The organism is uncultured Phascolarctobacterium sp. (genome assembly GCF_902463975.1).
In the GTDB taxonomy this organism is placed as follows: domain Bacteria; phylum Bacillota; class Negativicutes; order Acidaminococcales; family Acidaminococcaceae; genus Phascolarctobacterium_A.
In genome coordinates this window covers 1-57,624 of sequence record NZ_CABQHJ010000016.1, presented here as the reverse complement: position 1 = coordinate 57,624, position 57,624 = coordinate 1, and the positions used below count along the sequence as shown (strand labels likewise).

The window sequence follows — 57,624 nt, the reverse complement described above, 5'->3', positions numbered from 1 at the left end:
TGCGTGCGCTGGATATCAGCATCGCCAATATCAAAAAATATTTGGAGAACCGCAGCAAAGAAAATTTTCTGCAGCTGCTGCAGGAAAAAACAGCGGAATGTCAGGCCATTATCCGCAGTAATCAGGAAATCTGCGACACCATCGAGCGCATCAAGGACGATATGCATGTAAAGGAGCTTAACCCCTGCCGTCATCTTACTCTCAGCTGGCAAAATGACCGTCTCCTGCGCCTGACGCCGCTTGCGGAAAGTGATGACGGGAAAAGCCGCATTACTAAATTTGCCCGCCACGGACAGCGACGCGCACATCACAAGGGAGCACTGCCTAATCATGCAGGCTGGGTTTTAGACCAGGAAAGCTTTTTTAAAAAGCATGAATTTCAACGTTCACAGGCATATTTTTCCTGCGTTACCAGTGCAACCAAGCACAAGCAATCCATCAAAATGACGTTGCCTGCCGGTCTGTATCTGGAAATTATTTTTTCTGGTACCTTCTGCGAGAACGCTGAAAAACTTTCTAAGCGTATCGAACACTTTTTGCAGGCCAATGATTTGGAGCCTGTCGGCAATATCTATATTCTGCCCTTGGAAAACCATTGGTTCTCCTGTGACTGTGAGCAATACGTCAATAAAATCTTTTTGAAGGTTATAGACAAGAATATGCCCTCACTGACGTAAAAAGCTGCCGCATCGACTGATGCGACAGCTCTTTTTTGTGCTTATTTGTGGTGGCAGTGACCGCTGGTCTCGCCATTCATGATTTTGCGGAAAACCTCATGCGCTTCGTCTGCGCTCTTACCGCTTTCCAGTGCTTTTTTCATATGCACCATGGCAGTGCGATACTTAGCATGTGCTTCATCCTGCGGAATGGACTCAATGTCCATCGGGTTGAACTCCATTACCTTTTTGAAGATAGCATGGATTTCGTCGCTGGATTTACCTGCCTTTTTAGCAGCCTCTACGTGCTTCATAGCGCTTTCATAACGATGCTTGCCGTGCGGATCAGTCGGAATTTCAAATTTCGGATGCATATTATTCACCTCGCTTCCTTTGATTACAACCATAATATACACTATATTGCTGCTATAAGGTCAAGTGCATATTTATATTTTTCTCACCTGAAACTAGCTCTCTTTTGCAGTCTGATGCAAGCGTTGGGCGATAATTTTGTTAAACTGCTGCTGCCAGGAGGCCAGCATAGAAGCCAAAGTGCCTTCATTTATAATCTCAGCTTCAACATTATATTGTTCTGCAATAGCCTGCAGCAGCTTCTGCCCTGCCAGCTGCATTTCATTAGCGCTGATAAGCTCCCACAAATGCTGATCCAGAAGGTGTGCATACAACGAAGTATATACCAGCATTATATCTTCTTTAGCCAGCTTTTCGGCTGCCAGCAGATATTCCGGCTTCACTACTACTGCGTCCTGCGCGCTGTAGGACTGCCACATATCCCCCGCCTTGATGTCAAAACGCTTGAGGCGGCGGAAAACATCGTGCTGCTTCGCCGGAGTCAGTCCGGACTGCTTGGCGAGCGCTTTTTTAACTGCGTTCTTCACTGTCTTGCCGATAAGCTCGCCCAACTTGGAATGCTTACCCGCGCCCTCCATATACAGCTCGCTTTCGCTGTTGGCAATAATAATCGTCTGGTCTGTGCCGGAGCCGGTAGCGATACCATTAGAGTATTTACTGCCCTCCAGCAGCTCCTGAATGGCAGCAGTCTTGGCCTCGGTGCAGGTCACTAGGGCACGCGCCATTGTTCCAGCAGGCATATCGCAGTCCAAAAGCAGCATAATGTTGATTGTTCCGTACTTCGGCTTAGGCATAGGCTTATAGTAGTCAGCAGGGTCACCTGCGCGCCCGCCATTTGTTTCGATGCCACCGGTTACAATAGCAGTCACCGTCAGCTCCTTAAAACTCAATGTCTCTACCACAGCGTTTTCCATGCTTGCCGCCGTACCCATGCCGCTCACCTTGTCCGGGTCCAGCGACAGGCGCTTGGATACAAGGCGCATGTGCTCCACATAGGTATCCGCCAGCATTTCGCAGGGCATACCTGCTCCCTGCTTGGCATCATAATTATATACGGCAGTGTAATCATCATGGTAGCCGCCATTATAAAGCGAGGTGCTTAATACCTTGCGTTCTCCCTGAAAATAGATGACGATGCTTTTATCATAAAAGTAAACCTTATCGCCTGTTGATAGGTTGCATAAATGCTCCGACATAATCAGCCTCCTTGAATGTGTATAATATAGAAGATAGTTTACAGTATATAGTAGTAGTAGTGTCAAGTAATTCACTTAAATTTTCTAATTGTGAAATTGCTTTAGAGCTGTTAAAAGTTCGGAAAGTGCTGCATATAGTGCTTCTACTATCAAGATTTTTGTAGCAAATTACTTTAGCACGCTAAAAAATCTCGTTTTGTGTTAAAATAGACGTAGAAAAAATCTCGTTTTGTGTAGATTTTCGCTGTTAAAAAATCTCGTTTTGTGTTAATGCGTGCTCAGGAAAATTTTCTATCTACTACTAACAGCCTTGAAAAAATGCTATAATATAAGAAAATACGAATTACGATGTATATGCATAACGAACGAGAGGAGGCTATACTCCATGCAAAATAAATTACCTTTGCCTATCGGCGCATCGAATTACAAGCTCGTAAGCACGGAATACTATTATGTCGATAAAACGCTTCTGATTAAAGAGCTTCTCGACGAACGCGCTGTCATTACCCTCTTCACGCGCCCCAGACGTTTCGGCAAAACGCTGAATATGGACATGCTGCGCACATTCTTTGAAAAGACACCTGAAGATACCAGCAAATATTTCAAAGATAAAAAAATTTGGCAGGCAGGCGAAAAATACACAAGTCAGCAGGGAAAATATCCTATTATTTTTCTTTCTCTAAAGGACGTTAAATTTTCTAATTGGGAAATTGCTTTAGAGCTGTTAAAGGAAGTCATCAGAAATGAATATGCCAGACATCCAGAGCTAGAAAAAAGCACTGAACTCACTAAGGCTGACACAAACCTTTATCAAAAAATCGTCAATGACACTGCCTCTGATGCCAATTATCTTTTCAGTCTCGGCGCTCTCAGCAGAATGCTCCATGCACATCACAAGCTTGCGCCTATTATTATTATTGATGAATATGATACACCTATTCAGGAAGGCTATGTCAATAGCTATTATCAGCAGGTGGTTGAGTTTATCAGAATTCTTTTTTCCTCTGCACTCAAAGACAATCCCCATGTTACGTTGGCAGTTCTCACAGGCATTTTGCGCATCGCCAAAGAAAGTATTTTCAGCGGACTGAATAATATTCGTATATATTCAGTTCTTGATACTCAGTTCAGTAATTATTTCGGCTTTACTGCCGAAGAAGTACAGACTATGGCAGATTATTATCATGCTGTTGATAAGCTCCCAGAAATTCAACAATGGTACGATGGGTATAAGTTTGGCAATACGGAAATTTATAATCCTTGGTCTGTATTGTACTATTTCGGCAACAACTGTACAGCTCTACCCTATTGGGTGCAGACCTCTGGTAATGCAGTTATTCATGAGATATTGCAAAACCTCAACACCGATACCTGTGAAAGTTTAAGAGAATTATTAAATGGTATTACTTTAGACTCCATAATCAACACAAATATCATTTATCCTAATCTAAAGGACATGGAAAGTAACATTTTTAGCTTCCTGCTCATGACAGGCTATCTAAAATCCGTTAACACTACTATAGATGACCAAGGTACGTATATCTGCCAGCTTGCTATTCCCAATAAAGAGGTTCAAAGCGTTTATTGCAATGAAATACTCTCCCTATTAAGTAACCATATCGGAGAAAATATCGTCCACACGCTTAACCAAGCATTAGTCACTAAAAATACTGCTTCCCTCAAAATAGCTTTAAAAACATTTCTCATGGAATCCATAAGCTATTACGACGGTTTGAAGGAAAACTATTATCACGGTTTGCTTCTAGGCATGAGTATTATTTTTTCTTCTGATTATTACCTTCTCTCCAATCGTGAAAGCGGTGAAGGACGCTATGATATCCAGTTACAGCCTAAAACTGCTGCTATGCCAGGCATCATTATTGAAATCAAGGCTGCTAAGGATGCGACGGAAGAAAAGCTGAAAGCTTTGGCAGCTAACGCCTTAGCGCAGATTGAAAGCAAAAAATATGATACAGAGCTACGCAAGCAAAGCATCAAAACTATTTACAAATACGGCATTGCCTTCAGTGGCAAGAAAGTAGAAATCGCAACAAATTAAGCTTTAACAACAACAAAACAGCTCCGAAATGCACCCACGCATTCCGGAGCTGTTTTGCTTTATGAAAGTTTATGAGTTTATTTGGAGTGATGCTGCAGCGTTGCCATAGCAGCGCCGCAGCGGAGTATGAAAAAATGAGAGAGCTGAAATTAAGATTAGAACTCGAAGCGAAGACCTGCGTTCAGTTTCCACTTGCGTTCGAAGTTGCCGCCAAAGTCCTTAGCAATATCTGCATACAGATGTGCAGTCTTGCTGAAGTCATAGCTGCCACCAAGCTTCATTTCCATCCAGGTTTCTTCACCATTGAAGCTGGTGTGTTTTCTGTCGCCATCGTTTGCAAAGTAGCTTGCGCTGATGTCACCATTAAACTCATGCGCTGCGAACAGGCCTGCATACAAACGACCTTTTTCGCTCTTCATGCCTGCTTCAAAGCCCAGTCTGCCTACGAAGCTGCTATAGCTGTCCTGAGAAATCTGCATTTCAGCGCTGCCAGTAGATGCAGTGTAGTCCTTGGCGCCTACCTGAGACCAGGTCAGCTGTGCTTTCGGAGTGAAGTAGGTATCCTCATCACCGAAGGTCTTGCCATATTCCATAGTCAGGCCGTAAGCATTGGCTTTGTAATCGCCATGGAGCTTCATGCTGCGGATTTCGTTGTATACGTCATATTCGTTTTGAACACGGCCAACCTTCGCTGCTACACGGAAGTAAGCATTATTTTCATAGTTCTTCACGCCGTATACGCCCAGGCTGTACATCTGGTTGTCGCCATTGCCACCCAGCAGGTAGTTGGAATCGCCATTGCGGTAGTCAAACGCTACGCCAGTGTGCCAGCCGTTTGCTGCAGCCTTGTCATAGCCAACCTGTACACCATAGTAGGTGTTGCTGTCCTTCAAGCCGCTTACATCGGAGCTGGTCTTGCCGCCCAATGCTTTGGCGAACATACCGTCTTCATCAGCCAAGTCTGCACCGGTGTAGGTGTCCTGCATGTTGTCACGCCAGGTGTGCAGGGAAGTGGTTGCTGCGCTTCTTACGCCCTTCATGACAAAGGTTTCGTAATCGCCTTCGATAATCTGATTCCAGTTTACACTGTCCAGATCATATTGGCCCTTGCCGTTTTCATCCCAATGCAGAGTACCGATGTTTTGGGATTTGCTGGAAGCTGTCAGGCCACCAGCAATCTGTACCTTACCGGTCAGGTTCTCGCCGTTAGCCTCGTGATCGTTGTAGGTAACCTTCTGTGCCAATGCCTTCAAGGTTGCTTCTACAGAATTCTTGTCCTTCATGTTAATGCCGCTGTTGTCGGTGGACAGGATTACGCCGGAGCCTTTTGCTGCCTTGTCGATAATGGTATCGCCGGACTTGTAGTCGCTAACCTTATCGCCTGCACCCTCATGACTGTAGATGAAGGTTTCCCAACCGCTGTAATTAGCAATCTTGACGTCCTTAGTTCTCTTTTGCAGATTAATGAAACCGGTTTCAGCCTCTGTTTTGCCACCATTGAGTGTCAGGCCTTTTGCGGTAGCTGCCGGAGCCTTAGCCATTCTCATCAGGGACATACCTGAAGCTTCGTCCTCGTCATCAGTCAGGTTCCAGGTTGAACCGTTAGCAATGTTCATTACGATGCTGCTGTCAGCATCAACATTATAAGCGCCGGTCAGAGTGGAGTTCTTGTCGTTCAGGCTGATTTCAACATTGCCACCGTTGCTTGCAGTTACGTTACTTTCAATAGTGCCGGTTGCTTTACCGCTATCTACGGTAATGTTACCACCGTTGGCGTTGATATCACCCTTGATGTTCAGAGCGCTGTTGTTGGTGTTGATATCTACATTAGCGCCTTCGCCTGCATTGATTGCAGCATCAGTACCGCTGATAACAGTGCTGCCGTTCAGGGTTACATTGCCGTTTACTGCGTCGATACCTACTTTACCGCTGATATCAGTGCTGCCCTTAACATTAACATCTGCACCGTCAGCCTTGATGCCAGTTTCGCCCTTCAGCACCAGCTTAGCCTTGGTGGTGTCGATTACGATATCTTTATCGGTTGCACCAACTGCTGCGCCCTTTTCAACTTCGATAGAAGTCGGGTTCTTGGTGAAGACATAAGAGCCGTCTTCCTTCAGTACGCCTTCCTCTTTATATTTTTCGTCATTGCCGGTGATGCCCTGGTTGAACTTGTCAGCCTTCTGATCCTCAGGATAGGTCGGTGTCGGAGGTGTCGGAGGTTCAGGTTTAATATCTTCCTTCTTCAGGCTGCCTTTACCGTCTTCAGTGCTGAAAGCAATGTTGCCGGTCTGCATTGCTTTACTGCTTGCAGTCAGGCCATCAGCAATCTTCACAAAACCTGTCAGGTTCTTCTCACCGTTTACAAAGTTGCTGTAAGTCAGCTTGCCTGCCAGTGCGTTCAGTACGTTGTTAACGCTGTCCTTGTTGTCCATTGCAATACCGGTGTTGTCGGTAATCATGGATACTACAGAGCCTTCTGCCGCATGCTTAATAATGGTATCACCTGCTACGTAGTTTTCTGCTGCTTCGCCGTTGCCGGTGTGTGCATAGTAGATGTTGGTGTTGCCGCTATAGCTATCGATAGTCAGCGCGTTGCTGTCCTTTTGGAAGATATTGCCTGCTTTAGCATCGCTTACACCACCAACGAAGCTTGCAATTTCACTGCCAGTGAATCTGTATTTTTCCCACTCTTCATTACCATAGGTGTGACCATATTTTTCATTAGTCCAGGATGCACCGTTGGACAGAGTCAGATTAATGGAACCACCATAGCCATTTGCTTTTTCTTCATCAGTAAAGTGCTTATAAGCAACGCCGTTCCAAGCAGAATCTTCGGTAGTCAGCTTGAGGTTAACAACGGATTCTTTGCTGTCGCTGGCAAAAGTTTTATCCTGTCCCTGCTTGCCGAAGATGCCTGCATTACCTTTAAGAGTAACAGTTTTGCCCTCGTCACCTACATTAACGGTACCCAAAGCTGCACCAACAGCATGGTAAGCATAGCCCTTTTCATCGCTGTTATTCATAATTTCGATATCAGCTGCACCCAGAGTTACAGTAGCACCATCTGCTGCTACAGCACCAGAGCCGTGAGCTGCAATGGTAGTCTTGCCATCAACAACTACGCTGGCACCTGCACCGTGAGCGTTGATACCGGCAATGTTTCTCCAGGAGGATTCACCCAGAGTAGTAGTGTTTTTGCCATCGATAACGTTTTCAATAGCCCACTTGTCGCCGTCCTTAGCCATGGTCAGGTCTCCATGCAGCTTGATTTCGGCATTGCCGTTAGCGTTAACGCCATATACGTTATTATAGCCATGAGCTTTGATAACAGTATTGCCGTTAACAGTTACTGCAGCCTTCTCGCCGGTGCTGTTAACGTAAATAGCTGCTACGCTGCCTGCGCCGATCATCGGGTTGCCACTGCTCAATACACGGGAATAGGTATTGTTAATATCAATATCCAAAGTGCCTGCAGTAATTGTTGTTGTGCTGCCTGCAATGCTGTTATCGATGCCGCGCAGCGGAATTCTGTTATTCAGAATACCTGCATTCGGGTCAGGCGGAATAGTCTGGCTGTCCAGAGCTACTTTCAGCTTCAGAGTCTTATCCTCAGCCTTAATCACCAGATCCTTAACGTCCTTGCCATTTTGCACAGCAGCACCGCTGATGATAAAGCCAGTATCCCAGTTCGGATCCTTTTCCTTAAAGGTCATCTGGTTAATCTTAATGGTTGTATCTTCAGTAAATACATAGGAGCGGTCGTCTTGCTGTACGCTGCTATATGCACCCTGTTTCTCACCGCTGATAAAATCGGTGAAAATGTTCTTGGTATCACCCTCGTCAGGACCGGAACCATCCTCTTTAGTTCCACCCTTACCGGTATCCTTATTAAATTTAATGGTATCAGATTTTAAGGTTTGGCTGCTTGCAGTCAGGCCATCAGCAATTTTTGCATAACCGGTCAGATTTCTTTCGCCTTCAGTATAATTGCTATATGTAAGCTTGCCTGCCAAAGCATTCAACACATTAGCAACACTTTCCTCGTTGTCCATAGCAATACCGGTGTTATCGGTAATCAGGTTAACAACAGAACCATCTACAGCACCTGTAATAATGGTGTCGCCTGCTGCGTAGTTGCCAGATGCTTCGCCATTGCCTTCATGTGCATAGAAGATATTGGTGTTACCACGATAAAGATCAATGGTCAGGTTGTTGCTGTCCTTCTGGAAGATGTTACCTGCTGCTGCTTCGCTGTTACCGCCAATGAATTTAGCTACATGGCTTCCAGCAAAAGAATCGTTGGTTTTGCCCCATGCTTCATTGTTCCAGGTTGCATCGTTGGAAACATAAAGATTAATGATACCCTTATAAGGATTACCAGTTGTACCAAGGTCTTTAGAAAACGCAACACCGGTCCAGGAAGAATCCTTATCAGACAAGCCTATATTGATAACACTGTCTCGATCAGGATAGTCATAATTAGAGTTAGCCTTTTCGCTATAAGCAATTGCATTGCCTTTGATTACTGTAGTAGTTTTGCCGGCAGAAAGCTTGTTAGCCTTCATATTTACGTTGACATTACCGCCATCAGCCTTCAGTGCATAGTTTTCCTTGTTGTCGTCCTTAGCAATCTGAATATTACCGCCACCGACAGTAACGGTAGAACCGGTTCTGATAGCAGTCAGTGCATTACCATTTTTCAGGTTGATATCAACCTTACCATCTACGTTGATGACAGATGCTTTGCCACCCCAATCCTTTGCATCCTCGGCCCAAAGGCCATGGGTAGGACCAAAGCTGTCATTTGCCAGCTTAAGGTCACCGTGAATATCCACACGGCTGCCATTATTTTGCGCTAAAATGCCATAGGCAGGATTAGTTGCATCAGAATGAGCATGAACGGTGGTAGTAGCTGCTGTGATATCAACGTTGCCGTTCTTCACAACAAGGCCGGAACGGTCGTATGCTTCCACGGGTACACCGATTACAAGCTCACCGGCAGTAATTTTAGTTGTACCTGCAACATCATGATTAAATGCTGCAACAACTTCACTAAAGCTGCCCTTCTTAGCAGTCAAAACAAGCTTGTTATTGCCTGCTTCGATGGTAAGCGGTGCTTTTGCATCAACTGCGGAATTAGCGTCTGCTTTCACAGTAGTATCTGCAGCAAAAACGTACTTACCATCCTGGATATTGCCTGCATATTCAGTATCTGCTTCAATATCACCGGTCAGAGTAGTGGTGAATTCTGTTTTAGGCGGAATTACAGGTGCTTCAGGCTTAACATAGGTGCCCTTGCCATCTTCCTTATTGAAGGTGATGTCGCCAGTCTTCAAAGCAGCGCTGCTTGCAGTCAGACCGTCAGCAATCTTCACATAACCATGCAGATTGTTTTCATCGGTGGTGAAATTGCTGTAGGTCAGCTTGCCAGCCAAGGCATTCAGCACGTTTGTAACGCTGTCTTCGCTGTCCATGCTGACACCAGTGTTATCGGTAATCAATGTTACGGCAGCATCTTTTTCTGCATGCTTGATAATGGTGTCGCCTGCTGCGTAGTCGTCAGCTGCTTCACCGTTGCCGTTGTGTGCGTAGAAGATATTGGTATTGCCGCTGTAATTGTCGATGGTCAGCGTTCTTCTATCATTTTGGAAGATATTGCCTGCTTTAGCATCACTTGCACCACCAGTAAAGTTGGTTACATGGCTGCCCATGAAAGGAGTCTTATATTTATCATCCTTAAAGAACTTCAATTTTCCATAAAGCTCATTAGTCCAAGTTGCACCATTCTGCAGCCACAAGTTGTTTTCACCGGTAAAGTGCTTGCTTACGCTTCCGCCCTCATCTGCTTCAGTATCAATACCAGTTGTGCCATCTTCTCTGTCGAAACCGTTAACTATGGCACCCTGCAAAGAGGATTTTTCTGTATCAAGTGCCAGATTAACTCTGGTCATTGTACCATTTTTATCAATGCTATTGACTGCACCAACGCTGGCAGCTACGTTGCCTTTGATTACAACATCGTTACCCAGGCCGCCAGTAGCATTGCCTGCAGCATCCAGCTTAACGTTCATGTTAGCAGTAGAGTCCTCAGCACGGATAGCTGCATAACCATTGCTCTTAGCAGCCTTTGCATCAAGAATAATCTTACCGCCACCGTTAACTGTAACAACAGCACCGCCAATGTTAGCAAACAGTCCCTGTGCAGTACCGCTCAGGTCAACATTACCATTGACAGTAAGCGTGCCTGCCTTATAGCCTTCGTTTTGCTCGCCGGTTGCACCGGAAGCATACAGATGTGATGCGCCGTAATAGGCATTAACACCATCACCTGCATCAATTGCAGAGGTAACGTTACCGTTAATCACTATATCAGCCTGGTATGTGTAAGCACCCAAAGTATAGGCGCCGCCAACGTCTGCACTTATATCATGGGTTGCTTTCATGTTCAGGTTGCCATTAAGAGTAACGGAACCGCGCTCACCATTGGAGCTGCCGTTAACATGAATCGCATCAGCTCTGCCCTTATTGTTAGTAATATCAACATGCAGATTTTCTGCGTTGATAACAACATTTTTACCTGCATCCTGTACAAGGCCATAGCTATTTTCATTTGAGCCATTAACCTTCAGCTTCAGGTCTTTGACAGCTTCAATAGTCAAATCACGCTCAGCAGTAATCGCACCTGCATTGTTCTCAGGACTTGCCAGAGTAATCGTTGAATCATTGCTGAAGGTATAAGCGCCATCGCCGTTAATATTACCTGCGTACTCAGTATCTTTATCCTTATCGCCAGTCAAGGTAGTGGTAAACTCTGTCTTAGAGGGAACGATAGGATTTTCGTCGGATTTTGCATAGGTGCCCTTGCCATCTGCCTTATTGAAGGCGATGTCGCCAGTCTGAATAGCAGCACTACCTGCAGTCAGACCGCTGGCAATCTTTACATAACCCTTCAGGTTTTCTTCATCCTTGGTAAAGTTGCTGTAGGTCAGCTTGCCTGCTAAAGCATTCAGCACGTTAGCTACGCTGTCAGCATTACCCATGGCAACACCGGTATTATCAGTAATCAGGGATACTACAGAGCCTGCTGCCGCACTGTTGATAACAGTGTCGCCTGCTGCGTAGTTATTAGTTGCTTCGCCATTGCCGGTATGTGCATAGAAGATGTTGGTATTACCGCTGTAATTACCAATAGTCAGCGTTTTCTTATCATTTTGGAAGATGTTGCCAGCCTTTGCATCACTTGCACCACCAACAAAGTTAGTTACATAACTTCCTTGGAAATTTCTATCAGTCTTGCCCCACTTCTCATTGTTCCAGGTTGCACCGTTTTGCAGCCACAGGTTCGCACTGCCTGTAAAGGTCAGCTCATTGGAAGTACCGGCAGTTACACCATTTTTGCCATATTGGTTATACACAACACCAGTAAGGCTGGATTTATCAGTAGTCAAAGCAAGGTTCAGCTCACTCTTGGTGCCATGAATATCAGCAGCATTTACTGCGCCAGTATGCAGTCCCACGTTACCCTTGATATTTACATCATTGCTATCCGCACCAATAACATTGCCATCCTCATCTTTAAGAACGTTCATATTGACAACGCCGTCCATTGCATAGATAGCAGCGTAATCAAGAGTCTGATTCTTGTTAATAGTAATATTGCCGCCCTTAACATTAACTACAGCGCCACCGCTGTTAGCTACAATACCATTGGCATTGCCCTGGAAGTCAACATTACCGTTAACGGTAATAGTGCCGCCCTTGGTTGATTTCATGCTGCTTGTAGCATAAAGGCCGCTGGCACCATAAATGTCAGTACCACCTTCATGGCCTTCGATATTCAGCTTTACATCGCCATTAACAACAACGTTGCCTCTGTTATAAATACCAATAGTATTAGTTGTACCATCAGCGGTAATATCCATATTACCATCAACAGTCAGCTTAGCATTTAAATTAGTAATTCTTACACCCTGCAAGCCGTCAGAATTAAGCGTAACACCGCTCTTATTGGTCAGGTTCATTTTTACGGTATTAGCCTTAACAGACAAGGTATTAGCATCATCAATTTTAATACCCGCGCCGTTAATCGTTGCATCCTTAATATTAAAGGTCAGTGTTTTACCAGATGCATCTATTTTTGCGTCATTCATCAGCTCAACGCCATATTGTTTATGAGTGATTTGAGTATCCTTGGTAAATTTATATACTCCGTTATCATCAATTATATCTAGATAGGCAAAATCGAAATCCGAATCACCGGTAATAGTACTAGTGTAATTAGCAGTTTCCTCTGCAAAAACAGTACCGCCGCCTAAAATTGTCGCGGCAACGGCAAGTGCCAGGCAAGCATTTTTCTTTTTACTACTTAGCTTCAGCATATACTCCTCCTTCTAAATCTGTCAGGAAAAAGCAGAAACATCATTTGCTTCTGCTCTCCCCCACTGTACAAAGCACAGCTTTGTACAGCTCATTCATTAATCAAACAGGCTGCTGCTCATCAAAGCAGCCTGCGTTTTCTCAACAAAAGAATTCAATTTGTCATTAAGACGCTGCTTTCATTTCAACGCTTTAATAACCTCGTCAGTCAGGTCCTTGCCGCCTGCTACCATAGCATTCATATTCACAACGCTGTCAATGTTGTTTGCTTTAGCTACGTCTAAAATGGTCTTGTTAATTTTCTTTTGTACAGGAGCCATCTTCTTCTGTTCAAAGTCAGCCAGCTGCTGGTTAAGCTTTTGTGCCAAAGCCTGTTTATCTGCATCGCTCATGTTAACAGATTGTTTGTTGAACTCTTCCTGCAGACGAGTTTTTTCCTGTGCTACGGATTTAGCAATCTCAGTAATACCGGGATAGCTGTTCAAAATTGCATTAACGTTAACAACGCCGACAGGTGCAGCAAAAGCACTTGCGCTGATACCCAAAGCCATAACAGCGCTCATCAGTAAAGTCATAAGTTTCTTTTTCATTTCTGCCACTCTCCTTATTTAGCCCAAACAGCTTCCATGATGTTGGCGTATTGTGCTTCCATAAATTTTACTGCTTCGCCCATGATTGCATTTACCAATGCCGGGTTGAAGGTGGTGTTTTCAGCAGTAATGCAAGCATTCAGCATGAAGTCGCCTCTCTCAGAAACGGTGAATTTGAACGGACGAACGTTGTTGTTCATGTTGTTGATAGCACCGGCAAGTGCTTTCAGTTTTTCATCGTCGATTACCTGCGGAGCAATTTGTACCTGCAGCAGCATGTAAACGCTGTCATCCATCAGCAGTGCCATCGGCAGCAGTTGGCCTTTTACTTCCATGCGGCTACGGAAGATAGTGGTGTGATGCTCGTCTTCCATTTTTTGAATATCGAAGCATTCGATTTTATTGTCAGCCAGGAACTGAGTCATTTTCTCAATTTTGTTTTCCATTTCAGTTACTTTAGTTTCTTCTTTTTCAGTAGTTTTTGCCATGATAAAATCTCCTTTGCATCATCAAAAATAATTCTTACATTTTATATAATACGGATTATATAATACGGAGCAGAGCGTTCTGCTCCGTATATAACATGATTAACTCATAGCTTAGAAGGTGTACTGCATACCAAGTACGAAGCTTCTTCCCGGCATGGAATACCAGCCCGCACCCTCGCGCCAAATAGCGTCAGTATGCTCAGCCCACAGCTTGTTGAAGACGTTATCCACCTTGAGGTAGAACTTGGTCTGCTTATCAGCAGTGTAGTTAAGAGACAGGTTGTAAATACCATACTTATCGGAAGGCCAACCCTTAACGCCCGGCTTCAGGCCCTTGGTATCACGAATGAAGTAGAAGCCGTCGAAGGCAGCACCGAATTTGTCCTTATCATAGTACAGGCCAAAGGTTGCTTTATCCTTCGGTGCATAACCCATGGTAAAGTTATCAGCCTCGTTAAAGAACAGGTGTGCCCAGCCAAATTTGAACATCAATGTATCGCTCAGGCGTGCATTGTACTGAACATTCCAACCACGGGATACACCGTCGCGGCTGTTCTGATACTGACCGTAGGTCGGGTCATTCTCATCGGTAGTATCACTCAATTTCATACCAACTGCAGATTTAGTTTCAAACCAGTTGAACATTACATAGTTATCCGGATTGAATTTGTGGTTGTAACCAATGGTAGTAGTGCGACCTTCAGAAGGCTTCAAATCTGTATTACCATATTTGTTATATTTATTGCCATAAAGTTGAGTTAAGCTCGGCATAATGTAGAAATCACTACGACCTGCGTACAGAGTATCGTTTTCAGTAATATCCCAACCAAGCTTGTAGCTGATGGAATTATGGCTGTCAAAACTTTCCGGACGGTCATGACGGATACCGCCGGACAATGTCAGATGGGGCAGGATTTCCCAATCGCCCTGCAGGAAGAGGGAGGTATTGGTAGCATCCTGGTGGACATCGTTGTCCTTGCCCTTGCTGTATTCAATGCCGCCGTACATGGAATAACGATCAGTCTGATATCGGAAGTTATCACTGAACAGCTTGTATTCCTGGTTACCGGTAATAGGCTTGATCATACTAGGATCCTCGCCACCCGGTTTAGCCCAGGAATGTTTCTCCTTCGTTGTACGGTACAGCAGGGTATTGCTCCAGGCATCATTAATCTGCCAATCATGCTTCAAAGTAACGCTGTCGCTATCATAAGAGCCTATATAATGGCCACCATAAATAAGGTCGATACCGGAATAATGGGAATCGATGGTTTCATAGTTAACGGTCAGCTTATTAGCATCGTTAAATCTATATTCGAATTTAGCACCGGAGCTCTTGGTATTATTCTGACCAGGCCATACCTTGCCGCTACCATCCTTGGTAGAACCGGAAATTGATCTGTCATGATAAATATTGTAGCTGACCTTGTTCTTGGCAGCCTGGGTATTGAAGTTATAAGCCTCTTTACCGAAGTTGCCGCGGGAAATATCAATTACAGTCTTGGCTTCGGTTGGTTTACGGGTGATGATGTTAATAACACCGCCCTTAGCACCGCTGCCATACATGGTTGCCGCACTGCCGCGCAGCACTTCCACGCGCTCAATGTTATCCATGTTGTTCATGAGTGCTGCAAACATATAACCGCTGCTGCCGGAGCCCTTGAAGTCATTAACTCTTACACCATCGACAAGGATAACTACGTCTTTACTGCCATTCAGGCGGATGCCGCTCAGATTAGCATTCAGGCCATTAGCGCCATAATTCAGGAATTGTGCACCAGGAACAGTACGCAGAGCTTCCTCTACGTTTTCCATATGCATCTTTTCGATTTCCTCACGGCCAACAACGCTCATGTCTGCTTTGGCCTTCAGGATGGATTCTTCTGCACGGGAAGCAGTAACAACAATCGGTGCCAGCTCGAAGCTCATTTCATCGAAATCAGCTGCTGTCGGCTCAGGTGCAGCATAGGTGGTTACAGTTTCCACATAAGTAGGCTCAGAATGCTCTACCACAGTAGTTGTTTCTGCTGCAGGAGCTTCTTCTACAGCAGTTTCTTGCGCAGCTACAGTCTCGTGCGCGTTCTCTGCTGCAGGCTGAGCATTGAGAGTATGCTCTTCTTCAGCAATACTTGGCATTGCTTCAGTCTTCACGTTAGCAGCAGCATTTTCCTGAACTGTTGCGCCCTCGCCCGCAAGGAACTGCTCAGCTTCAGCCTTGCCGCTGATTTCCTGAGCTTGCTTCGGCAAACGGTCCAGTGCAAAGCGCAGGCCGCCGCTGAACTTCCAGTCATGCTCGTAATCTGCGCCATAAGTGCGTGATACATCGAAATATGCGCTTGCATTAGGCTTAATGTTCAAGGTAGTGCCCAGGCTCATTTCTGCCCAGGTGCCCTTGGTCTCTACAGAGGTGGTCTTGCTGCCGCCGTCCTCTGCGCTATAGTTGCCGGTAATATCACCGGAGAATTCATGTGCCAGACCAAAGCGAGCATATACAGAACCCATACGACCGGTTTTGCCCAGCTCTAATCCCAGACGACCAACAAGGCTGTTGTAGCCTTCCTGGTTAACGTTCAGCACTTCGCCGCCATCGGTAGCAGCAGCAAAGTTTCTGCCTCCCAGCTGTGCCCAGGTCAATTGTACCTGCGGCTCCAGATAGCTCTTATCGGTTCCCAGACGTTTTGCCAGACTTGCGGTTGCACTGTAGCCACGGTTTCTGTAAATACCGCTCAGCTCAGTGCCAATGCCGTTGTGTACGCTGAACTCGCTGCGTACACTGCCTGCCTTAGCTGCGAAATCCATATGAGCGCCCTTGCCCAAGTCCTTAGAAGCATACAGGCCAACGCTGTACAGCTTGTTATCGCCACTGTTGCCGCCAATAACACCGAAATCATCATCAGTGTAATTGTAGCTGGAGCTACTCTTCTGGTAATCAATAGCAGCGCCCAGAATCCAGCCATTGTCATACATTCGGTCATAGCCAACCTGTGCACCCCAATAGTTGTTGCTCAAATCAACTGCATTTGCATTGTAGCTATCCTTGCCACCGAAGGTCTTAGCCCAGATGCCATCGCTTTCCATATGTGCACGCAGCATATCGCCACGATAAATTACGTTTGCTGCATTATCACGCCAGGAAAGCATAGCGCTGGTGGTTGCCGCTCTTGCACCCTTCATCAGAGCGGTTTCGTAATCGCCGGTAATATTAACACCGCTGCCGCCGACAAAGCTGCCTACACCGCCATTGTTGCTGTCAAATTTCATATCGCCAAGCCAACGGGAAACGCTGGAAGCGGTCAGGCCGGAGCTAATCATAGTCTTACCGGTCAGGTTTTCATCAACACCTGCATTGCTATAGTAAATTTTTTGTGCCAATGCCTTGAAGGCTGCTTCAACAGCATCCTGGTCATTAGTCTTGATGTTTTTGCTATTTGTTGCCGCAATCAGCATAGAACCTTCATCTGCTTTTTCAACAGTGAAATTGCCGCCCTTGTAATCACTTACATCAGTGCCTGCATTATCATGGTCATAGCTTACGATATGAGTACCGCCGAAGCTGCCTACGGTAACTGCACCGGCATCAGGTGCCATGCTGATAAAGCCGTTAACAGGGATTTCTACTTCCTCGTTATTGCCGCCGTTCGGGTTGATATATTTAATAGTCTTAACAACACCCTTGCCGCCTTTTAAGGTATTAACCAAGGTTGCATCTGTACCGGTATTATTCCAGGTACCGCCGGAAAGAGTCAGGTTAAGCTCAGCATCAGCGTTCTTATGAGCGCCGGTCCATACAGCACCATCAGCAACGGTCAAATTAACTTTACCGTCGTCCCCAACAGCTGCAGTTGCCACATCACCGGCTTTTACAATGCTACCGTTGAATTTTTGTGCATAGCCGGCAACTGTCAGGTCAATTGTGCCTCCATTAGCAACAGCAAGATTGCCTTCCAGGGAGCCGGTCTTATAGTTGCCGTCGCTATCCAGGTTATCCTTATTGATGCTGACTACGGAGCCATCACTGATAACACTGCCCTTAATCACACCATTGCCCAGGGTAACCTCAGCGCCGTTGGTTGCTTTAATTGCATTCTTCGCTGCCGGATTATTGGGTTTATCCTCATTGTTGATATTGGTCATGCCCAGGCTTATTACCTTGCCGCCATCAGCAACAATAGCATCCTCCTTTGCAGAGATGTATAAGGTACGGGCAGCAATATCTACATTTTTACCGTTAGTAACAATACCATGCTTAGCATTTAAGGTCAAAGCTGCATCTTCAGCATTAATTTTAATATTTGCAGCGGCATCAATAGCAGTGCCATCCTCCACGTCAATAGTGGTAGACTTGGTAAAGTTATAGGAACCATCATTTTGACGGATATTAGCAGCAGTATACTCGCTATCAGAAGTAGTACCTGTCAGTCCACTGGTAATTTCAGTGGAATTCTGCTCACCCTCCTGCGGCTTAACGTAACCGCCAACACCGGTTTCTTCGTCAAATTTGATGAAGCCTTTGACATCAGCAGTGATGCTGGAAGCAGTAAGACCGGAAGCAATGATAACGTTACCATTAAGATTTCTTTCACCGCCGTTGTCTTTCGCATAGGCTTCATAGGTCAGCTTGCTTGCCAAGGAATTGAGCACTGCAGCAACCTCATCACCATCGCTGAGGTTGATACCATTGTTACCGGTTGCCAATGTAATATTGGAGCCGCCAGCAGCGTGTTTAATAGTCACATCGCCGCCGATGAAGTCATCCTTTACAGTACCTTTATTATTATGCTTGTAAACGATAGTATTAGAACCACTGTAATCAGCAATATTCAGTTTAACATCGCTGTTTTGATAAATATAACCGCTGTTAGCAGCTTTTTTGCCGCCAACCAGCTTATTAACATAGGATACGCCATCAAAGTTATCATAGCTCGGCTTACTGTAAGCAGGCATATGGCTATAATCCAGGCCATCTACCCTGGAGGTAGCCTCATGAATCCATTGTGCGCCATTGCTCAGCCAAACATTAACCTCACCTGCCTGGGTTTTACCTGCGTTATCAATAACACCCTTCCAGGATGATTCCTTGGTTACCAGACCGATGTTAACACGGCCATCCTGATATACGTCAGGCTTATCGGTACGCTCGGAGCGCTTCAGGGAAATTACGTTACCGATAAGGTTGGTGGTATTGCCCTCAACTGCCTCCAGATTTTCGTTATCGATAGAGCTTTTATCCTGGTTTTTATTGGTATCAACAACGTTGATATTGATTGTACCGCCATACGCAGCCAGAGAATAATATGCTTCCTTAAAGCTGCCATCCTCTTTTCTTTCATCAGAAGGGGTTTCAATTTTAATAGAATTGCCCACCAGGTTAATAGATGCGAGATTGTAAGGATGTACGTCCTTCATCGAATTGTAAGCACCTACATTGACAGCAGTACCGCGTACAGCAACGTCTACATTGCCATAAACGGTAATGTCGCCCATAGTATAGCCAACGCTGAAGGCACTCGGTTGCCAGCGTGCGCCAGTATAGTTAACATCTGTAGGATCCATAGAGGTTGCACCACCAGGACCGATGTTGCCATGAACGTTTTTAGTGATAATGCCCCATGGATTAGAAGGATCATCCTTGCGCATTTTTACGTTACCGTTAATAACAAGGTTAGCACCATTGCCAACTGTCACACCCACAGAGGCATAATCAGATGTTGCAGTGATATCCAGGTTACTGTTAATAATAGTGTTGCCGCCAGCTGCAATGCCGTTGACACCGGCCCAGGGATTCCACAGGTTATTGGATTGGTAAATGTGCAGTGTCCCGCCCACGTTATTATAGACATAGCTATATTTATTGGAGTTAGAAACAGCATCATCGTTCTTTACAGTAAAGGTATGGTCCTTACCTTTGAAATCATAGGTAATAGTGTTAGCAGCTTTATCCAGCTTTACTGTGTTGCCATCATTTTCCAGGATGTCACTATCATCGTAAAAATCGCCGGTAAGCGGTTCATTGTATTCTGCAGCCCAAACAGGCAGTGCAGTAAAGCATGATGTACAAACTGACATCATAATGCCGGCAGTAAGTAACTGCCATTTTTTTGATTGATTTTTCCTCATACTCTCACTCCTTACAACATCGTTGCTAAAAAAAATTTTAAAATTCTTTTAATGGCAAAAAACAAAAAAAGATTAGACCACACTAAAACAAAAGGATAGTTGCATAAACTAAATGCTTAGAACTTCCTTCTCCTTAAGTATGTCTAATCTCGTAGACACTTAATGTACACAATCAGTCAGTACCCTGGCTTAAGATCATTGCCACTTCATCCCTTGGTAAGAGGTTTAAGCAGAAGCTTAATGATAAAGTAGCTCACTTTCACAGTTGCGGAACAGCGTCGAAATCACATCGGACTTCCCTGTGAAGAAGATATTCGGCAAAATATCTTCACCTAATTGCTTATACTAATATTATAACGCACAACCTGTAGTAATTGCTTTCTTTTGTTATGCGTGTTTTTCATAAGGGGTGTATCACTTGCACTTTTCTGTTATTGGTATTTCTTATCATGTAGAGTTTACCATATATAGCCTTTGACGTCAAGTGAAATTTGAATATATTGTGACTTTGTTGATTTTGGTAATCTGACAAGGGAGATAACTATTCGCAGTAGCAATTCAGGATATTATTTTATTATTTTTTATCGGATTCAGTTATCAAAAAGCAAAGCAGCTTTCCGTCTAATAACGGATAGCCGCTTCGCTTTTTTGATGATGTATATTCAGCTGCAGCGCAGCCTTATATATCAGGGAATAACTTGTTGAAAGCTCTTAGAACTCGAAACGCAGGCCTACATTTGCCTTCCACTTACGCTCGAAGTCGCCACCGAAATCCTTAGCAAAGTCTGCATAGATATGGCAATTGTCGCTCAGGTCATAGCTGCTGCCAACGCTCATTTCCATCCAGGTATCGCTGCCGTCGAAGCTGGTGTGCTTATAGCCGCCGTCCTTAGCAAAGTAGCTTGCAGTGATGTCGCCATTGAATTCATGTGCGCCATACAGGCCAACATACACGCGGCCTTTTTCGCTCTTAGCACCTGCTTCTACACCGAAGCGTGCTACCAGGCTACTGTAAGCGTCCTGGTCAATTCTCATGCTGTCGTTCGGAGTATGCGCAGTGTAATCCTTGCTGCCTACCTGAGACCAGGTCAGCTGTGCTTTCGGAGTGAAGTAGCTTGCCTCGCTACCGAAGGTCTTGCCATATTCCATGGTCAGGCCATATGCGTTAGCTTTGTAATCGCCATGCAGCTTCAGGCTGCGGATTTCGTTGTAAACGTCGTATTCGTTTTCAACGCGACCGGCTTTTGCTGCTACGCGCAGGTAGGACTGGTCTGCGAAGTTCTTCACGCCGTATACACCAAAGCTATAGAGCTGGTTGTCGCCCTTGCCGCCCAACAGGTAGTTGGAATCGCCATTGCGATAATCAAAGGCTACGCCTGCATGCCAGCCGTTTGCCAGAGCTTTGTCCAAGCCAACCTGTACACCACGGTAGGTGTTATCATCTCTAACGCCCTTAACATCAGAGCTTGTCTTGCCACCCAGTGCCTTAGCAAAGATACCGTCTTCATCTGCCAGGTCTGCACCAGTGTAGGTATCCTGCATGTTGTCGCGCCAGCTATGCATGGAGGTCGTTGCAGCGCTTCTTACGCCTTTCATTACAAAGGTTTCATAGTTGCCATTGTAAATCTCAGCCCAGTTAACACTATTATCAACATACTGGCCCTTACCGTTTTCATCCCAGCTCATGTTACCGAGGTACTTGCTTGCACTAGAAGCAGTCAGGCCATCGGCAATCTGTACCATACCGGTCAGGTTGCTGCCATTTGCTTTATGGTCAGTGTAGGTAAGCTTATGAGCCAATGCCTTCAGGGTTGCTTCAACTGCAGCTTTATCGTCCATGTTGATGCCACTGTTGTCTGTGGACAGGATTACGCCGGAATCCTTAGCAGCCTTGTTGATTATAGTATCACCAGACTTGTAGTCTTCGTCCTTGTCGCCTGCATTTTCGTGACCATAGATGATGGTTTCCCAACCGCTGTAGCTTGCAATCTTGAGATTCTTAGTTCTCTTGGCCATGTTCAGGTAGCCGGTCTTTGCTTTGCTCTCGCCACCATTAATGGTCAGGCCTTTATCAGCAGCTACTGCAGGTGCTTTGGCCATTCTCAACAAGGACATACCTTCAGCATCGTCCTCGTCGTCAGTCAGGTTCCAGGTTGCACCATTAGCAATATTCATTACAACGCTGCTGTCATCGTCAACATTATAGCTACCAGTCAGCTCGGATTTTGCATCATTCAAGGTGATTTCAACGTTACCGCCATTGTTTGCAGTTACATCACCGTTGATAATGCCGGTTGCATTACCGCTGTCTATAGTAATGTTACCGCCGTTGGCATTGATATCACCCTTAATGTTCAGAGCGCTGTTGTTGGTGTTGATATCTACATTGCCGCCTTCGCCTGCATTGATTGCAGCATCAGTACCGTTGATAACAGTGCTGCCATTCAAGGTTACGTTGCCGTTTACTGCGTCGATACCTACATTGCCGCTGATTTCGGTGTTACCCTTAACATTAACATCCGCACCATTGGCCTTAATGCCAGTTTCACCCTTCAGCTCCAGCTTAGCCTTGGTGCTGTCGATGTTAATGTTGTTCTCGGTTGCATCTACTGCAGCGCCGCTTTCAACCTCAATCTTAGTCGGATCCTGAGTGAATACATAAGAGCCGTCTTCCTTCAGAATGCCGTCCTTCTTGTATTGATAGTCAGTCTTGGCATCGCCGGTAATACCCTGGTTCTTTTCAGTAGCTTCAGGCTTCTGGGTTTCCGGATAGCTGAAGCCAGGCTTCATAGAACCGTTCTCCAAGCTGCCTTTGCCACTTTCAGTACTGAAGGCAATGTTGCCGGTCTGCATTGCTGCACTGCTTGCAGTCAGACCGTCGGCAATCTTCACGTAACCGGCCAGGTTCTTCTCGCCCTTAGTGAAATTGCTGTAGGTCAGCTTGCCTGCCAGGCTGTTCAGCACGTTAGCTACGCTGTATTCATTGTCCATTGCAATACCACTGTTGTCGGTAATCAGTGATACTACAGAGCCTTCTGCTGCGCTTCTGATAATGGTGTCGCCTGCTGCGTAGTCATCAGCTGCTTCGCCGTTGCCGGTGTGAGCGTAGTAGATGTTGGTGTTGCCACTATAGTTGTCAATGGTCAGGTCATATTCATCATTTTGGAAGATGTTGCCTGCATGTGCTGCATCGCTGCCGCCTACGAATTTAGCAATATGGCTGCCTTCGAATTGATCAACAGCTTCGCCCCATTGCTCATTGTTCCAGATTGCACCATTCTGCAGGAAGACATTGATTGCACCGTAGAATTTCTTATCGCTGCCATATGCCGAATTGCCTTCATCCTTAAAGCCGTTATAGGCAATGCCGGTCCATTCGGAATCTGCAGTTGCCAGGCCAAGGTTTACTTTAGTATAAAGCTCAGGCTCTCTAGCATTAATTGCACCGGTAGATGCGCCTACGTTACCCTTCAGCACCAGCTTGTTATCTCTTGCACTGATTGCATCGTAGTTTTCATCAAGGTTAACGTTCATGCTGGTAGTGCCGGATTCAGCAATCATTGCATAGTAGTTATGCTCGTTATCTTTGTTGATTTCGATGTTGCCGCCGCCGTTAATCGTCAGCTTAGCATGACCGCCGTTGGCGAACAGGCAGTTGCCGTCAATCTTAGCATTTACATCACCGTTGATGGTAACCTTCGGTCCCATCTGCAGGCTGTAGTTGCTGCCGCTGTATACCAAAGAGCAACCATAGTAGCCCCAAGCACCATCTCTGGAGGTCAGGCCCCATTCGCTGTCTTCGTTACCCATAGCAGTTACATTGCCATTGAAGGTTACTTCAGCATTACCTGCTGCATACAGGCCCAAGGTATAACCAATGCCCTTAACATTCATTTCTGTGTCGCCATTGATGGTCAGCTTCATCGGGTTATCCTTGTTCTGCTGGCCCTGGCCGCCTACGTTGATGCCCTCTACACGACCGTTGGTACTGTTAGCGTTGAGCACCAGCTTGTCAGCAGTAATAGTTACGCCGTCAGTGCTGTTAGCACCAATTGCATGAATGGTAGATCTGTCGGTAATGTTGGTGTTAAAGGTCAAGGTTTTGCCTTTTGCATCAATGGTAGTAGCCTGGTTCATGTTAGAGCCATGTGCATTAGTTGTAGTAATGCTGCTGTTTTCAGTGAACTGATACAGGCCTTCGCCCTTAATTACGCCAGCCTTATGGTATTCCTGATCCTTTTCTCTTACGCCGTCCAAAGTAGTAGTGAACTCGTTGGTAATCTGATGATCAGGTGCCGGCAGGAACGGTCTGATGCTGTCTTCGTCCTTCAGGCTGCCTTTGCCGTCTTCTTTGGAGAACGCCATATCGCCAGTGTACATTGCTGCGGAAGAAGAAGTCAGGCCATCGGCAATCTTCACATAACCGGTCAGGTTATTTTCGTCCTTAGTGAAGTTGCTGTATGTCAGCTTGCCTGCCAGGCTATTCAGTACGTTAACAATGCTGTCAGCAGAGTTCATGTTGACGCCGCTGTTATTGGTAATCAGAGATACTACAGAGCCTTCTGCTGCACTTCTGATAATAGTGTCGCCTGCTGCGTAGTTATCAGCTGCTTCGCCGTTACCGGTGTGTGCATAGAAGATGTTGGTATTGCCGCTGTAATTATCAATGGTCAGGTCATATTCATCATTTTGGAAGATATTGCCTGCATGGGCTGCATCGCTGCCGCCAGTAAACTTAGTTACATAGCTGCCGGTAAAGCCGCTCGGAACCTCTTTGCCGTTCTTCTCGTTGGTCCAGGTTGCACCATCTGCCAGCCACAGATTAAAGGTACCATAGCTGGTTGAGTTATCACCGGAAGTAACTTCGTAGAGGCTGCGGCCGTTCCAGCTGCTGTCCTTGCCCTGTAATGCCAGATTAACGGTAGAAGTGGTAGAAGTTGTTTCATCCTCCCACTCATCATAGCTTTCAGCAGACTTGGTGAAGACATCGCCATCAATCTTGACAATACCGTCGCCTGCCTTGCCATCTTTAATATTAACATTGATAACGCCATTATCATCAGAATTCAGTGCAATGTAATTAGCTGCCTTGCTATCCTTTTGGATATCCAGGTTGCCGTTCATGGTAACAGTGCCGCCGCTGCCGCTGTAAATACCATTGCTTTCTGTCTGCGCAGAGGTAGTAATGGTGGTGTCTGCATCAATAGTAATCTTACCACCGGTTGCATAAACACCCTGTGCCCTAAAACCGGTTGTATCAGTGCTGAGCTTCAGGCTGTCAGCTTTAATAGTAATATCCTTAGACTTGCCATAGCTATTACCGGTAGCAACCGCACGTGCAACATTGCTGCCCTTCAGAACATGGTAAGCTACGTCCAGATTCATGCCATCGGCATTAATCGTAATCGGTCCGCCTTTGGATTCAATAGCACTAAGGTTAAAGCTGTAATCACCCTTGGTTACATTAATAACTGTATCCTTAGTGAAGTTGTAAATGCCTTTTTGGGTTTCAATGCCCAAATTTACATATTTCTTATCAAGGTTACCGGTAATAGGATCTTTAATAACAGAATCGTCTGCCACTACATAATCATAGAAGCCCTGACCTGGTGTCTTCGTGCCTGTTGCATCAGTAGAGAAGCTGATATCGCCGGTCTTCAAGGCTGCAGAAGAAGCAGTTAAGCCGGAAGCAATCTTGACAGTACCTGCCAGCTTGCCATCATTAGCAGTGTAGAAGAGCTTCTGTGCCAGCTTGTTAAGAACTTCATTAACAGTATTCTGGTCTTCAGCCTTATCATATGCGTTAAAGCCTTTAGTAATGCCCTGGTTATCAGTGATAAGCGTAATATTGGAGCCATTATTAGCCTGTCCGATGGTAAAGCTGCCGCCAAGAATATTGGTCGGATTATCAGCATCATGGCTGTAAATAACAGTAGTGTTGCCGCTGTAATCAGCTACACTGATATCGCCTGCATCGCTTGCCACAAAGATGCTGCCTTTATTACCGGAGAAGGAAGCAAGCTTGCTGGCACCATTTACATTCCAGATAGAATTATCCAGCTTCAGGTGCATAGCATTGCCATTGCTGTAACCGGTCCAGGTTGCATTATCCAGATTAGCGTTTACAGTGTTGCCGGAAAGGTTATTGCCGGTCCAGGTTGCACCATTACCCATGTAAAGGTTAACGATGCCTGCGCTGCTGCCGTTAGCATTGCTTACATTGCCCTTCCAGAAGGAATCCTTAGTATTCAGGCCAATGCTTACATCTGCACTTGCACCGGCATTATCCATGCCGCCGCCGAGATATACATTGCCTTCCATCTGAACATTATTGTTGCCTGCACCGATAATAGCGCCTTCAGCATCCTTCTTGACATTCACATTAACCTGTCCGCGGTTCTTGGAAGCGAATTCACCATAGGCGCGAATAGCATATTCTGCTCCGTTAATAGCCTTGATGACACCGCCACCAACCTCAACCTTGGAGGCAACTGCACTGATTGCTTCGTTAGCACCGGAAGCATTGCTCTTATCAGCCACAACATCAACTAGACCATCAACAGTGATAGTAGACATAACGCCGCTTACACCGTTCATGCTCTTGATAACTGCAGCATTTGCCGGAGCAGTGCTGTTAGCACGCAAGGTAAGCACATTATCAGCACCGGCATTGTGAATATTAATCGTACCGCCGGCATTAACGAACAGTGCGCCTGTCTGACCATTCTTGGTGCTTGTTGCACTGACAGACATTGCACCGGCATTATTGATGTTGACTACACCCTTGCCAATAGCTGCGATACCGGTTGTATGGGTATCAGTTGTTGTATCTACAGTCAGCTTGTTGCCATTCATATCAATGGTAACATTATGATTTTCGTCGGAGCCGGAAATAGCTGCGCCAATCTGCGGAACATACGCACCACCTGCAATCAGATGCTTTTCAGGTGTGATGGTCGTGCTGTCTGCAGTAAATACATAGGTGCCATCGTCCTTCAGTACGCCTTTTTCTATGTAAACCGTATCAGCAGCTGCATCACCGGTAATTGCCGTAGTAAATTCTTTAGTTATCTGGCTGCCGGGCTTGCTAGTCTTATAAGCATAGTAGCCCTGGCCAGGTGTAAGGGTGCCTGTGTCTTCAGTAGAGAAGGAAATATCGCCGGTCTTCAGTGCTGCGGAAGAAGCTGTCAGGCCATCAGCAATCTTCACTACGCCAGCCAGATGACCATCAGTATAGTTCTTGTAGAACAGCTTGCCAGCCAGGTTGTTCAGTACGTTAGCTACTTTATCCTTGGCATCAGCGGAATCTCCATCTGCAAAGCCGGAGGTGATGCCCTTATTATCTGTAATAAAGGTGATAGCAGAGCCTTCTGCTGCATTGGTAATATTGAAGCTGCCGCCAATAATCTTGGTCGGATCACTAGCATCATGCTCATAGAATACAGTGGTATGACCGCTATAATTTACAACAGAAATAGGATTCTTATCCTTTTGGTAAATCAGACCTGCGTTATCTGCATCCTTGCCGCCATGCAAAGTTGCCAGCGTGCTGCCTGTCCATACAGGGTTTTTGTACGCTATGGTCGTAGTTGTCACATGCGATTGCTGTTCATTGGTCCAGGTTGCACCGTTTTGCAGATACAGGTTGAACTGGCCGATATCATGCGTGGTGTTACCGCCGCTGCCATAGTCATCATTATACTGGTCATAAGCTGCAACGCCCTTCCAGAAGGAATCCTTATCATTCAATGCAACATTGAGAATGCCTGCGTCATTCCAGTCAATCAGCTCGCCGCCGGTGTATTCCACAACCTTCTTGCCATATTGGCCGGTTGCATACATATCACCGGTAATCTTGGTGGTCGTATCGCCTGCAGCGCCGTCCTTCATGTTGATATCCAGCGTGCCTTTATCTACGCGGACTGCATAGAAATTATGAGATTTATCACTGTCTTCGGCTGCCGTGATGGTACCGCCGCCTACAGATACCTTGGTATCCTTGCCTGCCAGTCTAATGCCACTGCCGCGTACACCGGAGATATCCACCGGGCCTGTAACATTAACAGAGGAGGTATCACCAGTTACCAGAATACCGGAAGCATTCATGCCTTTGCCGCGTTCTCTAATACCCTTAACATTGCTGATTGTCAGCGGGCCATCGATATTAATCTCGCTCTGCTTGCCCTGGATATTAATGCCGGTTGCGGAATCACCCTTAGTGGTAATATCAGTAATTTCTACCGGGCCGGAAATATTCAGATGTGCGTTTCCGTCAGCATAAATACCATGAGAGCCTCTGGTATCCGTATTGTTTGCAGTAATCGTCAGCTTTTGGTCAGCAGACGGATTTATAACCTTGATATAAGTATTAGCGCCTGTGTAAATAGCTGCTGCCTGTCCGCTGGTTTGTGCAACATTCAAAGCCAGTCCCTTACCGGACATTTTTACAGTCATCGGTTTGGATGGTTCAGTTGATTCGCCTGCGTAAATAGCGCTGGCAAATTTATTATTACCAGCATTCGATTCAGTTACAGTAACATGTGCTATGCCGCTTTCATCAAGCTCACGGCTCAAGCTGATATCTTCAGACTTGGTAATAGAACCTGTTTTATAATTGGGTTTCTCCTGTTCGGGAGTATAATCATAGAAACCCTGTCCAGCTTTTTTCGTTCCATTGCTGCCATCAGAGAAGGTAATATCGCCAGAAGCTTTTACAGTAGCGCTTACACTAGATGCTGTCAAGCCATCAGCAATCTTAACAACGCCGGACAGATTTGCATCCTTGTAGCCTGTGTAGAACAGCTTATTAGCCAGCTTGTTCAGTACTTCCTTAACATTATTCTTTTCTGCAGCAGTATCGCTATCCTCAAAGCCGCCAGTAATGCCCTGACTATCAGTTACCAAAGTAATCTTGGAACCGGCAGCCGCTGTCTTAACAGTGAAATTGCCACCATTGATGTTCTGCGGATTATTGGCATCATGACCGTAAACAACAGTTGTGTCACCGCTGTAATCATATACGGTAATACCCTTGTCGGAATTTTGGTATATTACACCGGAACCGTCCAGCTTAGAAACATTGCTGCCGGCAAAAGTTGTCTTCAGCGTATCTACTGAACGACCGGTTTCATGATTCCATACAGAGCCCTCTGCCATTGTCAGATTAAACTGTCCGGCCGGGGCATTATATGTACTGCCTGGAATATTGCTTACTGCGCCTGTCCATTGAGAACCCTTGGTCATGTTGACATTGATAACAGAAACTTTATTGTCAGTTACCTTCATGTCACCGGTAACGTCCAGAATTCCTGCGGTAATGCCTTCACCTGTATTAAGGTTAATGGTACCCTTATTAGCCTGTAAAGCATAGTATTGGCTATAATCCGTACCGTTAGACATATCCGCAGCTTTAATAGTTGCGCCTGCAGTAGATACAGTTGAACTATTCAATGCACGGATTGCACTGCCCAATACGTTTTCAATATTAAGATTGCCTTTAACAGTTATATTAATAGGCGCATCTGCACTTGAAGAACTGTCTGCATAAATACCGGCAGTGTTCGGTCCAACCTTGTTGCCGGTCAGAACATTCTTGATGGTCAAATCTTTTTCGAATACAACATTGCCTTTGGTACTTACATATACACCATAAGCACGCTGAGTAGCACTAGATTTAACTCCGTCTATCTCAACATCGGTATTTGCGGTAAAGCTGCCGTTTTCACCTACACGAATGCCATAAACATAGTTAGCTTTAGTATCAGCATTGCCATCAGCACCAAGACCGGCGGAAACCTTCAGGACGCCATTGCCCTTGGAATCCTTAATCTCCATGCTCTTATTGTCATCAACATAAACGGTTGATAAATATTTCTTTTCGTCACCACTTGTGTTAAGCTTCAAGGTATGTCCCTGTAAATCAACTACAAGCGGAGTTACTACGTCGCCTACTGCATACATTGCACTGGGAGCATCACCAGATACACCAGTCTGAGGGTTGGTAACATTGATAGAAACAATGCCGTTGACATCGCTTACACGTGTTTCATCAATATTTTCAGATTTTACAATAGGACCAGTTTCATAAGGCTTATCATCCTTCTCCGGAGTATAATCATAGAAGCCCTGGCCACCCTCGGCAAAGGTAATGTTGCCAGTCTTCATCGTAGCAGAAGAAGCAGTCAGACCTTCAGCAATGGATACGCTGCCTTTAAGGTTGCTGTCGCCTGCCATATACCACAGCTTGTGTGCCAGGGAGTTCAGCACTTCACTGACATTGTTTTTATCTGCAGCAGCATCACCTTCAGCAAAGCCTTTAGTAATACCATTGTTGCCAGTGTAAAGCATCATCTCGGTGCCGGTTTTGGCATTAAGAACCTTCACATCGCCACCGATAATAGTGCCCGGAGTAGCATCAGCATGCTCGTACCAAACCTTGGTAACGCCTTCAGCCTCAGCAATCTGAATAGGATCGCTGTCATTTACTCTGATGATGCCGGCAGATGCACTGTCTTTGCCGCCAACAAGACTGCTCAGATGGGACATGCCATCATAGTTGCCGTAGCTTGACTGGCTGTATTGCGGCATATGGCTGTAATCCAGACCATCCTTACGGGAAGCATTTTCATAAATCCATTGTGCACCATTCTGCAGCCACAGGTTTACTTCACCGGAATGGTCAGCATACACCGGCATCATATCCGGGTCGTACCGCCAACCAAAAGCTACATTGGAATCCGCAACATCATAGTTCAGATTTGTATTATCAATAATACCTTTCCAAGAAGAATCACTGGTGGTCAGAGCTAAATTAATGCGCCCATCCTGATAAACATCGCTCTTACGTGTATACTCGGAGCGCTTCATGGCCATAATGTTGCCGACAATTTCAACCTTGCCCTTTTGCGCTTCCATATTCTTTACATTAACATTAATTGTGCCGCCGTAGCATGCCAGAGAATAGTAAGGCTCGATGAATTCGCCAAAGCCTTCGACAGAATTTTTTTCTCTGTACGGAGTAATGATACGGGTAGAATCGCCTACCAGAGAAACGGTAGCCAGGTCATACGGATGTACACCTTCAACGGCATCATATGCACCTACATTGACAGCAGTACCGCGTACAGCAACGTCTACGTCACCATTAACAGTAATATTGCCACGTGTATAGCCAACGTTGAAAGCACTGGGCTGCCAGCGTGCGCCGGTATAATTGGCGTCATAGCCATTATCCATGGTAACTGCACCGCCAGGACCTACATTACCATGCACATTTTTGGTAATAATGCCCCAGGGATTGGAAGGATCATCCTTGCGCATTTTAACGTTACCGTTAATGACCAGGTCAGCACCGTTAGCAACGGTAACACCTGTAGAGGCATAGTCAGAGGTGGCAGTAATATCCAGATTACTGTTGACAGTAATCTTACCGCCGCTCTTACAGCCGCTAGCTATAAAACCATTCACACCAGCATAGGGATTATACTGGTTGTTGGACTGGTAAATGTGAAGCGTACCTTTGCTACCATCTGCGCCTACGTTACTAAAGATGTAGCTGTATTTGTCACCCTGAGAGGCTGTAATACCATCATCATTCTTTACCGTAAACGTGTGGTCCTGACCTTGGAAATCATAGATAATAGTGTTAGTAGCTTTGTCGAGCTTTACCGTATTGCCATCGTCTCCGATGATATCAAGATCATCATCAACATAGCCGGTAAGCGGGTCAGTGTAATCTGCAGCAAAAACCGGTGCTATGAGAAAGCTCGATGCACTGGCTGCCAGGAGAATACCTGAAACAAGCGACTTCCATTTCTTACTTTTGAGTTTCGTTTTCATAACTTCAACTCCTTTGTGTATAAAACACTCATCAAAATAAATATAAAAACAAAAAAACTGCGCAAAAAGACAATTTATACAGCAAATGCCTCACAGAACATCGCTATACAAATCCATCTCTTCTCGCAGAATTTTTCTAATTGAAAATAATCAGTCTATTGCATTGCTATTTTGCAATTCGGTCGTAACTGATTATTGCTAGCAAATATCTATATATTAGGTAAAGGCAACTTATAAACAAGCAGTTTCTGACCTAGGGGGTGTTATACAAATATCGCTAATTAGTATTTACTTCCTATTTAATTCTAGCATATCGAAAATTTAATTGCAAGTAAACCGATATACTATTTCCTTGTTTTTTATGTAAACAAAAAAAACGCCGACGTCCGCAAGCCTTTCGGGCTGCAACGTCGGCATTTTCATTTACGCCTTACGGCGATTTTATTTAGCTTTCTTCAGGAATTTTTCATACATTGCATGGTCTTCGGCCATCATCTTATCAGCATCAGCACCGATAATACAGGTCGGGTCGATACCCTGTTTCATGAAATAATCCTTGAATTCCTTGGATTCGCAAACCTTTTTAGCAGCAGCGCGCAGAGCTTCCAGTTTTTCTTTCGGAGTATCCTTAGGAGCAACCAGTGCTGCCCAAGCGCGAACGGTCATGTTGTGCCCCAGCTCTTTGAAGGTCGGAACATCAGGATAGATTACGCTGCGGGTATCAGCCATAACAGCAAGAATCTTCAGGTTGCCTGCATCTACCTGGCTCTTGAAAACAGACGGGTCAGCCAGGGTTGCATCGATGTGCTTGCCAGCCAGAGCAGCAGCAATGTCAGCAGATCCTTTCGGATACGGTACATGCTTGAATTGTACGCCGAATTCTTCTTCAAAGGAAAGTGCGGCAATATGCCAGATAGCGCCGATACCGGAGTTACCCATCTTCACCTTGCCGGGGTTTGCCTTAGCAAAGGCTACGAATTCGTCTACACTGTTATAAGGAGCATCCTTCGGCACAATCAAAGCTGCCGGAGCTGCAATCGGAGCGCAGATAGCTGCGTAATCCTTATAGGTGTTTTTGCATTTGCCCTGATGCGGGAACATAGCCAGCTCAACGGTAACCATGCCCAGAGTATGACCGTCGGGTTTAGCGTTAGCCAGCTCTACCATGCCGGTTACACCGCCGCCATCGGGTTTGTTTACAGGCACAAATTTGCTGCCCTTCAGCTCTTTTTCCATGAACTGAATCAGACCTCTGGCAGAGATATCGGTACCGCCGCCCGGAGCCTTAGGAATAATTACGGAAATATCCCCGTCTGCAGGATAAGCTGCTTTTTTGCTGTCGCCACCGCAGCCGGTAAGCATAACAGCCATGGTCAGCATAGCCATCAGCACAACTAAAATTTTCTTCATTGTCTTACATCTCCTTATATTTAAAATTTAAAGGGTAACAAGTTCATCCGCGCTCAATCTTACACAAGCAATGTTGCAACGTTTATAGGTGTAAGTGATAATAATATTTTCCCCTTCAGCAATAATCGCCGGATAGGAAAATTCCGCAGGCTCTGTTTCCAGGTCAAACAGCTTTTGCCAGCTCGCACCGTCATCTGTAGATTGGAACAGACTTAAGGGAGAACGTTGACCCCAGTTGGCAGCCACAGGATTGCACACCAAATAGAGCACACCAGCGGCAGTACGCACCAAGTCAAGACCGCTGTTATTGTTCGGCAGGCTCAAAGCGTAGGCACTGCACCAGGTTTCGCCGTCATCCGCAGAATCGCTGCGATAGATAAAGCCCTCACTGCTGCGCAGCAGCATATGCACGCTGCCATCCGCACTCTGCCACAGGCTCGGCTGAATCACGCCGCGTCCGTAAAAGGACTGCTGGCTGACGGCAATATTACTGTCGGCAGTCTTTTCGCCTGCCTGATACTGCAATCCCTCAATCTTCACTGCAGAGGATTTATGCCAGGTTGCGCCATCATCATCGCTGATATCTGCAAAGGCCTTCCAGATACCGTGTTCGGTAGAAGCACCGGCAAGAATGCTTCCGCTCGCCAAGCGCAAAGGCTTGTTTCGTACAGGTCCGCGCCCGCCGCTCACATCACCGGGCACAAGCTCCTGCGGTCCGCTCCAGGTTTCGCCGTTATCCGCAGACTGCAGCAGCCACGTCTGCCAGTCGGCAATCTGCTGTCCCTGTTTGTAAAACAGCAGCAATCTGCCGTCCGCGCCCGCAAAAAGCACCGGATTCCAGTTCGCCGCCGCCCCGTTCACCAGTAGCTGCGGTTCACTCCAGCCGGCTTCCGTACGTCTGCTGAGGTAAATACCTACATCGCTTTCGCCCTCATGCGTACCGCCGAACCAGCAGCACAGCAGGCTTCCATCTGACAGTGCCAGCACTGTCGAAGCATGGCAGAACTCTGTAGGCAAACAGCGCATAATCAATTCCTTTTGCATTATATCAATCACATCCAAAAAGTCGCATAATTCTATAACATAAATATTGTAACACATATACTAAAGAGCGTAAACTATTTTCTTCACATTTCTGACAAAATTTGCTGTCGCTCGAGCAAAAAAACATCACAGATTGCCAAAGAAAAATCACGCAAGCACAGTAAGTCGCTTACGTGATCGATTAATAATATTATATTGCTTGCTAAAGCTTAAAGAGCTACTTTTCTGAGTAGGAAATCAATAAGATTATAATGAATTATACCATTTCTGGAAATCGTATGCTTATCCAAGGTTATAACGTACTTGGGATAATTGTCGGCAATCTTTTCATATGCACCAAACTCTCGCTCTATTGTTTTTTCGTCACTTAAAAGATAAGCTGCCTGAATGTAGATAATCTTGCCATTCAATTCTGCGATAAAGTCAATCTCGCCCTTCCAGGTTTTACCTACATAGACTTTATAGCCTCGTGAAATCAGCTCATTATAACAAATTGTTTCAATAATATAGTTATACTCATCCTTAATTCTATTTTTCTTCAAATGCAGAAAACCAAGGTCACAAACATAATACTTCTCTTCAAATGCAAGCGCCTTCTTACCGCGTATATCATAACGCGAAACCTTATCGCAAACGCAGGCATCAACAATACAACGCAAGTAATCGTACACAACAGGTGCAGAAACCTTATGTCCGTTACTTGAAAGCGTACCGGCAATAGCATTGCCGGAAACAGTAAGCGAAGAATTTCCTACAACGTAATCAAGAACCTTTTCCAGCACCAGTGGCGAGTTTATTTTGTTACGCATAACGATATCCTTCAGGACAACCGCATCATATATATTACTTAGAATAACCTCTTTTGTTTCCTTATTATCAGCACCACATACCAAAGGTAAACCACCATAAGTCATGTATTCCGTCAGCAAGCTTTCATAATCAGGCGCAGAGATGTCCTTGTATTGACAGAACTCCATGAAATTGAACGGCAAAACGCGTAAGGATATAGTTCTACCACTTAAATGTGTAGCTAATTCTCCCGAAAGCAACTTGGAATTAGAACCGGTAATAAAGATACTCACATTATGAGTTGCCCTAAACGAATTTACCACGAGCTCAAATTTATTTACATTTTGAATTTCGTCGAAAAACAGATAATATTTTCCTTCATCAACGATTTTTTGCTCAATATGTTCATAAAAAGCATCTGCATCTGTCAGCTTATAATACTTGTAATCTTCAAAATTTATGTAAACGATATGCGAATCCTCGATACCATTTTCCTTTATTTCAGCAATAACCTGACGCAAAATAGTAGATTTACCGCAACGTCTGATGCCGGTAATAACCTTTACTAGCTCCGAATCATAAAACGGTCGCAAACGCTCCAGATACTGTGTTCTGATAACCATAACCCTGCTCCTTTCCGCTTTGTCAGCACGTTCTCCTTTATTATATTCTAACACAAACAACCATCACCCGCAACAGTGTTAATTATTTTTTAACACCATCACGTGTTTTGTTAATAGTATTAATTTATTTTAACACTATGAGTGATTTTGCGTTACTGTTAATTATTTTTAATACTATTGCAGGTGTTACTCCTCTTTATAACCCAAGTGCAGGCACAAAAAAAGCCCGCCCTTGCGGACGGACTTTTCAGCATAAACCGGATTATTTACGGATACCCAGTTTAGCAATGATTGCACGATAGCGCTCGATGTCTTTAGCAGCCAGGTAGTTCAGCAAGCCACGACGTTTACCTACCAGTTTCAGCAGACCGCGACGGGAATGATGGTCTTTTTTGTGCTCTTTCAGATGCTCGGTCAAATATTTGATGCGTTCGGTCAGAACTGCGATTTGTACCTCAGAAGAACCGGTGTCACCTTCATGACGTGCGTTTGCCAGAATTACTGCTTGTTTAGCTTCGCTAGTTAACATTGTTTGTTTCCTCCTAAAAATTCAAATTGCCATAAGCGTAGCAGCCGTTGGAGAATCGAACTGCCAAGCCTTGGTTCAAATACTATGATAGTATACCATATCTTGCCACCAGATAGCAAGTATTTTGTAAAGTTTTTTATAAAAACAGCTTTGATTTACCGCAATGCCGCTTTGCAGTCGTTTTTATCCTGCGCCAGCTGCTGCTTGAGCTGCTCAATGCCGGCAAATTTCACTTCGCCGCGAATGCGCTGCACAAACTGCACTGTGAGCTGCTGACCGTAAAGGTCACCGGTAAAATCAAAGATATTCGTTTCCAGACGCGGTTTGGCAACATCGCCAAAGGTCGGATTATAGCCTATATTCGCCATACCATGATAGCTTGCGCCATTCACCAGTACGCGCACAGCATACACGCCTCCTAGAGGCACTGCAACATGAGCATCCTCCAGCTCAATGTTGGCCGTAGGATATCCCAGCAGTCTGCCACGCTCGTTGCCGTGCGCTACGGTGCCGCTGATGCTGTAGCTGCGCCCCAGCATTTCGGCAGCCTCCGCTACCTTGCCTGCGGCAATCAGGTGACGGATAGCGGTGCTGCTGATAACGGTTGCGCCCTCGCTTACCAGCTCGCGCACAATCAGCTCAAAGCCCATAGCCTTGGCGGAAGCAGCCAGCGTATAGACAGTTCCCAGTCCGCGACAGCCGTAGGTAAAGTTGGCACCGACAACAAGACAGCTGTAGTCAAGCTGCTGCAGGCGCTGCAAAAACTCCTGCGGCGAAAGGTCCGCAACCTGCTGATTAAAGGGAATATCCACCAGCACATCCACGCCAAGCTGCTGCAAAAGCTCCTGCTTTTGCGCGCCGGTTATCAGCGCTGGCGGCACCATGCCCGGACGAATCCATTCAAAGGGATGGTTGCTGAAGGTAAAGACTGCCAGCTTGGAGTTACATTCACGCGCCTTGTCTCTTGCGGTTTCAATTACATCAAGATGACCGCGATGCAGGCCGTCAAAGGTACCCAATGCTACCACACAGGGAGCGGAAAATTTATGCAGTTGTTCTAAAGAAGTAATAATCTCCATAGTTATTCCTCTGGCATCGGGTAATGCTCTAAGATTTTTTCTGCCTGCAGACGCTCCTGCTCACAGCGGACGATGCCTAAGAATTCATCCCCCGGCCCCAGCAGTACGTATCTGCCGTCGGCAGTCTGCGCCACCGTGGTGCGTACACCGTTAGTAATGCGCGCCGCCTGACGAGCGTTCACCTTGAGCTTGGGCAGCTCGGCAACGGCAGTCAGCGGCTCTGCGGCACAGGCCTCGGGGTTTTCCGCGATTTCCTGCAGCGTGCAGGCCTTGTCAATTGTGTAGGCTCCCACCTGTGTACGCAGCAAAAAGCTCATCGTACCGCAGGTTCCCAGCGCCGTCGCCAGGTCCTCGCCCAGAACGCGGATATAGGTGCCCTTGGAGCAGGCCACGCGCACAGTAAAGCCGGTTGCCGTATAATGCAGAAGCTCCAGCTTATAGACCTCAATCGGACGTGCGGTGCGTTCTACCTCTACGCCCTGACGAGCCAGCTGATACAGCTTTTTGCCGTTGATTTTGATGGCCGAATACATCGGCGGCAGCTGCATTTGCTTGCCGGTAAATTGCGCCAGCACCGCTTCCAGCTCTTGTTTGCCGAATGCAGGCACAATCATCGTTTTGACAACCTCACCGCTGTCATCGCCGGTAACTGTCTGCGCTCCCAGCGTAAATTCGGCAATATATTCCTTGCGGCCTTCTACAGCAAATTCCAGCAGACGGGTTGCACTGCCCGCAAAAACAGGAAGAACTCCTGCCGCGTCAGGGTCAAGAGTTCCCCCATGTCCGATTTTCTTTGTGTTAAGCACGCGCCGCAAAAAGCCGATAACATCGTGCGAGGTCATCTGTGGTGGTTTTAATACATTAAAAATTGCGTCCATATTAAACCAATTTGCCCAATGCCTCCAGCAGCTGAGTGCGAGCCTCCTCTACCGGTGCATAAATCGTACAGCCTGCTGCCCGCAGATGACCGCCGCCGCCAAAGGCTACAGCCACAGCGGATACGTCAACGCTCTTGGAGCGCATGCTCACGCGCGTTACCGTCGGCTCAACGGCCTTGAACATAATAGCTACGTCAACGCCCTCAATATAGCGCGGGTAGGACACAAAGCTGTCGGTCTGGACATCCTTGTCATATAAATCGTTGCTAATTGTGAGATAAGCAATTTTGCCTTCATAAGCGAAGGTCAGCGAAGGCAGTACCTTGGCCAGCAGCTCTACCGTATCGCGGGAGCGCACGTCCAGTGCATCGCTGATTTCGTTAGGCTGCACGCCGTATTCCAGCAGCTTGGCAGCATTACGCATAGTTTTCGGCGTAGTGTTGGCATAGCGGAAGGAGCCGCAGTCTGTGCTGATGGCAGTGTAAAAGCAGGTGGCAATTTCCTTATCAAAGGGCCATCGCATAGCCATGAACAGATCACACATTACCTCGCCCACGGCTGCTGCCTTGGCATCCAAGTAGAGATATTCGGCAAAGCGTTCGTTGGAAATATGGTGGTCGATGTTCAGCAGTGTTTTTGCTTCCACAACCTCGGACACCAGACCAATACGGTCAAAGGAGCTGGCATCAATAACTACCAGCAAATCCGTCTGCAGCTTGCTGCCCTCTACCGGGCGTTCACACAATTCAATACCAGGAATAAAGCCGAAGCTTTTGTTGATAACGTCATCACAGAAAACAGTAACCTGCTTGCCCTGCGCCAGCAAAAAGCGTGCCAATCCCAAGGTGGAGCCCAGGGTGTCGCCATCCGGGCTTACATGGGTGCACAGCACAATTTTTTCTGCCGCCAAAAGCATAGCGCCTGTTTCCTGCAGGCTAAGCTCCTTACTCATGCTCTGCTTCCTCGGCTGCAGGCTTTTCTTCCTGCTTAATCTTATCTAAGATGCTCTGAATATGCGCACTGTATTCTGCAGAAGTATCCTTCTGCAGAATCAGAGTCGGCGCGAAGCGCAGACGAATGCGTTTGGCAATTTCCGTACGCATAAAGCCTAACGCCTTGTTCAGAGCCTTCCAGGTTTCTTCCTGTTTATCCTTAGGACCATACATGCTGATGAAAATCTTGGCATAGCTCATGTCATCTGTCAGCTCCACGCCGGTTACAGTAACAAACTGAATGCGCGGATCCTTGACATCATGCAGCAGCATTTTGCTGATTTCATGCTGAATGGCCTCCTGTACTTTTTCTACTCTAAGTCTTGCCATTTTCTTTTCCTCTATATATAGATATAAGCTGACTAAAGGCAACAGGTGCAGGGAATGCGGCGGCGTATTGCTACTCCTGCCTGCATTCCTGCGCAATATGCCTTATGCGACAGACTATTCTACTGCGATTTCTTCCATGTCGTATACTTCAAAGATATCGCCCTCTTTAAGGTCGCTGAACTTCTCTAAAGTAATACCACATTCAAAGCCTTGGGCAACTTCCTTCACATCGTCCTTGAAGCGGCGCAGAGATTCGATAACGCCCTCGTGAACAACGATGCCGTCACGGACAACACGAACCTTGGAGCTGTTGGTAACCTTGCCTTCAACTACATAGCAGCCTGCAATCTTCAGCTTGGAAATAGTAATCAGCTGACGGATTTCTACGCGGCCTTGGATAACCTCCTTGAATTTAGGAGCAAGCATACCCTTGATAGCAGCCTCAACGTCGTTGAGTGCGTCGTAGATAACGCGGTAGGTGCGTACGTCAACCTTCTCGGTTTCGGCAGCCTTACGCGCGTTAGCGTCAGGACGAACGTTAAAGCCGATAATCAGTGCGTTGGCAGCGGATGCCAGCATTACGTCGGATTCGGTGATAGCGCCTACGCCTGCATGGACAACGGCAACCTTAACCTCATCGTTTTTGATTTTTTCCAGGGATGCCTTCAATGCTTCGATAGTACCCTGAACGTCAGCCTTAACAACGATGTTCAGCTCTTTGATTTCGCCTTCTTTAATGCGTTGGAACAGGTCATCCAGAGAAACCTTGGAGTTCAGCTTGATTTCCTCTTCCTTCTTCTTGGCGATACGTTTTTCGGCAACGCCGCGGGCAGTCTTTTCATCGGTGCTGTCCAGAATATCGCCGGCAGCCGGTACATCGTTCAGGCCCAGTACCTCTACTGGGGTAGAAGGCAGAGCTTTTTTAACCTTTTCGCCACGGTCATTGATCATTGCGCGAACCTTACCATAGGAGGTGCCGGCAATAATGGTATCACCGATATGCAGTGTACCGCGTTGTACCAGGACAGTAGCAACCGGGCCACGGCCTTTGTCCAGCTGTGCCTCGATAATAGTGCCGTGAGCAGGCAGATTCGGGTTAGCCTTCAGCTCCTGCATTTCAGCAACCAGCAGAATCATTTCCAGCAGATCGCTGATGCCAGTCTTCTGATGTGCGGAAACCGGTACCATGATGGTGTCGCCGCCCCAGTCCTCAGGAATGAGCTCGTGCTCAGCCAGCTGTTGTTTAACGTGATCCGGATTAGCGCCCGGACGGTCGATTTTATTGATAGCTACAATGATAGGTACCTTTGCAGCCTTAGCATGGTTGATAGCCTCGATGGTCTGCGGCATTACACCGTCATCTGCTGCTACAACCAGGATAGCAACGTCAGTTACCTGAGCGCCGCGGGCACGCATAGCAGTGAAGGCCTCATGGCCCGGGGTATCCAGGAAGACAATCTGCTTTCCCTGGTAGTTAACCTTGTAAGCACCGATATGCTGGGTAATACCGCCAGCCTCGCGGGAGGTAACGTTAGTTTTACGGATAGCATCCAGCAAAGAGGTTTTACCATGGTCAACGTGGCCCATAACGGTAATAACCGGCGGACGCGGAACTCGTTTTTCAGGCGGATCGTCAACCTCAGGAATCTCAGTCGGATCCTCCTCAGGTGCTCTTTGACCAACCTCTACACCAAAGTTGTCGCCAATAAGCTGTGCAGTATCGAAATCGATATCCTGGTTGATAGTAACCATTACGCCCAGCATAAACAGAGCCTTGATTACTTCATTAACCTCACGCTTAATGAGCTTAGAAAATTCTTGTACGTTGATAGATTCGCCGATTTCTACATAAGTCGGACGAACAATTTCTACCGGAGCCTGCTGTTGCTTCGGTGCAGGCTTCTTGCCACCGCGGTTTACCGGCATTTGATGACCGGCACTGCGGTTAGGACGGCTTTCGCGGGTAGCGTAGCTACCCTTAATCTGCGGCTTGTTGTTATCCTTACGGCTCTTGCCTGCATTGCGACCACCCTGACGGTTATCGCGAGCGCCTTCGCTGCGGCCACCATTGCGGCCTTCGCTACGGCCACCGCTAACCTGTGCACGGCTTTCGCCGTGTACGCTCGGACCCTGCTGACTCTTAGGACCTACAAAGATGCCCCCCTGGCGTTGTTGGCCGTTGCGGCCACCCTGACGGTTGCCCTGACCACCCTGCTGGCCGCCACGATTTTGCGGACGACCTTCATTACGGCCACCTTGATAGTTACCCTGGCCGCCTTGGCGGTTGCCCTGCTGGCCGTTGCGATTTTGCGGACGGCCTTCGTTGCGGCCACCCTGACGATTTTCATTACGCCCTTGTTGAGCGTTGTTGTTGCGTTGATTATTTTGCTGATTTTGTTGCATATTCCTCTGTCCGTTATTCCTATTCATATTGTTATCGTTTCTTTTAGCTGTAGCCTGCGGATGCGCAGGAGCAGCCGGTTTGCTGACATCACGTTTTTCCGTCTTCGCCGGTTTGGGCGGTTCTGGTTTTTTATCATAAGCTTTACGGATAACAGACATAGCCTTGTCATCAGCTGCACTAAAATTAGTTTTTTCGATATTATTTTTCTTCAGTAGGTCAATGACCTCATTTACTGGCTTGCCATAATCCTTGGCAACCTCGTATATTCTTTTATTACCCATTCATCCACCTCCAGACCAGATAAATAAGAAGCAGATTCATCTGCGAAGCTCGCGCAAGCTGCGCAGACAACTGTGATTTAACCTTATTATTTTTTCAGCAGCATATTGGCAAAGTTTGCATCAGTAATTGCCACCGCAATGCGCGGGCCTTTACCGATTGCATAACCCAGGTCATCGCGCGTCAAACGCTCGATGACCTGCACGCCTGCCATCTCTGCCAGGAAATAAATTTCCTTTTTTGAATTAGGGGCAGCATCTTGTGCCAAAACAAGTACTTTAACCTTGCCGCTTTTTAAGGCAGCACGCACAGCTACATCGCCAGAGGCGGTTTTGCCGGCCTTTTGCGCCAACCCTAAAGCAAAAGCAACATTATTGCCTGCCATGTTCAAAATCCTCCAGCAGCTGCTTGAGCACGTCTTCGCCGATAGGCTTTTCCAAAGCACGTTCCAGACGTTTTTCCTTCACAGCCTTGGTAATGCATTCCTTATCGGGGCAGACATATGCACCACGTCCGTTTTTCTTGCCGGTAAGATCAAGGCTGACCTCACCCTCAGGCGAACGTACAACGCGCAGCAAAGCCTTTTTATCCTTCATTTCATTGCAGCCTAAGCATTTACGCTGCGGAACCTTTTTTACCTTCATCATGCTTCTTCCACAGGAGCAGTCTCAGCAGCAGCCTCTTCGGCAGCCTGAGTTTCGCTCTTAATATCAATTTTCCAGCCGGTCAGCTTAGCAGCCAGGCGGGCATTTTGGCCTTCCTTGCCGATAGCCAGGGACAGCTGGTAATCCGGTACGACAACGCGGCAGATTTTGTCTGCTTCGTTAACGGTTGTCTTCACAACCTTTGCCGGGCTCAGAGCGTTAGCAACGTATTGTGCCGGATCTTCACTATATTTGACAATATCAATTTTCTCACCGCGCAGCTCGTTAACAATAGTCTGCACGCGCATGCCCTTATGGCCTACGCAGGCACCTACCGGATCAACATTGCTGTCAGCAGTAAATACGGAAATCTTGGAGCGCATACCAGGCTCGCGGGCTACGGATTTGATTTCAACCACGCCATCATGGATTTCCGGAACCTCCAGCTCAAACAGGCGCTTCAGCAGGCCGGGATGAGTACGGGAAACCATAATCTGCGGTCCCTTGGTGGTGCGCTTAACCTCAACAATATAGGTTTTCATACGCTCATGGTATTGGTAGATTTCACCGGGGATCTGCTCGTTGGGAGTCAGCACAGCCTCAACCTTGCCCAAATCGATATAAACATTTTTGTTTTCCATTCGTTCAATAATACCGGTAACGATATCATTAGCACGGCTTTGGAAGCGCTCATAAACCTGTCCGCGCTCTGCCTCACGGATACGCTGTACAACAAACTGCTTAGCGTTCTGGGCAGCAATACGGCCGAAGTTTTTCGGAGTAACCTCCACCTCTACGATGTCACCTGCCATATAATGCGGATTGATTTCCTGAGCATCATCCAGGGACATTTCGTTAATGCCGTCAGCCTCACCCTCAACTACAGTGCGCTGTGCATATACATGGATTTCACCAGTTTCTTTATTCATATCAACACGGACATTCTGGTTTGTACCGGTGTTCTTCTTGTAAGCAGCAACCAAAGCGTCATCAACAGCCTGGAACAAAAGTTCGGGGTCAATACCCTTTTCCTTTCCTAATTCCTGGATTGCTGAGATAAAATCTGCGTTCACTTAATAAGCCTCCTATTTCTTAATTAAAAGTCTATATGCGGTCTGATATTAGCAATCAGCCTACGTTCAATGCGGTCAGAATTTTTGAATTTCTTACCTTTAATAATCTTTTTAACCTGTACAGCTTCGTCATCATGTGCTACCAGAATACCGGTCAGATTCTTCATTCCCTCCCACGGAGTATAGAACATAATGTCAACCTTGGTGCCGTAGGCAGCTTCAAAGTCCTTGTCCTTCTTCAGCGGACGGTCAATGCCCGGAGAAGAAACCTCCAAAAAGTATTTGTCGGGAATAGGATCCTCTGCATCAAGAATCTCCGTCAGCTTTTCGCTCACCATCTGGCAGTCATCAATTTCTACTCCACCAGGCTTATCGAGAAAAATCCGTAGGTACCAGTCCTTTTCGCGCACATATTCTACATCTACCAGCGTAAGACCGGTATCCTGCAGAAGCGGTTCTACCATTGCGGTAATCAGTGCTTCAACTTCTTTTGCCTGCATCATTTTCACCTCCATATTAAGTTTTTCTTTCTGAGTTAACCTTGCGGTTAACAGCTGCCTCTGCCGCAAATGCGTCAGAAACATCATAATAAGCGGAAAGAGCGGGCTTTAAACCCACTCTTTCACAAGTCATACTTATTTTGGCTATTCTTATTATAGCATCTGTTGACAAGTCTTGCAAGTAGCTTACGCTATATCTAGTTATTATATGTTAAATTTTATACAGAAAAATGCTAAATCTGCCACGTAAAATGTATACACTGCGCTTTCCCTTGTCAGTGGCAAAAATATCTGCTACAGTAATATAGTAAACAGATAGAGATTGTGGAAAAAGTGTCAGTTTGGACAAGGGCGCTTTATCGACAAGCTTTTTATGAAAGGTGGTATTTTTATGTCCTATAATTTTGATGCTGCTGTTTCTCCCTTTATTAAAGCACTGCCTCCCTCCGGTCTGGCAAAGTTTCTTGATATTATGGCCGCTAACCCCAACATCGTGCCTCTCAGCGTCGGCGAACCCGATTTTGATATTCCGCAGGCTGTCAAGGATGCCGAAATCAACAGCATCTGCGAAGGCAAAAGCTGCTATACTCCTACGCTCGGACTTTTGGAGCTGCGCGAGGCAATTGCGGATGATATCCATAAAAACTACGGCGTTAAATACGACCCAAAAACCGAAATCATGGTAACCGTCGGTGTCAGCGAAGCACTGTACACCACTATTACTACCATTATGCATCCCGGTGACGAAATTATTCTTCCCGAGCCCTGCTACGTTGCCAACAAGGCCTGCGTTATTCTGGCAGGCGGCAAGCCTGTTTCCGTAGAAACCTATCAGGAAAACGGCTTTGTGCCTACTATCGAAGATTTGGAAAAGGCTGTTACGCCCAAAACTAAGGCTATTATGCTTGGTTATCCCAACAACCCGACCGGCGCTATTATGAGCAAGGAGCAGATTAAGGCTATCGGTGACTGGGCTGTGAAGCATGACCTGATTGTCATCAGCGACGAGCTTTATGCTCATCTTACCTACGGCGGCAAAACGCACACCATGTTCACCCACTTCCCGGAATTCCGCGACCGCACTATTATCTTCAATGGCTTCTCCAAGGCCTACGCTATGACCGGCCTGCGTCTTGGCTATATCATGGCACCGGCAGCGATCATCAATGCCATGAACATCCTGCATCAGTATGTAGTACTCTGCCCCAACGTTACAGCACAGTACGGTGCTATTGCAGCACTGAAATACTGCCGCCAGGACGTTGACAACATGGTTGCCGAATACAGCCGCCGCCGTCAGATTATGATTGATGGCTTCCACAAGATGGGCCTGCCGCTGTATGAGCCCGAAGGCGCTTTCTATGTTTTCCCCTGCATCAAGGAAACCGGCCTTTCCAGCATGGAATTTGTTGAAAAGCTGCTTGAGGAGCAGGAGGTTCTCGTAATCCCAGGAAACATCTTCGGTGCCGGTGGTGAAGGCTATATCCGTTGCTCCTATGCTTACAGTGAAGAAATCCTGCACAAGGCACTGGAGCGCATCGCCCTCTTCGTAACGAAATACAGAAATCTGAACAAGGCGAAATAACTGTTATGCTGATTCCATATTAGACAAGTTCTTTTATCATGTAGTATAATATACGCAGCTGATAAAATATCAGCCGACGATTTTTGTATTTATCTAATCCCTTCCACTTCGTCTCACTCCTTCCGTGAGACACAAGACAGAAAAAACACGGTGCATAATGCCCGTGTTTTTTTCTTTTGCATCGATATAATCATCTTCTTAAACTCGATATTTCTCCCGAAATTAAAGCTGCTGTCTCCGGCTTCATCCGAAGACAGCAGCTTCTTTGAGTCAAAGCATCTATGCATTTTTATCTCAAATTAAAGCTTACTGCGCGCGTAACGCGACAGCGTGCGTTCTGCCCGTACTTGTCTTTGGCAGGACTGAAGCGCCATTTGTTGACTGCCGTCACAACGCTGTTATCCATAGCACCGTTGCCGGAGGAACCGACAACCGTTACATCCTCTACACTGCCGTCAGCACCTACCAGAATGCGTACCGTTACCACACCGGTAGCACCGCTGTTGCGTGCGGACGCAGGATATACAGGCGCAACCTCACGCAGCAGGCGTGGCGGTTTCACTGGCACACCGCGGCCCTCGCCACTGCCACTGCCACTACCGTTGCCGCTTCCGCTGCCACTGCCGCTGCCTGTTCCGGTACCAGTGCCTGTACCTGTACCGCTGCCGGCAGGATTACCGGCAGGAGCCTTCGGTCCGGGGGCTGCCGTTGCCTTTTTCCTGACAACCTTCTTTTGCGGTTTAGGCTTCAGCTTTTGGTCAATAATATCCTCCAGGCTTTGTACAAGCGGCTCTTCCTGCTGCTCCTCCTGTTCGATTTCTTCCTCCTCAGCTTCAGCGCCGCCACCGCCGCCCTCCAAAGAAACCTCTAAAATTTCCGGAGGCGTATGCACAAAGCGGTAGCCGAAAATGCCAAGGCCGGCGGCAAGAACAAGATGCACAGCCAGAGCTACGGCAAAGCCCTTGCCAAATCGCTTTTGTTCATCCTTCATTTGCTCTCACCTGTATCCGTAGCCAAACCAAAGCGTGTGACACCTGCTCCCTTCATTTTATCCATCAGCTGGATAATAGTTTTATAGGGAGCTTCGTCCTCTGCTCTGATAATAACAGAGAAGGAGGAATCATGCTTGCTTTCAATTGCAGCATTCTGAACCAGCATATCCATCTCGATTTTATTTTCATCAAGATAAAGGCTACCATCCTTTTTAATCGTTACATTAAAGTTGCTCTTGCTGACATTCTCCGAATGCTTAGCAACCGGCAGGCGAATAGGAATCGTCTTGACCTCGCTCATATACATAGTGCTGACAATGAAAAATACCAGCAGCAGGAAAATCATATCAATCATAGGACTAAGCATGATTTCCGGTGACTTCATCACTCTTTTACGACGTCTGCGCATTTTCTGACACCGCCCCTCATTTGCTCTGCTCGTTAGCTTTGAAAATATCAACCAACGTATCTGCGACCTCGTTGATATTCAGAGTTTCGGTTTTGATTTTACTTGTAAGATAAGCATGGATACACATACCCATAATGGCAATGCACAGGCCGAAAACTGTAGTAATCAGCGCTTCGCCGATACCTGCGGTAACAGCCATCGGATTCTGTGTTCTTTCGTTCAAAGCATTAAAAGAAGAAATCATACCGGTAATCGTACCGAGCAGGCCGAGCATCGGCGAAAGACCGATAACAACACTCAGATAGTTGATATTTTTTTCCAGACTGTCGATAATACGGTCTGCTTTAGTATAGACAATAGTTTCCAGACGCTGGCCGAGGTCACCCTTAATATCCAAAATCTCCTTAGCCATGGCAGCAGCCTCGCCCTTGCTCTGCTCTGCCAGCTCACTGGCGCCAACCAGATTAAAGTCATTCATCATGCGGCAGAAGCTGCTCGCGAACTTTTCTCCGGAAATAGCCTTCTTATAGAAAAGATATCGTTCCACACCAATAGCAATAGCGGCAAAGGAACACATCAGCAGCGGCCACATACAGGGACCACCCTTAACAAAATAATCAACAGCTCCGGCAAAAATACTCATACTTAAACCTTCTTTCAAAAAAATAACGCTGCAATTTTTTTGCGGCAAATCACAAGCTCATCATCCGCCTATACACAGCGGAAGGAAGTCGGCATAGCTCCCATATCTGATACTTGTTGCTATTTACTAGATGTTTATATTATAGCCTCTTTACTATTCTGCGTCAAGAAAACACAAACTATATAAACAAAGGCAGTACAGGAAAAATTCCCCGTACTGCCCAAAGATTTATGTTATTTGAAATACTTGGCGAAGGCCTGCGCCGCCGCTGACTGCACCTCTGCATTAAAGGCTGTATACCGCTCGAGCAGCGAACGTCCCTCCGGCGTCAGCACGCTGCCGCCGCCGCTTTTGCCGCCTGCCGTGCTGCTCACCAGTGCAAAGCCCAGGTCTGCCTCCGCACGCCGCAGAATCTTCCACGCCTTGCTGGCCGACATACCCATAGCCTTGTAGGCAGCACTCAGCGAACCGGTGGCCTCAATGCGCTGCAGAAGCTCCGCTACGCCCTTGCCGAAATCAATGCTTTCGTTATACACGCGCACCTTCACATGATAATGCTGCGGGTCTGCATAGGTCATTTTACCACCCCTTGCCAAAGCCGCAGGCAGGATAGGTGCAAACGGCGCAGTTCAGGCACAGTCCACCCTCGCCCAAGGCTGCCAACTCGTCGGCAGTGACAAGGTCACAGGCCAGCACACGCGGCAGCACCAGGTCAAAAATCGTACGCTTAGCGTACATTACGCAGCCCGGCAGGCCCAGAACAGGCACCTGGTCTTCGCCGTAATACGACAGCAAAAACATTGCCCCCGGAAGCACCGGTGCACCATAAGACACAATGCGTGCACCGGTGTTTTTTATTGCGAACGGTGTGCGGTCATCCGGGTCAACGCTCATGCCGCCGGTGCAGAGCACCATTTCCGCGCCCTTTTCCTCAATCGCGGTTTTAATCGCAGCGGTAATCTGCTCCGGTTTGTCATCCAGCACCTGCTTATAAACTACCTCCACATTGAACTCTGCCAGCTTTTCCTCCAGCACGGGCGTAAAGGTATCCTTAATGCGTCCGTGGAAAACCTCGCTGCCTGTCGCCAGAACGGCAGCCTTTTTAATTTTATACGGCAAAAGCTGCAGCAGCGGTTCATCACCGCACAGCTCGCGTACACGCTGCATCTTTTCCTTTTCGATAACCAGCGGGATAATACGTGTACCGCATAGCTTATCACCCTTCTTCACCGGCGTATTGCCGTGACGCGTCGCAATCATCATCTGTCCGAAGCTGTTCACCAGGCGCAGACGCGCGCCATCTACCTTGAACAGACCGTCAGCAGCAGCAGCCAGCTCAATCTTGCCCTCTTTCACAGACGATTCATCCATCATAGTGTTTTTGCAGATGTCGCACAAAATGCGTGCGGCATCATTTTCGTGCAGCATGCTTTCGTCAGCTTCCCACACATATAAATGCTCCTTGCCGATGGAAAGCAGCACCGGAATATCCTCCGGCTGCACCACATGTCCCTTGCGGAACACTGCATCCTTGGTAACGCCCTTGATAATTTGTGTCAGGTCATGGCAGAGCACACTGCCGACCGCATCCTCAGTACGAATTAATTTCATGCTAATCTACCTCTCATTTAGCCTGCGCAAAGCCGTAAGCGGCAAAAATCTTCATAGCCTCTTCAGTCTGCAGGAAGGCAGCAAAATCCTTGGCAGCCTCAGCCTGCGGAGCCCTCGCCAGCACGCCGATAGGATAAATTACCGGCTTCTTCAAAGAGCCTGCCGGAGCTTCGGCAACAACAGTTACCTTATCCTTCAGAAGTGCTGCATCGGTAGCGTAAACAAGGCCTGCGTCAGCACTGCCTTCGGCAACCCAGTTCAGCACTTGTGTTACGTTAGTACCCAGGCTTACTTTAGACTGAATCGCATCCCACTGGCCCAGCTTGGTCAGCGCTTCCTTAGCATATTGGCCTGCAGGAACACTGGCAGGATCACCGATTGCAGGATGCTTTGCCTTGCCGAAATCATTGAAGCCTTTGATTTCGCTGCCGCTTTTAGGCACAATCAGCACCAGCTTGTTTTCCAGCAACGGCTTCACGGTGCTCTTATCCATATATCCTTTGTCGCTGAGTGCGTTCATCTGCTTGTTGGCCGCAGAAATAAATACGTCCGCTGCCAGACCGCTTTCAATCTGCGCCTGCAGCTTACCGCTGGCATCATATACACCTTCGATTTTGATTTCCGGATGCTTTTGCTGATACAGCGGAATGAGCTTTTGCGTAAAAACCTTTTCCATGCTGGCAGCAGCAGCCAGGCGCAAAGTTTTGCCTGCCTGCGGTGCAGCAGCCTGCTTATCACCGCCACCGCAGCCTGCAACCATAATTACTAACATCAAAGACCATACTAAGCATAAGAGTTTTTTCATTTTATTCCCCCTGTTGTTGTTTTGTTTTATATAAGTAAACATTAAGACCAATGACAACTAATAGGCAAATGCCTACAATTACTGCCACATACCAGCCTGCTGCATCCCAATCGCCTGCCGCTACGGCAGAATAAACTGCCAGCGGCAGTGTGCGTGTGCGTCCTGCGATATTACCGGCAATCATCGCTGTGGCGCCGAACTCACCCAAACCACGAGCGAAGGCCAGCAGGCCGCCGGCAATAATACCCGGCAGTGCGTTAGGCAGATGAATGCGCCAGAAGATGCGCCATTCCGTCATGCCCAGCGAACGTGCCGCCTCCAGCATGCCCTTGTCAACCTGGGACAAGGCTCCGCGCGCGCTGCGGTACATGAGCGGCAGCGAAATTACCGCCGCCGCCAGCACTGTTGCCAGCCAGCTGAAGGCTATTTTTATACCCGTCAGCTGATAGATAAGCTGGCCTAAAAAGCGATTGTTGCCAAAGAAATATAAGAGAAAAAAGCCTGCTACCGTAGGTGGCAGCACCATGGGCAGCGTTATTACGGCGTCGGCAAAAATCTTCAGGCTTTGGCTCTGCAGTCGTTCCACCCACCAGGCAATAATCACGCCGATAAAGAAAACTATGACGATTGTCGCTGCCGCAGTATGCAGCGAAATCCACAGCGGTGACCAGTCTATGGCGCTCATTTTCTCGCACAGTCATGGGCGCTGCCCTTCAGGATACGCAGTCCATGCTCCAGCTGCGGCAAAACAATTGCCAGCGCTTCCTCCACCGCTTTGGTGCTGCCGGGAAGATTCACAATCAGCGTCTGTCCACGCACTACGCTCACGCCGCGGCTCAGCATTGCCCGCCGCGTAATCTTCAATGATTCCGCACGAATGGCCTCCGCAATACCTGGCACATTGCGTGTTGCCACCGCCATTGTTGCTTCCGGTGTGACATCACGCAGCGACAGGCCTGTGCCGCCTGTGGTGATAATCAAGTCAACCTGTCTGCTGTCCGCAAGACGCATCAGCTCGCGTTCGATTTTCTTCTGTGCGTCAGGAAGCAAAACCTGCTCCACAATTTCGTAGCCTGCCTCCGCCAGCAGCTGTGCTGCCCTCGGACCGCTGGTATCGACACGCTCACCCGCAGCGCCCTTATCCGAAAGCGTCATTACCGCCGCACGCAAGGGTGCGTCGGCTGCAGGCAGCGTCACCTCCAGCTCCATACCGCTGCGCAGGACACCACCATGCTCTACCGTCGCAAAAACGCCCTCACGCGGCATAATGCAGTCGCCCACACGCGCATAAATCGTGCAATGGCTGTGGCATTCCTTGCCAATCTGCGTCAGCTTCATCACTACTTCACCGCTGCGCATGATGCTGCCTACCGGCAGCTTTTTGAAGTCAATGCCGCTTACCAGAATATTTTCACCGAAGGCACCGATAGCGGCATCACCGCCACGCGCATTGAATTCATCCACCTTTTCCGCACTCAGAAAACTCACCTGACGGTGCCATTTGCCTGCGTGGGCATCGCCCTCGATGCCGAAATTTTCTTTAAGAACAATCTCATTAACAGGATGCTTTTCCGTACCCTTCTTTTCGCTGATACAAACAGCCTTGATTATGCCTCTGATACTTGCTTCCATACAAAATCACCACTCTTTCCGCCTGTTTTGCTCAGCAGATGCACATCTGTAATCACCATTGCCTTGTCCACTGCCTTGCACATATCGTAAATCGTCAGCAAGGCAATCTGCACGCCTGTCAGCGCCTCCATTTCCACACCAGTCTTGCCCGTAGTCTTGACCAAACACTGTGCCTGTACAGCGTAGCTGCCGTTTTCCGCCAGCAGCTCAAAATCCACTGTACATTTCGTCAGCTGCAGCAGATGACACAGCGGAATCAGCTCGCTGGTGCGCTTGGCCGCCATAATTCCCGCAACTCGCGCTACGCCCAACACATCACCCTTGGCCATACTGCCGCCAGCAATTTTTTCATATATTTCTCTGCTTACGCAGATTTTTCCCTGCGCCACGGCAACCCTTGCGGTGTCAGCCTTATCACTGACATCCACCATCAGAGCATTGCCCGCAGCGTCAAAATGTGTAAATTCACTCATTGTCTGCTCCTTCAAAGCCTGTATTTATCCGCCAATCTGGCTCATATTAAAGCGCGCTGCTTTTACATCAAAGCTGTGTCCCGCGGGCTTGGCATAAATAATCTCCTGCATCGCCTTAACTAAATCCGCATCACTGCCGCCGTCACGCAGCAAGTGCTTGAGGTTCATGCCCGCGTCACTGTAAAGACATGGCTTCAGCATGCCTACGGAGGTAAGACGCACCCTGTTGCAGACAGCGCAGAATTTATTGTGCAGCGGTTCGATAAAGCCCACCGGCATTTTATAACCGCTAATGCGCCAGTAGCTCGCAGGACCGTTGCCATATCGCTGTGCATCAGGCTGCAGCGATAGGCCTGCCTGTTCCAACAAACTGCGGATTTCGCTGCCGCTCACTCCTTTTAGATCAGCATTGCAGTCTAGCGGCATCAGCTCGATAAAGCGCAGCGGCGCGTTATAATCGTTTGCCAGCTTTAACAACTGCATAATATCTGCCAGGCCGTTTTCTGCAAGAGGCACGCAGTTCAGCTTAAACGGTATGCCTACCGCCTGCAGCTCCTGTAGTGCCTGCAGAACGCTGCCCAGGCTGCCGCCGGTAAGCTCTGTATAATACGCTGCATCCAGCGTATCAAGGCTCACATTGATGCTGTCCACACCCGCTGCGATAAGCGCAGGCAGCTGCTGCGAAAGCAGTGTGCCATTCGTCGTCAGCGTTACCTGCTCTATGCCGTCCAGCTGCTTCAGTCTGGCGATAAAATCACTGCAGCCCTTGCGCAGCAAAGGCTCGCCGCCGGTGATTTTGAATTTGCGGATGCCAAGCTGCAGCGCAGCACGGCAAATACGCAAAAGCTCCTCATAGCGCAATATTTCGTTATGCGGCACATGCTCACTCACCTCCGGCTGACAATAGCGGCAATGCAGATTGCAGCGATCAGTAAGGGAAATGCGCAGGTAATCTATTTTGCGATTGTATTGGTCATACATGATTGTAGTCCTTTTTTACGTGAATTGAAATTAGTTTACAAAGCGTGAACAAAGAGTATCCCAACCCTTCCGTCTGCTCGCTATGCTCGCATCCACCTCCCCTTTTAGGGGAGATATAATTGTATTTTGAAACTCTAACTTTTATATGCTCCCTGAAAGGGAGCTGGCATCGCCGTAGGCGATGACTGAGGGTTGTGCTGCGATATATTAATTGCTCAATTCAGTAATGAAGCAAAATGTGGTCAACCCCATCGCGTCACTCTCACCCGAGAATAACGCATGCCAAAACAAATGTGGTCTTGCAACCACATTTGTTTTCAGCTTATAAAAATCTTATTCTTCGTCAACGCCCATAGCAATTTTTTCCGGTGTAATCGGCAGCGTCATGAAGCGCTTACCGGTTGCCTGATAAATTGCGTCGGCAATCGCAGGAGCCGGAGTGTTGATTACCAGCTCGCCCACGGATTTGGCACCGAAGGGACCGCTTTCCTCATAGCTGCTGGCAAAGTCAACATAGATATGACCGATATCCTCACGGCAGGGAACCTTGTACTGCATGAAGGAGTTTTCGTAAATACGACCTTTGGGACTGTAGGTTACGTTTTCCATCAGCGCCATGCCGATGCCCTGCAGAATGCCGCCCTCGGTCTGCACCTTCGCCAGATGCGGGTTAACAGGAGTACCGCAGTCAACAGATGCGTAGAAGTTCACTACCTGTGCCTCGCCTGTCAGCAGGTCGGTTTCAACCTCAGCCACACCGGCCATAAACGGCGGCGGGGACAGTACACTGTTCTGCTCCACTGTTTCTTCCAAAGCGATATCGTTATTCACCATAGAAGCGGTGGCAATATCAAAGAGGCTTACAGCCTTGTCGCTGACGGTATCACGCACCTCGCGTCCGTCAAAGACAACCTGATCCGTGCCGCATTCCAGCAGTCGTGCGCCTAATTGGCAAATTTTACCACGCAAACGCTGTGCACAGATTTCTACGGCCTTGCCGGTAATATATGTTGTACTGGATGCGTAGGAACCGGAGTCATAAGGAGAAGCGTCGGTATCCGCACCGAATACGGTAATGTTATCGTAATCACATTCCAAAACCTCTGCTGCCATCTGCGCCAGAACGGTATCGCAGCCGGTGCCCATATCAGCAGCACCGATCAGCAGTGTGTAATGTCCCTCGTCGTTAATTTTGAGGGTAGCACCGCCGACGTCGCAGTAAGGAATGGAGCTCCCCTGCATCGCAATAGCCACGCCCATTGTGCGTACCTTGCCGTCAGGCAGCTGCTGCAGCGGGAATTTCTGCTCCCAGCCGCTCATCTCGCGTACCTGCTCCAGGCAGCGGTCCAACGCACAGCTTGTGTTGGGCGCACCATAATAAGCCGGCATAATATCGCCCTCGCGTGTAATATTCATCTCACGCAGCTTAATCGGATCCATCTTCAGACGTGCTGCCAGCTCGTTCACAGCGGACTCCACAGCAAAAATGCCCTGAGGAGCGCCATAACCGCGATAAGCGCCTGCAGCCTGCAGGTTGGTATAAACTACGTCAAAGCCGAAGCGGAAGGCCTCGGTACGGTACAGAGGAATAGACTTGTGACCGGAAAGGCCGACGGTCGTGGGACCATGCTCGCCATAAGCACCGGTATTGGAAAGAGTATATAAGTCAATCGCGCGGATTTTGCCTTCCTTAGTAGCACCAAGACGCACGCGCACCTCCATCTCGTGGCGCGGGCTGGAAGCTATATGACATTCATAACGCGAGAAAATCATCTTACTCGGCTTTTTTGTTTTCCAGGTAACAAAGGCCGGATACATTTCGCTTACACAGCTCTGCTTAGCGCCGAAGCCGCCACCTACACGCGGTTTAACCACGCGCACCATAGTTTTGGGGATATGCAGCGCATTGGCAATAATGCGGCGGCAGTGGAAAACAATCTGCGTAGAGCTGAGGATGTTCAGACGGCCGTAGGTATCAATAGAACAGTAGGTTACGAAAGGCTCCATCATATCCTGCTGTACAGCCTTGGTATGCGTAGTCTGGTCGATAACAACATCGCATTCCGCCAGAATCTTATCAACCTCGCCATCCTCAATAACCTCATGGGCACACAGGTTGCGCTTATTGTCGGCACCAACCGGGCAGTTCGCCTTCCAGGTATCCTCCGGATGCACGAGCACAGGGTTGTCCAACGCAGTGCGGAAGTCAAGCACTGCATCCAGCAGCTGGTATTTTACTTTAATCAAAGACAGCGCCTTGTCGACAGCCTTTTCTGTTTTGCCGGCAACAATCGCTACGATATCGCCCACAAAGCGTACATGACGGTCCAGCAGCAGGCGGTCATAGGGACTCGGTTCGGGATAGGTCTGGCCTGCGTAGGTGCAGCGCTCACCATCCTGGTCCACGTCCTCCCAGGTATAAATTGCTTCAATGTCAGGCACCTTGGCTGCAATCGCGGTGTTGATGCTTTCCACAATAGCGTTCGCATGCGGAGAGCGCAGCACCTTGACAAGCAGGCAATCGTTCGGCACCAGGTCATCGGTATAGACCGGCTGGCCTGTCACCAGCTGCATAGCATCCTTTTTGCGGTAGGATTGGTTAACTATTTTCATCTGCAGCTCCCCTCCTTATGCCTGCGCCTGAGTTTTTTTCCAGGCGATAAAATTTTGAATTCCGCGCAGCTGTCCCTCATAGCCGGAGCAACGGCACAGGTTGCCTGCCAGAAATTCCTTGATTTCTTCTTCCGTAGGCTCGCTGTTTTCACGCAGCAGCGCGATAGCGTTCATAATCATGCCGGGGTTGCAGAAGCCACACTGCTCCGCGCCCTGGTCTGCAATAAAGGCACCGAACTGCGCTGCCTCCTGCTGCATTCCCTCCATCGTTACGATGCTGTGGCCTGCAGCACGCGCTGCCAGAACAGCACAGGAAAGCACCGGTTTATCATCCATAAATACAGTGCACAAACCGCAGTTGGTAGTGTCACAGCCGCGCTTTACGCTGTAGCAGCCTTCCTTGCGCAGAAAATCGAGTAAAACTGTATCAGCCTCCACCATACGTGTCAGCTTTTTGCCATTTAAGGTTAAGGTTATCTCCATCAGGCCTTACCTCCCAGTTCTGTTAAACATCTTGCTGTCAGCACCTTAATAAGGTGTGTACGATAAGCAGCACTGCCGCGCGGATTGGTTTCCGTCGGCAGTAAGCCTGCAGCATATTCCGCAAAGGCCTGTGCCTTCTCGCTAGTCATAGGCAGAGTTGCAAGCTGCTCTGCATCCTTTACCAGTGCAGCCTTCGCCGGGCGTGCGCCCACTGCGGCCTGCACGCCTTCCTGCGTCAGCGCCGCCGCGCAGGTCAGCACCGGAAAGTCGGTTTTGCTGATGCGCACGGATTTATAGCTGTAATGTGCTGCCGTCTTTTTAACAATAACGCGCACCAGAATATCTCTGTCATACGGCATATTCACAAAATCTGCCAACGGCACAATACCGCCCTTGTATAATTCCACATAGCTGTCCATTACCAAAAGCAAGGTCAGCACATCCGAAAAGCCGAAGCGTCCGAACACACTGCCGCCTACGGTAGCAAGATTGCGGAACTGCACACCTACAATATGGCGCAGCGCCTCCTTATTTGCTCCCTCACTGTAAGCGGTAAAGCCTGCATGCAGCTCCAGCTGGCGCAAGCTCACCATCGCACCGATGCGGAATTCTGTTTCAGTTTCCTCTATTGTATCCAGGCCTAAAGCCGACAAATCAATCGCCGTCTGCACATTGCCCTTGCTCAAGCGCAGCCACAGCATACCGCCAAGCACGCGGTTGGGGCGCTTCTGGTTCAGCTGCCACGCCTCCTCCAGCGTTGCTGCCTGTTTATATTCACGAATTGTCAACATATACTGCCCTCCTCTTCTGTTTGTATTGCATACTTACTCTATTATATTTTACCATATTTTTCCTGTAATTGAAAAGAGAAAAAATGCACATGGGCTCATAAGTTATCTGATTGAAAGAAAGTACAAACGGCTTGTGCATAAAAATTAATAATCCATAAGACGTCTTACTCAATGCTATATTATATTCACTTCCAAAAACGTTTGTGTTATTATGCTGTCAGCTTGGACGCCAGCTCACGCACCTCTGCGTCCGTAAGCTTGGCGTGGCACACGGTGAATCCACTCTTCTCCCTTGACATTCTCCTGAATTTCAAGTAAACTTAAAGCATGTTCTTCC

35 protein-coding genes, 1 pseudogene and 1 riboswitch are annotated in these 57,624 nt (G+C 47.4%); of the genes and pseudogenes, 3 read left to right on the top strand and 33 right to left on the bottom strand.

Annotation, left to right across the window (positions count from 1 at the left end):
• Positions 1 to 677: pseudogene (locus RDW05_RS06215) on the top strand (hypothetical protein); the annotation flags it as partial.
• Positions 678 to 718: 41 nt separating this feature from the next.
• On the opposite strand, the gene RDW05_RS06210 reads toward RDW05_RS06215, so the two are convergent.
• Together RDW05_RS06210 and RDW05_RS06205 are read right to left on the bottom strand one after the other, a co-directional pair.
• Positions 719 to 1,063, bottom strand: coding sequence for a hypothetical protein (locus tag RDW05_RS06210; RefSeq protein ID WP_307978245.1), 345 nt, complete (start codon positions 1,061 to 1,063; stop codon positions 719 to 721).
• A 60-nt stretch (positions 1,064 to 1,123) separates the two neighbouring features.
• Positions 1,124 to 2,224, bottom strand: a complete 1,101-nt coding sequence (locus RDW05_RS06205; RefSeq protein WP_307978244.1) for an adenosylcobinamide amidohydrolase — start codon at positions 2,222 to 2,224, stop codon at positions 1,124 to 1,126.
• Between the two features lie 385 nt (positions 2,225 to 2,609).
• Here RDW05_RS06205 and RDW05_RS06200 point away from each other — a divergent pair, with 385 nt between their 5' ends.
• A complete protein-coding gene (locus tag RDW05_RS06200) occupies positions 2,610 to 4,283 on the top strand; it encodes an AAA family ATPase (RefSeq protein WP_307978243.1) in 1,674 nt (557 codons plus the stop codon).
• Between the two features lie 155 nt (positions 4,284 to 4,438).
• On the opposite strand, the gene RDW05_RS06195 is transcribed toward RDW05_RS06200, so the two are convergent.
• From RDW05_RS06195 to rimP, 18 genes are all read right to left on the bottom strand, one after another.
• Positions 4,439 to 12,664, bottom strand: a complete 8,226-nt coding sequence (locus RDW05_RS06195; protein WP_307978242.1) for an autotransporter domain-containing protein — start codon at positions 12,662 to 12,664, stop codon at positions 4,439 to 4,441.
• 177 nt (positions 12,665 to 12,841) lie between these two features.
• The gene (locus RDW05_RS06190; RefSeq protein WP_307978240.1) at positions 12,842 to 13,252 is read right to left on the bottom strand and encodes an OmpH family outer membrane protein; all 411 of its coding nucleotides are present in this window, start codon (positions 13,250 to 13,252) and stop codon (positions 12,842 to 12,844) included.
• Between the two features lie 14 nt (positions 13,253 to 13,266).
• The gene (locus RDW05_RS06185) at positions 13,267 to 13,740 is read right to left on the bottom strand and encodes a hypothetical protein (RefSeq protein WP_307978239.1); all 474 of its coding nucleotides are present in this window, start codon (positions 13,738 to 13,740) and stop codon (positions 13,267 to 13,269) included.
• Between the two features lie 111 nt (positions 13,741 to 13,851).
• Entirely contained in the window at positions 13,852 to 19,857 is a 6,006-nt protein-coding gene (locus RDW05_RS06180; protein WP_307978238.1) for a TonB-dependent receptor domain-containing protein, read from the bottom strand.
• A 157-nt stretch (positions 19,858 to 20,014) separates the two neighbouring features.
• A riboswitch (cobalamin riboswitch) is annotated at positions 20,015 to 20,208 on the bottom strand.
• A gap of 360 nt (positions 20,209 to 20,568) precedes the next feature.
• Positions 20,569 to 31,695 carry a hypothetical protein gene (locus tag RDW05_RS06175; protein WP_307978237.1) on the bottom strand — a complete coding sequence of 3,709 codons (11,127 nt, stop codon included), beginning with the start codon at positions 31,693 to 31,695 and terminating at the stop codon, positions 20,569 to 20,571.
• 441 nt (positions 31,696 to 32,136) lie between these two features.
• Complete coding sequence (locus RDW05_RS06170) at positions 32,137 to 33,105, bottom strand: tripartite tricarboxylate transporter substrate binding protein (protein ID WP_021720217.1); 969 nt, start codon at positions 33,103 to 33,105, stop codon at positions 32,137 to 32,139.
• Positions 33,106 to 33,132: 27 nt separating this feature from the next.
• A complete protein-coding gene (locus RDW05_RS06165; RefSeq protein WP_307978236.1) occupies positions 33,133 to 34,149 on the bottom strand; it encodes a sialidase family protein in 1,017 nt (338 codons plus the stop codon).
• 209 nt (positions 34,150 to 34,358) lie between these two features.
• Positions 34,359 to 35,561: an ATP-binding protein gene (locus tag RDW05_RS06160; RefSeq protein WP_307978235.1), complete on the bottom strand. Its 1,203-nt coding sequence runs from the start codon at positions 35,559 to 35,561 to the stop codon at positions 34,359 to 34,361.
• A gap of 262 nt (positions 35,562 to 35,823) precedes the next feature.
• Positions 35,824 to 36,090 (bottom strand): 30S ribosomal protein S15, encoded by a 267-nt coding sequence (gene rpsO / locus RDW05_RS06155; protein ID WP_021720219.1) that lies wholly within the window; start codon positions 36,088 to 36,090, stop codon positions 35,824 to 35,826.
• Between the two features lie 155 nt (positions 36,091 to 36,245).
• Positions 36,246 to 37,169 carry a bifunctional riboflavin kinase/FAD synthetase gene (locus RDW05_RS06150; protein ID WP_307978234.1) on the bottom strand — a complete coding sequence of 308 codons (924 nt, stop codon included), beginning with the start codon at positions 37,167 to 37,169 and terminating at the stop codon, positions 36,246 to 36,248.
• 2 nt (positions 37,170 to 37,171) lie between these two features.
• A complete protein-coding gene (gene truB / locus RDW05_RS06145) occupies positions 37,172 to 38,047 on the bottom strand; it encodes a tRNA pseudouridine(55) synthase TruB (protein WP_307978232.1) in 876 nt (291 codons plus the stop codon).
• A gap of 1 nt (position 38,048) precedes the next feature.
• Positions 38,049 to 38,999 carry a bifunctional oligoribonuclease/PAP phosphatase NrnA gene (locus tag RDW05_RS06140; protein WP_307978231.1) on the bottom strand — a complete coding sequence of 317 codons (951 nt, stop codon included), beginning with the start codon at positions 38,997 to 38,999 and terminating at the stop codon, positions 38,049 to 38,051.
• Positions 38,992 to 39,369 carry a 30S ribosome-binding factor RbfA gene (gene rbfA, locus RDW05_RS06135; protein ID WP_307978230.1) on the bottom strand — a complete coding sequence of 126 codons (378 nt, stop codon included), beginning with the start codon at positions 39,367 to 39,369 and terminating at the stop codon, positions 38,992 to 38,994. Before rbfA ends, RDW05_RS06140 begins: the two co-directional genes overlap by 8 nt.
• A 114-nt stretch (positions 39,370 to 39,483) precedes the next feature.
• On the bottom strand, positions 39,484 to 42,054 hold the full coding sequence (gene infB, locus RDW05_RS06130; RefSeq protein ID WP_307978228.1) for a translation initiation factor IF-2: 2,571 nt from the start codon (positions 42,052 to 42,054) through the stop codon (positions 39,484 to 39,486).
• An 86-nt stretch (positions 42,055 to 42,140) separates the two neighbouring features.
• Entirely contained in the window at positions 42,141 to 42,437 is a 297-nt protein-coding gene (locus tag RDW05_RS06125) for a ribosomal L7Ae/L30e/S12e/Gadd45 family protein (protein ID WP_307978227.1), read from the bottom strand.
• Positions 42,424 to 42,696, bottom strand: a complete 273-nt coding sequence (rnpM, locus tag RDW05_RS06120; protein ID WP_293822990.1) for an RNase P modulator RnpM — start codon at positions 42,694 to 42,696, stop codon at positions 42,424 to 42,426. Before rnpM ends, RDW05_RS06125 begins: the two co-directional genes overlap by 14 nt.
• Entirely contained in the window at positions 42,696 to 43,769 is a 1,074-nt protein-coding gene (gene nusA / locus RDW05_RS06115) for a transcription termination factor NusA (RefSeq protein WP_304280167.1), read from the bottom strand. The genes rnpM and nusA overlap by 1 nt, the downstream gene beginning before the upstream one ends.
• A 23-nt stretch (positions 43,770 to 43,792) precedes the next feature.
• On the bottom strand, positions 43,793 to 44,269 hold the full coding sequence (rimP, locus tag RDW05_RS06110) for a ribosome maturation factor RimP (RefSeq protein ID WP_374111018.1): 477 nt from the start codon (positions 44,267 to 44,269) through the stop codon (positions 43,793 to 43,795).
• A 391-nt stretch (positions 44,270 to 44,660) separates the two neighbouring features.
• On the opposite strand from rimP, the gene RDW05_RS06105 reads away from it, so the two are divergent.
• A complete protein-coding gene (locus RDW05_RS06105; RefSeq protein ID WP_304094492.1) occupies positions 44,661 to 45,854 on the top strand; it encodes a pyridoxal phosphate-dependent aminotransferase in 1,194 nt (397 codons plus the stop codon).
• 289 nt (positions 45,855 to 46,143) lie between these two features.
• Here the strand turns inward: RDW05_RS06105 and RDW05_RS06100 are convergent, their stop codons facing one another.
• From RDW05_RS06100 to RDW05_RS06040, 13 genes are all read right to left on the bottom strand, one after another.
• On the bottom strand, positions 46,144 to 46,845 hold the full coding sequence (locus RDW05_RS06100) for an energy transducer TonB (RefSeq protein ID WP_307978224.1): 702 nt from the start codon (positions 46,843 to 46,845) through the stop codon (positions 46,144 to 46,146).
• Positions 46,842 to 47,255, bottom strand: coding sequence for a biopolymer transporter ExbD (locus tag RDW05_RS06095; protein ID WP_021720231.1), 414 nt, complete (start codon positions 47,253 to 47,255; stop codon positions 46,842 to 46,844). The genes RDW05_RS06100 and RDW05_RS06095 overlap by 4 nt, the downstream gene beginning before the upstream one ends.
• A gap of 16 nt (positions 47,256 to 47,271) precedes the next feature.
• Positions 47,272 to 47,898, bottom strand: coding sequence for a MotA/TolQ/ExbB proton channel family protein (locus RDW05_RS06090; protein ID WP_009145240.1), 627 nt, complete (start codon positions 47,896 to 47,898; stop codon positions 47,272 to 47,274).
• Between the two features lie 233 nt (positions 47,899 to 48,131).
• A complete protein-coding gene (locus RDW05_RS06085; RefSeq protein WP_307978223.1) occupies positions 48,132 to 48,476 on the bottom strand; it encodes a LysR family transcriptional regulator in 345 nt (114 codons plus the stop codon).
• Position 48,477: 1 nt separating this feature from the next.
• Positions 48,478 to 49,509, bottom strand: a complete 1,032-nt coding sequence (locus tag RDW05_RS06080) for a molybdopterin-binding protein (RefSeq protein ID WP_307978222.1) — start codon at positions 49,507 to 49,509, stop codon at positions 48,478 to 48,480.
• Positions 49,510 to 49,522: 13 nt separating this feature from the next.
• Positions 49,523 to 50,314, bottom strand: coding sequence for a molybdate ABC transporter substrate-binding protein (gene modA, locus RDW05_RS06075; RefSeq protein WP_307978221.1), 792 nt, complete (start codon positions 50,312 to 50,314; stop codon positions 49,523 to 49,525).
• Between the two features lies 1 nt (position 50,315).
• Positions 50,316 to 50,990 (bottom strand): molybdate ABC transporter permease subunit, encoded by a 675-nt coding sequence (modB, locus tag RDW05_RS06070; protein WP_363316405.1) that lies wholly within the window; start codon positions 50,988 to 50,990, stop codon positions 50,316 to 50,318.
• A 5-nt stretch (positions 50,991 to 50,995) separates the two neighbouring features.
• A complete protein-coding gene (locus RDW05_RS06065; protein ID WP_307978220.1) occupies positions 50,996 to 51,946 on the bottom strand; it encodes a molybdopterin-binding protein in 951 nt (316 codons plus the stop codon).
• A complete protein-coding gene (gene moaC, locus RDW05_RS06060) occupies positions 51,922 to 52,419 on the bottom strand; it encodes a cyclic pyranopterin monophosphate synthase MoaC (RefSeq protein ID WP_307978219.1) in 498 nt (165 codons plus the stop codon). Before moaC ends, RDW05_RS06065 begins: the two co-directional genes overlap by 25 nt.
• A gap of 24 nt (positions 52,420 to 52,443) precedes the next feature.
• Positions 52,444 to 53,400, bottom strand: coding sequence for a GTP 3',8-cyclase MoaA (gene moaA / locus RDW05_RS06055; protein WP_307978218.1), 957 nt, complete (start codon positions 53,398 to 53,400; stop codon positions 52,444 to 52,446).
• Between the two features lie 333 nt (positions 53,401 to 53,733).
• On the bottom strand, positions 53,734 to 56,013 hold the full coding sequence (locus tag RDW05_RS06050; RefSeq protein ID WP_307978217.1) for a molybdopterin cofactor-binding domain-containing protein: 2,280 nt from the start codon (positions 56,011 to 56,013) through the stop codon (positions 53,734 to 53,736).
• A gap of 15 nt (positions 56,014 to 56,028) precedes the next feature.
• Complete coding sequence (locus RDW05_RS06045; protein ID WP_307978216.1) at positions 56,029 to 56,496, bottom strand: 2Fe-2S iron-sulfur cluster-binding protein; 468 nt, start codon at positions 56,494 to 56,496, stop codon at positions 56,029 to 56,031.
• Positions 56,496 to 57,287, bottom strand: coding sequence for an FAD binding domain-containing protein (locus RDW05_RS06040; protein WP_307978215.1), 792 nt, complete (start codon positions 57,285 to 57,287; stop codon positions 56,496 to 56,498). Before RDW05_RS06040 ends, RDW05_RS06045 begins: the two co-directional genes overlap by 1 nt.
• Between the last annotated feature and the right edge of the window lie 337 nt (positions 57,288 to 57,624).

What these genes read in the sequence shown, in the direction of transcription:
- infB (WP_307978228.1), bottom strand. Translation starts at nt 42,054, where the DNA reads ATGGGTAATAAAAGAATATACGAGGTTGCCAAGGATTATGGCAAGCCA.
- RDW05_RS06170 (WP_021720217.1), bottom strand. Translation starts at nt 33,105, where the DNA reads ATGAAGAAAATTTTAGTTGTGCTGATGGCTATGCTGACCATGGCTGTT.
- rpsO (WP_021720219.1), bottom strand. Translation starts at nt 36,090, where the DNA reads ATGTTAACTAGCGAAGCTAAACAAGCAGTAATTCTGGCAAACGCACGT.
- RDW05_RS06205 (WP_307978244.1), bottom strand. Translation starts at nt 2,224, where the DNA reads ATGTCGGAGCATTTATGCAACCTATCAACAGGCGATAAGGTTTACTTT.
- RDW05_RS06140 (WP_307978231.1), bottom strand. Translation starts at nt 38,999, where the DNA reads ATGAGTAAGGAGCTTAGCCTGCAGGAAACAGGCGCTATGCTTTTGGCG.
- RDW05_RS06100 (WP_307978224.1), bottom strand. Translation starts at nt 46,845, where the DNA reads ATGAAGGATGAACAAAAGCGATTTGGCAAGGGCTTTGCCGTAGCTCTG.
- RDW05_RS06080 (WP_307978222.1), bottom strand. Translation starts at nt 49,509, where the DNA reads ATGAAATTAATTCGTACTGAGGATGCGGTCGGCAGTGTGCTCTGCCAT.
- RDW05_RS06175 (WP_307978237.1), bottom strand. Translation starts at nt 31,695, where the DNA reads ATGAAAACGAAACTCAAAAGTAAGAAATGGAAGTCGCTTGTTTCAGGT.
- RDW05_RS06040 (WP_307978215.1), bottom strand. Translation starts at nt 57,287, where the DNA reads ATGTTGACAATTCGTGAATATAAACAGGCAGCAACGCTGGAGGAGGCG.
- RDW05_RS06085 (WP_307978223.1), bottom strand. Translation starts at nt 48,476, where the DNA reads ATGACCTATGCAGACCCGCAGCATTATCATGTGAAGGTGCGCGTGTAT.
- truB (WP_307978232.1), bottom strand. Translation starts at nt 38,047, where the DNA reads ATGGACGCAATTTTTAATGTATTAAAACCACCACAGATGACCTCGCAC.
- RDW05_RS06165 (WP_307978236.1), bottom strand. Translation starts at nt 34,149, where the DNA reads ATGCAAAAGGAATTGATTATGCGCTGTTTGCCTACAGAGTTCTGCCAT.
- RDW05_RS06090 (WP_009145240.1), bottom strand. Translation starts at nt 47,898, where the DNA reads ATGAGTATTTTTGCCGGAGCTGTTGATTATTTTGTTAAGGGTGGTCCC.
- moaA (WP_307978218.1), bottom strand. Translation starts at nt 53,400, where the DNA reads ATGTATGACCAATACAATCGCAAAATAGATTACCTGCGCATTTCCCTT.
- modA (WP_307978221.1), bottom strand. Translation starts at nt 50,314, where the DNA reads ATGAAAAAACTCTTATGCTTAGTATGGTCTTTGATGTTAGTAATTATG.
- moaC (WP_307978219.1), bottom strand. Translation starts at nt 52,419, where the DNA reads ATGAGTGAATTTACACATTTTGACGCTGCGGGCAATGCTCTGATGGTG.
- RDW05_RS06125 (WP_307978227.1), bottom strand. Translation starts at nt 42,437, where the DNA reads ATGGCAGGCAATAATGTTGCTTTTGCTTTAGGGTTGGCGCAAAAGGCC.
- RDW05_RS06180 (WP_307978238.1), bottom strand. Translation starts at nt 19,857, where the DNA reads ATGAGGAAAAATCAATCAAAAAAATGGCAGTTACTTACTGCCGGCATT.
- RDW05_RS06065 (WP_307978220.1), bottom strand. Translation starts at nt 51,946, where the DNA reads ATGGAAGCAAGTATCAGAGGCATAATCAAGGCTGTTTGTATCAGCGAA.
- rimP (WP_374111018.1), bottom strand. Translation starts at nt 44,269, where the DNA reads ATGCAGGCAAAAGAAGTTGAAGCACTGATTACCGCAATGGTAGAACCG.
- rbfA (WP_307978230.1), bottom strand. Translation starts at nt 39,369, where the DNA reads ATGGCAAGACTTAGAGTAGAAAAAGTACAGGAGGCCATTCAGCATGAA.
- RDW05_RS06105 (WP_304094492.1), top strand. Translation starts at nt 44,661, where the DNA reads ATGTCCTATAATTTTGATGCTGCTGTTTCTCCCTTTATTAAAGCACTG.
- RDW05_RS06210 (WP_307978245.1), bottom strand. Translation starts at nt 1,063, where the DNA reads ATGGTTGTAATCAAAGGAAGCGAGGTGAATAATATGCATCCGAAATTT.
- RDW05_RS06200 (WP_307978243.1), top strand. Translation starts at nt 2,610, where the DNA reads ATGCAAAATAAATTACCTTTGCCTATCGGCGCATCGAATTACAAGCTC.
- RDW05_RS06095 (WP_021720231.1), bottom strand. Translation starts at nt 47,255, where the DNA reads ATGCGCAGACGTCGTAAAAGAGTGATGAAGTCACCGGAAATCATGCTT.
- RDW05_RS06045 (WP_307978216.1), bottom strand. Translation starts at nt 56,496, where the DNA reads ATGGAGATAACCTTAACCTTAAATGGCAAAAAGCTGACACGTATGGTG.
- RDW05_RS06190 (WP_307978240.1), bottom strand. Translation starts at nt 13,252, where the DNA reads ATGAAAAAGAAACTTATGACTTTACTGATGAGCGCTGTTATGGCTTTG.
- rnpM (WP_293822990.1), bottom strand. Translation starts at nt 42,696, where the DNA reads ATGAAGGTAAAAAAGGTTCCGCAGCGTAAATGCTTAGGCTGCAATGAA.
- RDW05_RS06195 (WP_307978242.1), bottom strand. Translation starts at nt 12,664, where the DNA reads ATGCTGAAGCTAAGTAGTAAAAAGAAAAATGCTTGCCTGGCACTTGCC.
- RDW05_RS06050 (WP_307978217.1), bottom strand. Translation starts at nt 56,013, where the DNA reads ATGAAAATAGTTAACCAATCCTACCGCAAAAAGGATGCTATGCAGCTG.
- RDW05_RS06160 (WP_307978235.1), bottom strand. Translation starts at nt 35,561, where the DNA reads ATGGTTATCAGAACACAGTATCTGGAGCGTTTGCGACCGTTTTATGAT.
- RDW05_RS06185 (WP_307978239.1), bottom strand. Translation starts at nt 13,740, where the DNA reads ATGGCAAAAACTACTGAAAAAGAAGAAACTAAAGTAACTGAAATGGAA.
- RDW05_RS06150 (WP_307978234.1), bottom strand. Translation starts at nt 37,169, where the DNA reads ATGGAGATTATTACTTCTTTAGAACAACTGCATAAATTTTCCGCTCCC.